This window comes from Paenibacillus sp. JNUCC 34 (assembly GCF_058269055.1).
In genome coordinates this window covers 2,700,739-2,758,409 of record NZ_CM177770.1, presented here as the reverse complement: position 1 = coordinate 2,758,409, position 57,671 = coordinate 2,700,739, and the positions used below count along the sequence as shown (strand labels likewise).

Below are 57,671 nucleotides of genomic sequence, written 5' to 3'. Positions count from 1 at the left end.
GGATTCCGGTTGGCTGCCTTCCCGCCGATAACATTACCGACAGCGATGGCAATCCCATACACAAGCAGAATGACGGCCACCGTAGTTTCCTTAAAGCCGGTTATATCCTGAAGCAATGGAGATAAATAAGTGAAGACGACAAAGGTCCCTCCATAACCTAATGCGGTGATCAGGAACATAAGCAGCAGTCTGCCATTCGTCACCAACTTGACCTGATCTCGGAAAGAAGTGCGCTCCCCTTTGGGCAATTCCGATGGCACAAGTATACAGTTCGCGATAAATGCAACAATACCGACCACAATTATGGCGACAAATGCTAGTCTCCATCCCCACTGCTGACCGATAAATGTTCCAAGCGGCACACCCGTAACCGTAGCTACCGTAAGGCCAGTGAACATAAAGGAGATAGCAGATGCTCTACGGTCCTCTGGTACTACGCTTGCTGCAATGATCGAACCGATCGACATAAATACGCCATGAGAGAAGGCGGAGAGCACGCGTGCAGCAAGCAGTATGCCAATGGATGATGCACTGGCTGCCACGCTGTTTCCTATGATAAAAATGATCATAATCCACAGCAGCAATGATTTTCTGGACATCCTTGAAGTTAAAGATGTTAATATCGGTGCACCGAAGGTAACGCCGAGTGCATACATCGAAACGGTTAATCCTGCAGTGGTCACTGAAATATTCATATCTTCCGCTATCAGCGGAAGTAACCCCACGCTTATAAACTCTGTAGTACCGATAGCAAAGGCAGTAACGGCAAGCGCCAGCAGCGCAAACATGCTACTTTTTTTATCTAAAACCATGATGGATAATTTCCTCCTGTCCAATGTCTTGCTTGTATAATGTGAAAATATTGAGTATGGTGTAATCCAGCTGGCAAATGCTATTATGATCTATATCATTTATTGTGTGAAGAACGTACTTTTTTGTAATGTAGGCACCTGTCAGTACCCTAGGTACTTTTTAGTGCCCATAAGAATATGGAGGATGTTTATGCAGGCGAAGAAATACAACATAGCAGTAGAAGCGACATTGGAAGTCATCGGAGGCAAGTGGAAATGTGTGATCCTGTGTCATCTGACCCATGGTCGTAAACGAACAAGCGAGTTGAAGCGTCTCATGCCTCATATCACACAAAAAATGCTGACTCAGCAGCTGCGGGAGCTGGAGGATGATGGTGTGATCAATCGCATTATCCATAACCAGGTTCCGCCAAAAGTGGAATATGAGCTGAGCGACTACGGCATGAGTTTGAGCGGAATTCTGGATTTGCTCTGTGCATGGGGTGAAAAACATATTACAAAAGTATACGGTGACAAATTCAGCGTGCTTGAGGATAATGTGCTTAACGATAAACTTAAGGTTGCGGATGAGCCATCAGACGTACGCTAAACCGAAGAAGTGAATAACGGCGTTATCCGTTTTTTCGTTACGTTATCAGTAAGTGTAGCTTGGATGGTGCTACGCATTCCGCAACATTTGAAAAAGGGCTAAGTCAAATATTTGACTTAGCCCTTTTTCATGTTACAATCGCTTTCACACGTTTCCCAAAGTAACAATTGATAAGAAATTTATGGTCTACACGGTCCCAATTTTCTTTATAGCTTTTGATTCTTTGGAAAAATAATTTCAAAACATGTTCCCACTCCAACCTTGCTTTGTACTTTTACTTTGCCATGATGTTTGTCAATAATCCAATTTGCGATAGCTAGCCCAAGACCAACTCCCGCTTCTTCAGTCCGGGATTTATCCACTTGAAAAAATCGATCAAATATTTTGGATATATTATCTTCCTCAATACCAATGCCATTATCCTGTACTTTTATTAATACGGAATTAGAGGTCTGGGAACAAGAAATCAAAATTTTTCCTCCCTCTTTCGTATACTTTATAGCATTATCTAATAAAATGACCATTAATTGATGAATTCTCTCCTTGTCTCCGATAAGAAAGACAGAAGATTGGGCATCTAATACAAGTTCTTTTTCTTGATATAAAGCTATTTCTGAGTAATGTTCGATTAATTCATTCAACAAATGACTTAATGAAAACTCTTTCTTTTCCATTTCTAGCTGATCTGAATCAGAACGCGCCAAAGTAAGCAAATTGGCAACCAGCTTTGACAATCGTCGCCCCTCTTTTGATATGACAGATATATCTATTGCCTTATCTTGTATAGTAGAAGTCGGGGAACGCCACAATAGATCTGTCTTAGTCTGGATAACAGCTAAAGGTGTTCTTAATTCGTGAGAAGCGTCTGACACAAACTGCTGCTGCTTTTGCCATGCTTTTTTAATTGGAACGAGCGCCCTTTCAGCCAAAAAGAATCCCGCACCAATCGCACACATACTTCCAATACTGGAACCGATAACTAAAATTAATAACAATGTCTGAAGCATGTCTTTCTCGGAAGTAATGTTTCTTGCAAATTGCGCCGTTATTACCCCAAAATTTGGATGGTGAACCTTTTTTGCAATTGTTCTAAAGTGGTACCCTTCTGCTTCTGTGTCTAGAAGCATTCCTAACTCTTTAGGGCGAAATTTTGATTCATTGTCGGCAAAAATTGTTCCATCCTCATTTAAAGTAATCAGTTCATTTTTTTCATTCCATATTATTAAAGAAATACGGGAATCTCTAGGTCCACTCGACAATCCATCCGGCCGTATAAGGGACCTACGTTGCCCTGACCCAACTACACGTTCTACCGCCTCAAGCAAGTCATTGTTTACATCCCGATACAAACGCGATTGAGCATACGAATAAATAACGGCTGTAAAAACTCCAATTAATATGATGAAGACTAATGAATTTAAAATAGTGAGTTTAATACGGGTTCGTTGAAACATCCCATTCTCTCCTACTGTTCCGTCAAAATATATCCGATACCGCGTACCGTTTGGATGTCTTTATGATACCCGAACGGTTCCATTTTTTTGCGCAGATGATGGACAAATACTTCTACTATGCCGATTGTTGTATCGGAGTCGAATCCCCATACTCGATCGTAAAGTTGTTCTTTCGTCAAAATGGCACCTTTGTTTTGAATCATATATTCCAGCATTTCATACTGTTTTAACGTTAATTTTATAGGATGGCCATCCATTAAAATGGCTTTTTCTTTTCCAAATAGTTCAATCCCTCGATATTGAATCGTTTGATTTGTCGTCAGACTGCCGCTTCTTCTCAATAACGCCCGAATACGCGCTTGTAGTTCTTGTGCTTGAAAAGGCTTGGTCAGGTAATCATCTCCTCCAGAGTCCAATCCTCTGACCCGATCTTCTAATGAATCTTTAGCAGTCAAAAACAAAACAGGGGTCTCAATATGTCCTCCGCGTATCCTTTGTATGACCTCAAATCCATCCATTTCCGGAAGCATAACATCAAGGACAATCAAATCATATATATTTTGCATGGCCATAAATAGCCCTTCTTCTCCATTGTCTGCGCAATCCACTTCAAATTCTTCAGATAAAATTTGATCAATAGACTGCAGCAAGGATACATTATCTTCTACTACTAATATACGCATCGTGTGTCACTCCTTTCTTACATAGTAACAAAACAAAGCGTTCGCATTACACGATCGCTTTGTTTGTTCTATTCATATCGAAGCGCTTGAATCGGATCAAGCTTAGACGCTTTATTCGCCGGAAATACACCGAATACAACTCCAACTAATAAAGAGAAACCAAATGATAACAGCATAACAGATATGGAATATGCTATTGTTGTACCCGTGGCTAAAGTAAATATTTGAGCACTGATTACCCCAATTCCTACTCCAATGATTCCACCGAATGAACTTAATATAATTGCTTCAATAAGGAATTGAAGCAGTATGTTTCCACGCTTTGCTCCAATTGCTTTTCTAATACCAATTTCCTTGGTCCGTTCTGAAACGGATACAAGCATAATGTTCATTATACCAATCCCACCAACGATAAGAGAAATTGCTGCACTTCCGCCTAACATTAATGTCATGGTTTCATTGACAGATGATGCAGTTTCCATTAAATCCTTTGGACTTGATACACTATAACTATCCGCACTACCTACAATTGAATTCATCGTTCTTTCAATTCGACTTGATACGAAATTATTCACATCTTCATTTTCTACCTTCACATATGTTGTCCCAATATTAGTAGTAGAAGCTAAACGTTGGCCTGTGCTAAGAGGAACAATAATCATATTATCTCCGCTTGTTCCTAATGAACTTCCAACTGATTCAAGAACCCCAACAACTTTATAGGATGTTCCATTCACCTTTACATATTCTCCCACCGGATCACCCAGTCCGAATAATGTTTGGGCAGTGTCTGAACCAAGTACTGCAATTTTTGAATGATTATCATGATCCAAGTCAGCAATGAAGCGTCCTGATTGTAGCTGTAAATCACGGACATCTAAGTAGGAAGAAGTTGTTCCAATCATTGACACTTGCACGTTATTTCTTCCGTTTTTAACCGCCACTCTTCCTGACACTGTTGGTGCAATTTCTTTAATACCACTGATAGCTTGAATCTGTTCTGCGTCCTTTTCTTTAAATGTAACATCCGAACCCGTAACTGTTATAGTTAATACATTTGTACCCAGGCTGCCAATTTGCTCTTGTACTTCTTTTGTTGATCCTTGTCCTATCGCAACCATGACTATAACAGAGGATACACCGATAATAATCCCCAGCATCGTTAGGAGTGCTCTTATTTTATTTGCTTTGATGCTTTTCAGTGCCATTCTGAGCGTCTGCAAACCATTCACCTCCATTCTCATAGAGTTGTCCATCGTGAATACGAACAACACGGTTTGCTTTTTTAGCAACATCTAAATCATGCGTAATGAGAATAATAGTATGCCCCTGCTCATTTAATGAATTCATAATCTCTAAAATTTCTTTACTTGTTTTACTATCTAGTGCACCAGTTGGTTCATCTGCTAGTAAAATAGGAGGATGCCCTGCCAACGCGCGCGCAATTGCAACACGTTGCTGCTGACCACCAGACAATTGAGAAGGCAAATGATTCGCTCTATCTACCAATCCTACTTTTTCTAATGCTTCTAATGCAGTTTCTCTTCGTTTCGCCGCTTTAATTCCTCGGTAAATGAGTGGAAGTTCGACATTCTCAACTGCTGTTAGCTTCGATATAAGATTGAAGTTTTGAAAAATAAAACCTATTTTTTCGTTTCGAATGGTCGCAAGTTGGGCGCTCTTCATTTTCCCTATTTCCTTATTATCTAATAAGAATTGACCTGAATCCGGTCGATCTAAACATCCAATCATGTTCATAAATGTTGATTTTCCGGAGCCCGATGGGCCTATGATAGATATAAAATCGCCCTTTTGAATATCGATAGAAACATTTTGAAGAGCCAATACTGTTTCGCCGCCAAGTTCATACACTTTCTGCATGTTTTTAATTTGAATAATCGGCTCATGAATAGTCATTAGTTCCCACCTCGTCCACCTGATGGAGCACTGCCGCCTGATGGAGCACCGCCTCCATTTCTTCCTCCAAAGTCGCCACTAGGGAAGCTTCCACCACTTGGGCCTCCACCACTTGGGAAGCCACCACCTTGCATCATCATTCCTCCTCGAGAAGAATTACCACTAGATTGTACTATCGGTATTTGAATTGACTCTCCTACAGTTAACCCGCTTGTTATTTCTACAAACGTATCATTTGAAATACCAGTTTCTACTGTTACTTTTTTTGTAGATTGTGTGGAATCGTCAGAAGTTGCAGGAACTAGTACATATTTTTCATCTTTGCTTTTATACACGGCTTCTACTGGAACATATAGTGCGTCTTCTTTACTCTCTATTGTGATACTTGCTTCTGTTGACATACCAATTTTTAAGCTTTTTGGTTCCGTGATTTTTACAGTAACGTCAAATGTAGAAACTCCATTTGATGATGTTCCTTCTTCTGCTACTTTCGTTACTTTCCCTTCGAATGTTTCATCTTCAAATGCACTTGCTGTTATTTTTACCGACTGCCCTACTTGTACTTTTGTAATATCTAATTCATCAACACTAATGGTTGTTTGCAATGAGCTGTAATTTGTTATGTGTGCAACTGTCTCCGAAATTTGTACAGAATCACCGCTTGCAACAGAAAGGCTAGTGATTGTCCCAGCAACTGAAGCTTTTAAGATACTTCCATCTGTAAAGGTTACAAGTGTTGCGCCTGCTTTTACAACATCTCCTTCCTTTACGCTAACAGTATCCGCTGTCAAGCTATTTCCACCAGTACTTCCGCCGTTTAAGCTATCTGCAACATTATTGTCTCCTCTTGTTACTGGTGAAATGATTCCATCTTCATCTTCGATACGAAGAAGGACTGTTCCTCGTGAAGCACCGCTGCCGCTTTTCACATTAATTGCTGTGATTTCTCCATTATATGGAGCCGTAACAACAACACCATTCTTAAACGTTACAAGTGTTTCACCTTTATCTACTGTATCTCCAGATACTACATTTACGCTATCTACAACAAGAATTGTATTATCTGCTGTTACATCTTGATCTGTAATTGCTGTAACCGAACCTGAACCACTAACGGTTACCTCTAATTTTCCTTTTTGTACTGTTGTTGTTTGTGCTACATCCGCAACACTTTGAGCTTGATTTTTTTTACCCAATAATAACCAGCCACTTACTCCTCCTATTACAACAACAATTACTGAAATAATAATCCATTTTTTCAAATTTCTATCTCCTTTTATCATTAATTTTGACCTGACTGATCTTGATCTGGCTGGTTTTGCCCCGGCTGGAATTGTCCATTACCCGGGAACATCTGACCGTCCCCTCTTGATCTCATGTCTGAAAAGTTGGGGCTTGTACTTTGTTTATAGGCTATATATCCAACCCCAATGGCTGCACAAGTACTTATCACCAGATTTACAATGAGTAAAGTTTTTATTAGATTTTGTTTGGACTGTTCCATTTTTATTCCTCCATCTATAAATGTTAATAGGCCCATTATGAATTTCGTTCCTTAACTTTTCCTTAAATTTTCAACCCTACATGTGATATTATTGTTTGGGGGCACTGAAAAAGTCCCTATAGTTAAGATAAACGAAGGCTTCCTCAATGAGATTGAGGAAGCCTTCGCTTTTTTTCATGTATGTTATTTGTATTCATAACCCTTTCACAAGAGGATTACTATTTTCAAAGTGTCCTTCTTGTGGCTCACAGTTCAATTCAACGAAAGAGCGAGTTTTTTTAAAAACAAACTGAATTAACTTTCACAAATTACTCGACGGAATTTTTCTTCCATCTCAGCTAACTCATGCATGGCATCGGCGAGAGCCTGAAAATTTTTCTCCACAATCAGAGTGTGACAACGTCCGAATTGCTTTGCCTGCTTCTCTTTGATCGCAGCTAGTTCAGGAGCATTCTTGATGAAAAATTCAGCATAATCCATAGCTCTCCTCGCCCCTAGTTGGAAAGCAAAATAAGAGAAATGAGCAATTTCCGCTGGCATGAGCCCTTCTTCTTCCTTGATCCGTTTTACTACACGCAAGATCGCTTCTTTTCCATATAACACTTCGGAGTTAGGAGCAGCTGATGCACTTGTTTGATAGATTTCTCGAAAGTAACAAACCGCATTCGCAAATATCTCATTCTCTGACGGACTGTCCTTACGTTTAGGAGCTGCCCAATAATGATAAGAGAAGACTCGATCAATGATGCTTTCAGCTTTCCACGCTAACACAAACTCCGATAATGGCAAGCTTACAAAAGGGAATCCTGCGGGATCATGTAGATATATCGCATTGTCATCAATCTTATAAGCGAGTACAAAATGATCGGAACCACCCAAATACGCTGCGTTTGGATTATAAGTCAGATGCCCCATATCAAGGGGGCCGAGCAAAACAGGTCCACACTTCAAATCACGCCGTAATTCTTCTAAAGGCGGCTCACCCTCTACATCACCTGATATCTCCTTCCATTCATAGCCAAGAAGTTCGAGCGCATGGCTAACACCCCGATCTGGAATCACTTCTCCGAAAAAGAGCAACTTTGGCTGCTCGATCCATGTCGCCCCGATCCCTACGCCAGAGAGGACTTCGAGTAATGCAGGTGACACCTTCTCACCAATCGTCTCCAAAAGCATGGATAAAGAGTTTGCATAGCAATACGCGCCATTTCCAATGTAAGATAACATGTATTTTCCCTCTTTCTAAAATATAATTGCTTTCATGTTATAGACTTCGGCGCGCCTCTTTTTCTGACAATTCATAAGTGGTAACAACAAAAAAAGAAGAAATACATGATAGCTGTATTTCTTCTTCCAATTCCTATTGGTCAATAGACAAGACTAATGTATAAGAGGAGAATTCTGATTTCCTATTGCCCGTTTTCTTTAGAAAAAAGTGTTTCTTCAGCAACCTGCGCTAATTCCTCTGCTTTAATACTAATCTCCTGGATCGTTGCAGTGAATTCCTGAATCGCCCCTGACTGGCTATCGGTTAGAGTGTGAATATCAGAAAAGGCATGATTTAACCCCAGCAAAAGTTCCTGAATATTCTTAGTGATGCCATTTATCTGGTCCACATTCTCTTTGGAGCTCGTCGCTAGCTTCCGGATCTCATCGGCAACGACGGAGAAGCCTCTGCCTACTTCCCCTGCTCTTGCCGCTTCGATGGCAGCATTAAGCCCTAACATGTTACTCTGATCCGAAATCCCCTTAACAGCAGTGGAAATCTTACCGATCTGCTGCGCACTGGAGCTAACGTCCTTCATTTGGTTTGTTACTTCGGTCACACGGTCCGTAAGGTGAGAAACGGATTGGCTGATATCTTCAATGGACGCAGTTGTCTGTTCGACAATAGCAGAAAAGCTCTCGGCCATCTCAAAAAGCTTATTCGCTTTCTCGAGGCTTGTACCCATACCTACACCACCGATAACCCTGCCCTGCTCGTCATGCAGCGGTATCGCGCGTGCAGCAAGCGGAAAACCAAACAGCTCTTTCGGAACGACAGCCGATAAAGCTGTATTATTCCTAATCGCATTTGTCACAATATCCCCTTCCATAAGGGGGTCCCCCGGGCTGACATTCAGCGAGAAGGTATTGCCCGGAATGTTGATGATCAGCTTCTCCGTGTCATAAATGCCAACTGTGATATCATCATTAGTGAGACTTTTCAGCAGTGGAGCTACCCTTACAAAAGCTCTGATCAACTCATGCTGTGTTTGCCCTTCAGTCACGTTATTCATGCTTTCTCCCCCAGCCCTTAGTACGGGAATCTCCTTTGTCCGTAGTTAACCGAAATCCACTTCATCGTGGTAAACTCATCCAGGCTCCATTGCCCATTCAAACGGCCCAAGCCGGACTGCTTCTCACCGCCAAAAGCTACAATCGGCTCGTCGTTAATCGTGACATCGTTCACATGGATCATACCAGTGTGGACCTTCTTCGCTATTTCTACACCACGCTCAAGATTGGAGGTGTGAATTGCCCCGCTAAGACCAAAACGCGTATCGTTGGCAATTTCAATCGCTTCCTCTTCCGTTTCGAACGGAATGATACACACAACCGGGCCGAACAACTCCTCTTGAGCTACAACCATATCCGGTTTGACATTTACGAGGACTGTAGGCTCTACCATTCTACCGGTAATCTTACCTTGCACCAGGGGGACAGCGCCCTGCTCAATGCCCTGCGCAATCAGCTTCTGTAGTGTCTCTGCCTGACGGTTGTTGATGACGGGTCCAATGATGGTTTGCGGATCACTCGGATCACCAGTTGTAAGCGTTGAGACCTTCTCTTTGTATTTATCTACAAAATCCTGATAGATCGACTTCTGTACAAGAATCCGGTTGGCTGACATACAGATCTGCCCTTGATGCGTGAATCTGCTGAATGTTGCCGCTTGCACCGCGTAGTCGATATCCGCATCTTCCAAGATAATGAACGCGCTGTTCCCGCCGAGCTCCAGTAGCGGCTTTTTGAAGTTCTTAACTGCCAGTTGGCCAATATAGCTTCCGACCTTAGTCGAACCCGTGAAGGAAATGATTCTCGGAATCGGATGCTCGACGAATGCATCGCCAATCTCTTTAATATCTGTCACCACTACATTCAATAGGCCCTTCGGTACACCCGCTTCTTCGAAAATCTTGCCGATCAGAGTTCCACCTGTAATCGGTGAATCCTCATGCGGCTTCAGCACCACGCCATTTCCGGCACCCAGTGCTGGAGCAACCGATTTCATGGACAAGAAGAAAGGGAAGTTAAACGGACTGATAACACCAACCACGCCGGCTGGCATCCGGTATAGCCTGTTCTCCTTACCATCCTCAGTAGAAGGCAAAATCTTACCCTCCATTCGAAGCGGGAAGGTAGCCGCTTCCTTAATTATATTTTTCACAAGACCGATCTCAAATGCTGCTTTCAGACGCGTACCACCCAGTTCCCGAACAATAATGGACGTAATCTCTTCCTCATTCGCCTCTATATATTTAACAGCATTCTCAAGGATGTCGCGTTTTTTGTAAGGATTAACTTTGTCCCATTCCAGCTTCGCTTTATAGGCAGCTTGGTAAGCATCATCAATGTCTGCAACGCTACCTATTTGAAACGTGGTGATAACTTCATCATTATATGGATTGATGTCAGGCAGCGTTTTACCGCTCTTGCCCTCTCTCCATTCTCCACCAATAAATTGTTTTCCTAACTTTGAGTATTCCATATTGTCCCTCCCATGGTAGATAAATTCCTATCAATATGTATATCGGCAAAATACCGATGGTTGTTAAGTCAGATTTTTCAATGACCTTTTCTTCTCCATTTTCACTTCTCCCAGTAAACAGAAATTAAAAAAGAAGGCAGAGGAGCTGCCTTCCTTACAAGGATCATCATTTCATTATTTCTTCTTTGACGATTTCCGTTCCGATTTGGCGATATTCTCAGCCACTCTAAACTTCACAATCTTGGTTATTAGTTCGTACGGGATGGGCTTGCCTAAGGGAAATTGTATCGTTCCTTTGCCTGCGATATAAGGAGCCAATTCTTGCTCGAACTGCCCAATCCCGCTAGGCGCTGGATAGAAGCCGATATGATGCTTGAACGCTGCAAAATGCACTACATTGCCGTGCTGCGCAAACGTCGGCATTTGATAGCTGATCTTCTCCGTCGCCTCGGGCGCGGCCTCTCGGATGACCTGCCGGATCGACTCTAGTATCTCCTGAATGTCCGGTGGAAAGGTTGAAATATAATGATCGATCGATTCATATGCCGTTTTGTTCCCGTCCATAGAAGCGCCTCCTCTTCTCATCGTTCTCTAAAGTATTACAACGTCATGGCTTGTCCATACCTCGCGAGGAACGCTTCCTTCGCTTTGTAATCCGGCATCACGCTTCCGACGCGCCGCCAGAAGGATCGATCATGATTCATGTGCAAGAGATGACAGAGCTCATGAATGACCACGTAGTCAATGACCTCAATGGGCGCCATCGCGAGACGGTAATTGAAGGTGAGATGCTTAGCCGAACTGCAGCTGCCCCACTTCGTTCGGGACTCCTCGATTATGAAGGATTTCGGTGTGACTTTCAGCTGCTTTTGATAGATTTTGATGCGTTCCCCGATCACCTTCTTACAGCTTGCGAAGTAGAACTTCTTCAGATCACGTTGAAGCTCTTCTTTCGTTCGCCCATTCGTCTCGATTAACTCATGAAGCGAATAGTATTGGCCAAGATGAAGGAACTTGCCTTCCTCTTCGTATTCTCTGATCTTTGGAGCCGTGCGAGCTGCCTCAATCGCCTGCAATTGCTTCAAAATCTTACTCCCATGCTGCCTCACGGCGTTCATCACCTCATCATCACCTGTATGATTCGGCGCCTTCACTGTAACCAGTCCCGAAGGGTCGATATGGATCGAGAGCTTTTTGCGTGGGCCGTATTCCACATGAAATTCTATTTGTTGTTGTCCTAGTTCAATTTTCATCATCAACATCGTTTCTATAAGGTTTTATCTCATTCTCTAATGTATTCGCCCTGGTCATGGTAACTATCGTTCCCCGTAAGTTTAACAGACTCTAGTGAATGTGCAATACAAATAACGCTAATTTCAGTTGCGTCCATAAATAGCTGTACTGCCTATTAATTCACTTCTGTCGCTATAATATTTGTCATAGTCTGGAATTACGATAAAAAAGATAATTTATACCGATAACATTTTTTTATAACTAAAAGAGTGAGAAAAGAAGGCCCAGATCATGAATCAAAATCAATACTTACCGTTTACAAGTAATCCGATTAAAACTGTGCTCAAACCATTGCAGGAGGTTGGAGTAATTCTCTTCTCCTCCCTGCTTGTGGCGGCTGGTCTCAACTTGTTCCTGATTCCCCATCAGCTTTTATCCGGCGGGGTTGCGGGGGTTGCTTCCATCATTGGTTATATAACCGGGTGGAATATTTCCATCGTTTATTTTTTGCTTAATGTCCCTCTTATCTTCTGGGGATGGAAGGCGGTCGGACGAAGATATATCGTCCTTAGCTGCGTCTCGGTCGTCAGCACCACTTGGTTTATCGCAATGATTCCCGTCATCCAGGTAACCAAAGACCCTATTCTGGCCGCCGTATTCGGCGGCATCATCTCGGCGGCGGGCATCGGCTTTTCACTGCGAGTCGGCGGCTCTACCGGTGGGTTCGATATCCTCGGCTCCATCGTAACGCGCAAACGGGACGTTCCGATGGGTAACATCCTGTTCCTCATGAACGGCATAGTGATTTTGGCGCTTGGCTTTTTCCAGAGCTGGGACCTGGCGCTTTACTCCATGCTGTCTACGTTTGTGAAGGGAAAAGTGGTCGACATGATTCATGTCGGGCATATCAAGGTCACCTGCTTCATCATAACAAAGCAAAAAGATCAGATGCTTAGTCAGCTGCGCAAACTGCACCATGGAATAACGTGCATCCATACGGAGGGCGGGTACAGCGAGCAAGAAAACTACACGCTTATGACGGTAACCACCCGTTATGAACTGGCGGCCGTCCGAAAAACGGTAGTCCAAACCGACCCTCACGCTTTTATGAATGTAGTACAGTCCACGGAAATTGTCGGACGATTTGCGAGACCGAAGCTTTAGCGGCTTCCATTACCGTAGGTTCGTTGAGAATCAACATCTTAACTCAATTGCGTTAATCATATCGGATGGGCCTGTGTCACTGATATTTTGCACATGCCCAAAGAGTGTGGCCAGCCTTGAAAATCCTTCTTCCGTTACGCTACCAAGACGCATATTCATCTCTTGAATGGTAAATCGGACTTTTAGCAGGTAAGTTACACTATGCAGGATGGTTAATTTGTAAAAGTCGATGTAGCACAAGTTGTACAGCAATAGCATCGTCTAAATAACCGATTGGAAATAAATAATCAGGGATAATATCGGCGGATAAAATGAAATATAAGAGCCCACTCCCCAGTACAACACGTTCGTTAGTAGGAGTATTCTCATGGCAATATTTTTCATACATTTGTTTCAACTGTTCAATAAATGGGCCTGCACTATTTACTTTTTCGACTTTTGAGCAAAAATCATCATATATCATCTGACTTCCCTCGGCTGTCTGTGCATACTGTTCATACTTCGTTAATTCCTGCTTAACACGATCTGTAGTATATTGTTGATCAAATAAATAGGATGATCCAAGGAATTCTTGAATAGTGTCAACGGAGTAATGAATATCTCTAGGAGGATCACCTTCTGATTCCATAACATCAAAAGAAGCGTTAACTAATTTCTCTAATGGAATATGCAAGTGGTTAGCAAATTGTTTTAAGTGATTCAGTTTTGCTGGTTGTTTGCCATTAACAATTCGAGAAATCGTTGCTGTATCGATTCCTGTTAGTACGCTAAGTTTACGCATCGAAAGCGAATGTTTCTTCAACAATGACTTTACTAAAAATCCGACATTTGAATCCCTTGACATCGAGCTCAACCCTTCCTAAGTGATTTAAAATTGAGTTATTATCAACATATGTAAGGAGCATGCTTCATGCTCATCATTCTCAATACAAATTCTAATTCCTCATATGATTCGGTATCGCATCGATTTTAGTGGTTGGATAACGATGGATGGAAGTCGAATGAAATATACGTTGCAATTTTATCAATACGATCTCAATGGACCTGCACTCCTCTCAACATTTTTCATATGCTGATTTCAAAATAGGTTAGGTGGTGGAGATTTTAAAACTGTTTGACTGATAACGACGCTCGGAAACGTGTTTTGAATATCTTCATAAGAAGAGGTGAATATGTATGTACTATTGCATCATTTGTTCACGAATACACAATGTAAGAGATAACCATGGAAAGGTTTTTGAGAAAGGGTTATATATAGATCCAGGGACTGGAGTAAGGATTCATTTAGGTATGTGCGATATATCTGATGAAGTATATAGAGGAACACAAGATAATAAACAAAAAACAATCGATAATGATTACTTACAATTGAAAACCATTAACAATTGGTTACCCGTTTATGATTATATTAATGAAAATTAACGGAGTTGGTATCGTACCAAGCTAAGCGGAATAAGATCGGTAATTTTTCTGTATTTTCCTAATTTAATCAAAAAAAAGAAAAAGAAGAGCTGCGAAGTATCGCGGCTCTTTTCATTCTCCATCTCTGTTTTTTCAATCATTACCTTTTCAACTATAGGCCAGTTCTTTTTCGCTTAGACCAAGCGTCTGCGCTGTTGAAGTATGAATTTTTTGGAAAAGCTCTGGGTTTTCCACTAGTGACATGCCATAAGAAGGAATCATTTCTTTTATTTTCGGTTCCCACTCTTTCATATGTTGTGGGAAGCATTTTTCTAATACCTCAAGCATAACGTGAACGGCAGTAGAAGCACCCGGAGAAGCACCAAGCAATGCAGCTACCGAGCCATCAGCAGCACTAACAACTTCTGTACCAAATTGAAGTGTTCCTTTACCGGCATCCGTATCTTTGATAACTTGCACACGCTGGCCCGCTACCACAATATCCCAGTCCTCACTTTTAGCGTTCGGAATAAACTCACGTAATTCTTCCATACGCTTTTCATTCGATAGCAACACTTGTTGGATCAGGTATTTTGTCAATGCCATCTCTTTTACGCCTGCTGCCAACATCGTGAAGACATTATTCGGTTTTACGGAACCTATCAAGTCAAAATACGAACCTGTTTTTAAGAACTTTGGTGAAAAGCCGGCAAACGGTCCAAACAGCAATGATTTTTGATTATCGATATATCTTGTATCCAGATGCGGAACAGACATGGGAGGAGCTCCGACCTTAGCTTTACCGTACACTTTTGCATGATGCTGCGCTACAACTTCCGGATTGTTACATACCAAAAATAGCCCGCTTACCGGGAACCCACCAATATGTTTTGACTCAGGAATACCGGTTTTTTGCAGTAAAGGCAGACTTCCGCCTCCACCACCGATAAAGACGAATTTTGCAGTATGGTACTCGATTTTACCGCTATTAATATCATGCACTTTCACTTCCCACGAGCCGTCGCTAGTACGTTTCATATTCTTAACACTATGCTTGTAGTTGATCTCAACGTTTTTACTCTTTAAGTGGTCAAATAACATTCGCGTTAAAGCGCCAAAGTTAACATCCGTCCCAGAATCGATTTTTGTTGCCGCTATCGGATCATTCGATGTACGGCCTTCCATGATAAGTGGAATCCATTCCTCCAGCTTGTTAGGGTCATCGGAAAATTCCATCCCTTGAAACAGGGGATTGTTTGACAGCGCTTCAAAACGTTTTTTCAAATACGTTACATTATTTTCCCCTTGCACTAAACTCATATGAGGTATTGGCATGATAAAGTCCTGGGGATTACGAATCAGATTGCTATTTACAAGATAAGACCAGAACTGTCTTGAAAGCTGAAACTGCTCATTCACTTTTACAGCTTTGCTAATATCTACGGATCCATCCGATTTTTCAGCTGTATAGTTAAGTTCGCATAGTGCAGCATGTCCTGTACCGGCATTATTCCATTCGTTAGAGCTTTCTTCTCCCGCGTTTGCGAGTTTCTCAAACACTTTGATTTCCCATTCAGGTGCTAACTCTTTCAGTAAGGATCCCAATGTTGCGCTCATGACTCCGGCACCAATTAAGATAACGTCTGTTTTCTTCTGCATGTTGCTCATGATAACCTTCCTTATCGCGTATATTTGAAAAAAAGAGTAGGCGCTCCTGCTTAGCATTAAAAAGCAAGGCGTCCCTAGAAACACACCTTTTCTGTGTCAATTGTCACCATATTATAGTCTATTATAAATATTTATAGATTAAAATATCTACTATTATCTAATCATTATAAACTATTTAAAGCTGGTAACAAGTGAGAAGATCATCCACAAAGCTCATAGAACACACAACAACCATGGCCTTAACTTGCTTCTTGTAAGGGTTAGAACTTATATTTATAAACAAAAAAAGCCGTCATATTGAACAAATTATCCAGAATTGCTACCAGCCTTGTAGCTTAGAGAAAATATTTACACAAAAAAATACTGTCCTATAAGGTCAGTAATGACATTATAGGACAGCCTCGTAGACTAGCTCGTATTTACTTTTCCAATGAAATAGCAAACTTCGAACCGACCTCACCTGCAAATACGATCCTACCGTTCTCCGGTAATACGACCTGATTCTTACCGCTGACCACGCTGTGATTAATACAAATTCCGTTCTGATCATAGACAGCAAAGGCTCCATTTGCAGGCAAATTCACTGTCATGACTTTTCCTTTCGCAGTAGCGGGTACCGAAAACCATTTGGCATATCCATCTGCTTGAATGGTTGTTGCGAATCGTTTACCCGAATAGATTGGTTTCACCATTTCCTCACTGGCGTATACAAAACCTGAAAATGTAAGATACTCTCCTCCGTTCTTTTTGGAGAAATGAATGTCCATCGTATCTCGTCCGGCAGTACCCGGAATCTGCAATTGATTGGCTGCTTCGTTGGCTCCAATAATTTTATTATTGGACATATACCCTGGATTCTCTTTATTGATATGAATAGGCAGGATCGATGTAGCATTAAGATAGAGCATTGATGTGTATTTCTCATTCACCAGATAATATTTTTTACCATCGCGCTTTGCCCATGCAGCGTTAATCTCCTTGGGTAATGTATTGGCTTTGAGCTTCTCCGCATTATATTCTGAGAAAGCCACCTGTCCGAGTCCTGGAATGGAGATATAAGATCGAGACCACAGGTAGGTATTCCCATTTTTCTCCACAACGAATTTCAACTTTTCTGTACCATCATCACTCACAAAAGTACCATCTGATGTATAGGTGTATTCTTGAACCGGATTACTTGGAGCCGTGAGATAGGAGACCGTCATTTGTCCAGCCTTATTTATTTTGATCTTCGTAACTAAATTATTGCCACCATATATCCCTGCAAACTTGGAGATTTCTTTAGGCATATCAGCCTTCACAGGTACACCAAATGATTTTTCCGGTTTCCGTTCTTTAATAATGCCCTTTTCTTCAAGTGCGCTAAGTAATAACTCACTCGCAACGAATTGATTGGTTATGCTTGCTCCGCCTGAAGAGATCACGGCTGCAGCCATGTTGTATTCCGGAAGTACGACGAGTGAAGATTGATAAGATAACGTAGCTCCAACTTTCATAACAGCCTGAATGCCGTATTCGTTGAATGGGAACAAGTTCACACTATCCCACCCCAACCCGTAAGACATCAGCGTATCGCTATCCTCTTGCCACATGCCTCTTTTATATTCTTCCTGCGCCATAGCTTTTACAGACTTACTGGAAAGAATGCCATTGACCTCTCCCGTGAAGATTCGTGAAAATTTCACCAGATCTTCAGCGGTGGAATACAGACCTCCAGTACCGAGGACATTATAATTCTCTTTTGGAAGTTGTCCCTCATAAAAAGGGGAATAGATTCCCGCCATTTCTGCCGGATTAACCACATCCTGTGGTGTTTTGGTATGGTTCATATCCAAAGGCTCCGTGAAATACTTGTGTATAAATGCGGTATAGTCGAGGCCGCTCACTCTTTCAACCAGAATCTCGGCTAACGTAAAGCCATCGTTGCTGTAGACCGAGTATGCACCGGGATCTGCCTTCAGGTTTTGATCCGCCAATTGATCGAGAAACGTATCATGTGAATACGTGTCATTATCTCCGTACAATGTGGCACTGCTGGTTGAGGTGCCCAGAAGACCAGAGGAATGATTCAGCAACATACGGGGTGTAATCTGTTTGTATCGGTTATCTTTCATTGTAAAATCAGGCATATAGTTCACTACAGGCACATCCAAATCGATCTTGCCTTCGTCAACCAGCTTCATTACAGCGGCTGTAACCATCATTTTACTGGTTGAACCAATGCCATAGATCGTGTTCGTAGTAAGAGGTACCTTGTCGTTTAGATCGTTCTTCCCCGTTTGACCGGACACCGTAATCTCTCCACCATCAATGAGCGCATATTGCAGACTCGTCGTACCGTACGTTTCAGTCAGTAATTTGGCTTTTTCGATTACGGTTTTCTTTGTTGTCTCATACGTAAGGTTAATGCTGTTATTCATGGCAGCCGGTGCGGCCATTGCAGATAGCGGGGCTAACATGGTTAACACTAGCGTTAAAGCTGCAATTGAAGTTCGTTTTTTGACTGTTCTCTTGACTACGTTTATTTTCTCTTGTTGTATCATTTGCATCTTCTCCTGTCATTATCTCTTTTTTAGAGCATCTTTCTTGGTGCTAAAATAATCTTAACGAATATAGATGTACTCTTCGTGACGGCTATATGAACTGAATATGAACAGGCAAATTCTTTTTTTGCGTACATGATGATTCATGATACTTGATTCGTCCTTTTTTTCTCCATAAAAATATCCCCTTTATGAGAAACTTAAAGGGGATAAAAATTTCGCTTATTTTAATGAAATTTCAAATGTGGAATCAACGTCACCAGCAAATACAATGCGTCCGTTTTCCGGTAAAACAACCTCATTCTTACCGCTGACCACGGTGTGATTAATACATACACCATTCTGATCATATACGGCAAAGGCGCCATTTGAAGGCAGTTTAACGGTCATGAGTTTTCCATTCACCGTTGCTGGCACCGAAAACCATTTGGCATAACCATCTGCTTGAATCGTTGTTACAGATTGTTTACCCGAATAGAGTGATTGTACTATTTCCTCACTGGCGTACACACTACCTAGAGCTGTAATGTACTCCACTCCGTTCTTTTCAGCGAAATAAATTTCCTTTGAATCCCGTCCTGCCATACCAGGGATTTGCAGATCCGTGACTGCTTCGTTGGCTCCAATAATCTTACTATTGGTCATATACCCTGGGGTCTCTTCATTCATATGGAAAGAAAGGATTGGTGATGAATGGAGATATACAGTTGATGAATACTTCTGATTCACCACGTAGTATCTCTTACCTTCACGCTGCTCCCATGAGGCGGTAATATCCTGGGATAATTCATTGGCTTCCAGCTTCTCCGCCGTATATTCGGAGAACGCCAACTGTCCCAGTCCCGGCAAGGAAATATAAGATCGAGACCACAGATACGTCCTTCCATTCTGTTCCGTAACGAATTTCAGCTTTTCTGTGCCTTTATCGTTAACAAACGTACCATCTGAAGTATATGTGTATGTTTGAGCTGGGTTATTTGGAGCTGTTAGCGCGGATACAGTCATTTTTCCAGCATTAATTTCAACCTTCTTAACCGAATTATTGGCGCCATATATACCTGCATATGTGGCATTTTCTTTAGGCATATCTGCCTTCACTGGCACGCCAAAAGATTTTTCCGGCTTTCGTTCCGTAATAATACCCTTTTCCTCAAGTGCGCTAAGTAATAATTCACTTGCAATGAACTGATCTCTGGCACTCGTTCCCCCTGATGAGGTAACGGCCGCAGCCAGATTATATTCCGGCAGTACGATTAGAGATGAGTGATACGATATCGTATCTCCACCTTTCGTCACGGCCTTGATGCCATATTCACTGAATGGGTACAAATTCACACTATCCCACCCTAGCCCGTAAGAGATGGACGTGTCGCTATCCTCCGGCCACATACCTCTTTTATATTCTTCTTGCGCCATGGCTTCTACCGACTTACTGGATAGAATGCCATCGACTTCTCCTGTGAAGATTTGTGAAAATTTCACAAGATCCTCAGCGGTGGAATAGATGCCTCCAGTAGCGATGATATTATAATTCTCTTGTGGAAGCTGATCCTTAACCAATGGAGAATATATCCCCGCCATTGCTGCTGGGTCAACGACATCCTGTGGTGTTTTAGTATGTTTCATGTCCAGAGGTTCCGTAAAATAGTGGTGTATAAAAGCTGTAAAGCCCATGCCGCTCACTCTCTCAACTAAAATCTCGGCCAATGTAAAACTGTCGTTACTATACACCGAGTATGCGCCAGGATCAGCCTTCAGGTGTTGATTCGCCAATTGCTCCAGAAACGTGTCATGTGAATACGTATCGTTATCCCCGTATAATGTGGCATTGCTTCCGGTGCTGCCTAACAGACCGGAGGAATGATTCAACAACATACGTGGTGTGATTTGTGTGTAGCGGTTATCTTTCATTTTAAAATCAGGTAAATAGGTCACTACAGGCAGATCCAAATCTACCTTTCCCTCGCCAACCAGCTTCATCACAGCGGCTGTAAGCACCATTTTGCTAGTTGATCCTATACCATAGATCGTATTTGAAGTAAGCGGTACCTTATCCTCTAGATCGTTCTTGCCTGTCTGACCGGACACTACGATCTCTCCGTCATCCATTAATGCATATTGCACACTAGTTGTACCATACGTCTCGGTAAGGATCTTCGCCTTCTCCGCTACTATTTTCTTGGTTGGTTCATACGTCAGATCACTGTTGTTACTCGTAGCTGGTGCGGCCATGACTGACATTGGAGCTAACATCGTTAATACCAGAGTTAAGGCAGTAATTGAAGTACACTTCCCCTTGTGTCGTCTCATTCACATCATCTCCTAAGTTTGAATGATTTGGCTGATTAGAGTTCTTCCGAATCTATAAATTTCACCTCTGGATAGTTGTCGTTCGGCCCCTGAATCAGGTTTCCACCCGTTCCTTTCAATTGCTTGTTAAAGAAATCGAGTACATATTGATTTACGATACTTGACCCTCTTTTACCATTGATGTCTCCTGTGATCCCTGACAGCTTAATCAGCTCCGAATAGAATTGAAGATCCGTGAAATTGAAGTGTTGGGTTCCTTCTATATAAATCACATTTCCCCCATGTTCGATAACATTTTTCATAATGTGCAGCTCATCTGAAAGAAATTTATTGACTTCGTCATCCGAATTTCTATCATTTTCAAAATTGACTAACCAGTCTTTAAAACTTCCCGATCTGATGAACATAAACGGCTTGTTGATATCATCTCTATTTTCTACTTCATTCAGTGACCCGTCCATATTAACCCCGGCCTTGATTCTATGATCCAAATACGTTGCATTAAACGCCGTTGCACCCCCAAAAGAATGCCCCATCGCGCCGACGTTATTTAAATCCATTTTCCCTTTGAATTGACTTTCAATTGCACCTGAATTCAGCTTTTCAATTTGATTGATTACAAACTCCACGTCTTTTGTCCATATCTCCCCAATTTCTCTACGGTCATCTATGGTAGTCATCTTTGTTGTATATCCCGTTACACGTCCATCAGGAAAAAGGGTAGCAAAGGTGCTGTACGTATGATCGATCGTCACTATGATAAACCCATGACTAGCCAGATTCTCCGCCTGTGATGCTTGTAGAACTCTACTGGTTCCCATACCATGAGATAGCAGTACCACGGGATAAGGAGTTGCAGAAGGTAATATTTCTACATTTTCATAAGAGTTGGTTTGACTATACTTCCAGTAATTGAGCACAAATTCAGGCAGCTTTAAAGAAGCAGAGAAGCTCTGAATATATTTTTTGAACATTTCTTTATTATTTGGAAACAGCGTGTCACGCTTATTGTTATTGCTGTTTTCAGTAGGGTACCAGACTTGGACCATTAACTCCCTCTTATCACTTTGATCTTCAGTTAAGACTTCATCTCTGTTCTCATCTGTAAAATGAAATGTTTGAGTCCCCACCTTCTCTGGTCCATCCGGCTTTGGCAGATCAAAGACAGGTAAGTATACAGACAAGAGAGTAGAAGCAACAAGTAGAATGACGATCAGGGAAGATAAACTATACTTCAACAGCTTCCCTATTTTTAGATTAATCATCTTGTCGGAATGCCTGAATAAAACGATGAATATGAATAGCGCCGTCATGATATATACCACAAGTAACTGCCATCGGTATCCCTCAACCAACAATTGAACTACGAGTATAACGCTACTTCCTATACCTACACCCAAGCCTGTTTTCTTTGCACTTCTTTTCATAAACAGTAGGTCTGCGAGTAAAGCAAAACAGGATAGAACTAACAGTACTTCAAATAATCTCACTTGTATTTCCTCTCTTTCATCAAGGACATCATCCGAATTGAATTTACTATGGAAAAACCGCCCCGCAGGACGGTTTCTCATATTCGTAATGCACATCTGTTAAGTCACGAGAAGGCTTCTACAGGATATTTATTTCGCTTCGGCCATAAAAGCTCTAACGTCTTCAGCAATTTTTTTGAATTGAGTATGGTGTAAATAATGTGAACCATCCATTGTAACTACTTTCCCATGTACTGAGTCTTTGATCTGTCCTTCATGTAATGGGATCCATCCTTCTACCCCTTCATTATTCGCTTGTACAAAGAGAAGAAGTGGAAGATCTTTAGGAAAGCTTAAACCTTGAGCACCTTTAAAATTGGAATAAATATGATCCATCTCGTTTAATGACGTGGGATTATACATGTTTTTATTCGAGATCATTTTCATCTGCTCAACCGTCTGTTCATCGAATGCAAGTCCCTCATAGGGGTCTGCACCCACTTTCATCATTAATCTTAAGAGACCTGTATTTCTGAGAAAAGCAAACGTTTTTAATGGGAACTTCGCATCTGTAATACTTGGTTGGGTAGAAACGCTGCTATCAATACCGACAAAAGCAGTTACCTCATCCGGATATTTATTCACATAATCAATGCCGTAAATGCCTGCAATGGAGTGACCCATGAGCATGTACTGATGAATATCAAGTTGTTGCAGAGCTTCATGAATTTCACTTACGATATTCTCTGTGGTTCTTTCTTTTTCAGTTTCATCACTTAATCCATAACCGAATGGCTCAACAGCAACAACTTTGTAATATGGTGATAATTGATCAATAAGCAACTTGAAATCAAGCGCTGGTGTTGCGGTTCCATAACCAGGCAGAAGCACAATCGTTTCCTTGCCATCGCCTTGAATTAACACATTCATATTTTTTCCGTCCACAGACACGTGTTGACCGTACGGCACGGTTTTTGCTTGATCCGATTTTGTTGCGAATATATTCACGATAAATATAATGGCTAGAAAAAGCACGATGGCAGCGGCTATAGCTCCTAAGGTTTTGAGTAAAATGCGCAGCGGCTTACGCATCCTTTTTTTCGTTACCTCTTCTTTTGGTTTCATGTTCATCTTCTCCTGTCCCTCATCTCTATATTGGGCTGCCTTGAATAAGAAGCCGTTAAAAGAAGCTTATACGATGAAGATGTACTCCTCATGTCAACAATATGAACTGAATATGAACAGGCAAAAAAATGCTACGAGATCCCATGCAAGGAAACTTGCACATGATTCCCTAACATGGAGGTCAAATCTTCAAACAGTGAAAAAACCGTCCATTAGGACGGTTTTTTATCACTTATCCATATGATCAAAATCGTTGAGATACCTTCTCTAGTACACTTATTTTATTTCTTTCATATATTCTTTAAAGTTCTCTACGATTTCTTTAGCTCTGGTACGATGGATGTAATGATCTGCTTCAAACCGCATCACTTTTCCATGTACAGAATTTTTTACTTGTGCTTCATGCTCAGGTACCCATCGATCCGTTACTGGATGATTCGCTTGGATAAAGAAAATAATAGGAAGATTTTTGGGGAATGATACGCTTTCAGCTGCTTTAAAATTTGAATACATATGTTCAACTTCATTTATTATGTTCGAATTAAACATGTTTTTGTGCATAAGAATTCTCATTTGTTCTTTCGTTTTATCATCATACGGCAGTGCAGCTAATGGGTCCGTACCCAATTTCATGGCCAATCTGGAGAGACCTAATTTTTTGAGCCATTTAACCATTTCTAGTTGGGAAGATTCAATCTTCTCCGTTAGCGTTGGAACACTGCTATCGAGCCCGACAAATGCCAAAACTTCGTTTTCGTATTTATTCACATAATCGAGTCCGTAAACGCCTGAAATGGAGTGTCCCATGAGAATATAACGTTCAATGTTAAGACTTTGTAAGGCATCGTGAATTTCACGGACAATATTCTCTGTGGTCCGTTCCTTTTCCGTTACATCACTTAATCCATATCCAAAAGGCTCAACAACGACGACTTTGTAGAAAGGTGATAGCTCTTCGATTAGCGGCTTAAAGTCTAGTGCGGGTGCCGCTGTTCCAAGACCAGGTAGGAGTACAACGGTTTCTTCGCCTGTTCCTTGAATCAGAACATTCATATTTTTACCATCTACGGTTACAGACTGACCATAGGATTCTATTTTACCTTGCTCCGATTTGTTACAGATCACATTCACGATAAATACAATGGCTAGAAAAAGCACGATGGCTATGGCTATAGTTCCTAAGGTTTTGAGTAAAATGCGCAGCGGCTTACGCATCCTCTTTTTCATTACCTTTTCTTTTGGTTTCATGTTCATCTTCTCCTGTCCCTTATCTCTTTATTGGGCTGCCTTGAATAAGAAGCCGTTAAGAGAAGCTTATACGACGAAGATGTACCCTCGATGACGACAATATGAACGGAAAATGAACGGACCAAAAACAAAGGCTTCACACACAAGGAAACTTGCGCATGAAGCCGTAGCAATCGAATTAATCTGTTGGTGATGTGATTGGCAGTGTGACAATGAAGGTCGTTCCTTGACCAGGCTCGCTCTCCACTCGGATGTCGCCTTGATGAAGCGATATGATCTGCTTCACGATGGCAAGCCCCATACCGCTGCCGCCATACTTACGGCTATGGGAACGATCGGCCTTAAAAAACCGCTCGAATATACGCTTCTGATCCTCCAAGGAAATACCAATGCCCGTGTCAGATATTCGGACGATCACGTTTTTGATATCTTGTTTGATGCTGACGTTAATTATGCCGCTATCCATGGAAAATTTGATACTATTGCCGATGATGTTCGTCCAGACCTGATTTAATAGATCATGATCTGCCGTTAAGCGAATGGCCTTCAAATTCAGCTCGAAACGAATATTGCGGGCAGACCATTGCGGCTGTAGCGCCACGATTACCCGTCTGATCTGTTCATCAAGGCTAAGTGTGGACAGACGAAGTTGCTGTGACTGCGATTCAAGCAAACTTAGCTTGAGCAGGCTGTCGCTCATCTTGGACATCCGCTGCGCTTCAGTGATGATAATGTCCAGATAACGACTTTGTTCGTGATCTGAGAGGTTTACTTGCTTAAGGGCTTGAGCATAACCGGATATCGAGGTGAGCGGTGATTGTACCTCGTGCGATACATTCGATACGAATTCTCTGCGCATCTGCTCAAGTTGCTGTAGATCATGCATCATTTCTTCAAAGCTGCGAGCCAGCGTACCCAGCTCACTCGTCTGCTTAATATTCAACTTAACGTTGAAGTCACCCGCTGCGATCCGCTTGGTTGCTTTTGTCAGCTTTTTGATTGGTCTGACCAGGAATATAGAGGCAACCAGGATCAACAAGCTTCCTGCAATTAACGAACAGGTTGCAAAGATCATTGCCCAATTGGCGACAAAAGAGGCAGAAGGAGGGGCGAGTGTTTCCAAAAACATCGCTTTTGTTCCCATTTCCGTTTTCAAGGGCAACCCTAAGAGGACTGAAGCAATCCCATTCGGCGTGGCTTGAACAACGCCTCCATCGATTACTTTCTTTAGTTGCTCCATCGTCACAGGGGCAGGTTTATGTCCGTTAAGTTTTCCGTAAGGCTGGAACTGACCCGTTGCTTCGTAAATTCGAATATAATAGGAATCGAGCTGTTTCATTTCACTTACGAACGAGTCAGCTTCACGTAACGGAAGTGTCTTGTAAATCCGGACGATGTCTTGGCCAAAGTTACGTAAGTTGATTTGCGCATTCTCATTCAATTTTTCTTCGAATATCAAAGTTGACGCAAAAAAAGAAATGATCGTTCCCCCAATGACGGAGACTAGGAATGTCAGTACGACACGAATATATAAGGACTTGATCATTCGTAAACCTCAAGCCGATACCCAAGCCCACGTACCGTTTCGATCCGAAAATCGGGTGTGGTCGCGAACCGTTCGCGCAGGCGTTTAATATGTACATCTACCGTTCGATCATCCCCGGCGTAATCAATACCCCAGATCTGATCGATCAACTGCTCGCGCGTATAGACTTGTCCGGGTGTTCCAGCGAGTTTATACAGTAATTCGAACTCCTTGAGCGGCAACGTGAGCGACTCCGTCCCTCTCATCACCTTATAGGTCTGTCGATCAAGAGTGACGTTGCCGAAGTGGATCGTCTGTGTGGAGCCAATCCGGTATCGTTTCAATAATGCCCGAACACGAACCGTCAACTCCAAGGGATCGAATGGTTTCGTCAAATAATCATCGGTCCCAAGTTCGAAACCTTTCACTTTCTCCCATGTTTCGCCTCTCGCAGTCAGCATAAGTAACGGAAGATCAGGATTGGCTCTTCGGAGCTCTTTGCATAACGTCCAACCATCCATAATCGGCATCATAATATCGAGTACGACAAGATCGATATGCGTCGAGGAATAGACGGCCAGTGCTTCCTTGCCGTCCGCAGCTTCGGCTGTTTCGAATCCGTCGTTGCGTAGAAATAAACAGACGAGTTCGCGAATGTTCGCATCGTCGTCAGCAACCAGTATAGTAGGCATCTGTTCCCTCTTTCCCTGTTTTCAATCCCATATTGAAGTAACCATTATACAATAAATAAATATAAAGTTCATTTCTGATACAGGAATTTCGTTCCACTAAACTGCCAGTCACAGTACCACCCGTTCAACGGGTGGCCTGATATTGACAGTTTCGTATCCTGTTTTACTCTCGACCTTTAATTACTTGCACTCGTATAACGCTTAAGCCCTTGTAAGAACAAAATTCGGACAAAAGCAAAGAATAGAAACGGCGCACACATTCCCCACACCAGACCAGTTAAAGTTAACTTGTCTAACACATAAAGAGGGGCGATATTCGATACAAGAAAAATAGGAAAAACAAACGTACCAATAGCTTGAATCATCCGATTATAGATGGCCATGGGCATCGTATTCGCTTCCCACAGCTGCGCCCCAAGGTTATACAGACTAGATGTATTGGTAAACCAGAAAGCCAAAACCTGCGGGAGCATCATCAATGCGTATGTTATGACTCCTCCACCGATGATATAGCCCGCGTATCCTAACAATTGCATGGCGTTTGTCTCAAGCCCCAATCGCTGCCAAGCCACGCAAACCAGACCTATTCCCACGATGAAATCAGGGATACCCATCACATTGATTAATCGTAAGGAAAGAATAAATTGAAGAGAAACCGGCTTAATCAGATACATATCCATCGTTCCATGTCTGACATGCCCCTGGAAAGCGAAAAAGTTGTTTACAAAAAAGAAAGCATAGATCGCTGTCATAATAAAATAAGTTCCCATAAACAACAAAATATGATCCGGGGTTAATCCTGCGATATCCACACCTGATCGATACACTACAATTACATAGACGAAATGGGTTAGAAGGGATGCCAATGATGCAAAGATTTGCATGAAGAAATTAATCCGATATTCCAGCTCGTTTAATATGCAATTTTTCACAATTATTGAATAAATGGCTCCATACCGTTTCGCGCCCTTTATTAGCGAATGCATATTCCCTACCCTCCTACAGCACTGTATTTTTTGTTGCCCAGTCCCCAGCAAATTCTAGATACCACAGACATGATCATGATCCAAGTTAATTGTAGACCAAGCCCTGTCAATATCTCGTTCATTTCGTACCGTCCATTTATGATGTTGACTGGAAAGAAAATGGTATACGTAAATGGTAAAAAGCTAGCCAGAGATGATATGGTCTTCCCGAAAATATCCAAAGGAAAGATTCCTCCACTTAATAAAGTAATCAAAAAACCCATTGCGAAATAGAAGTACCATACTTCATCCAACCAAAATGCCAACGAGCTAATGATATGGTAGATCAGAAAATTGAGAACAAAAGCAAATAGTAGTGCAAGCATGAAAACCGGTAATCTAAGCCCACTAGTCGCAATATCGATCTTAAAGGCTATAAGCACCGTGTAAATGATCAGAAACGAAATGGCCAAATATATGGCTTTCCCTCCCAGGTAGGACGATATCTTATACAGGGTATATGAAGCTGGTCTGTATAAGAAGTTGCTTAATTGTCCGTGTTTAATATCATTGGAGATTTCGAATTGAATGCCGGAAGAAATAATTTTAGATATCATTGCTGAGAAAACCGTATACATGAACATCTGCGGGAATGTATATCCAAAAACGACCGTATCTCCACTCGCTTCAAAAATTGACCTCCACATAAAATACTGAATGACAATAGGCAGAAACGCACCGAGGATACTGAAGAAAAAGTCGATTTTGTACTCCAGTGAGCTCAATAAGCTTAACTTGAATACATGGACATATTTTTTCATCGGAGTTGATTCCCTCCTTCCCTCTCGTACAGCCAAGTGATGGCTTCGTCAATCGGGATATCGTGAATATCGACATCTTCCACTGGGAATTCCGACATCAATGTTGCAAGTATTTGTTTGACCTCTTGCCTTCCGATTTCAAGAGTCGCGGTTGATTCAGTAAGGGACGTAACTTTTCCAAAACAATTGAGATGGTTCATGTCAATCTGGTCAGAGAACTGAAGCTTAATGACCTTTTTATTAAAGATGTCATTAACCTGATTTAGATCACCGTCATAAACCACTGTTCCCCCATTTATAATGACGCTTCTTTTGCACAGATCCTGTATATCTTCCAAGTAGTGACTTGTGAGCATGATCGTCGTTTTATTTTCGCGATTATACTCTTTGAGAAAGTTCCTTATGTTTTTCTGCGAGATGATATCCAAACCGATTGTAGGCTCATCCAAGAATACGATCCGTGGTTTGTGCAGAAGGGCAGCAATCAGTTCCATCTTCATTCGTTGTCCAAAAGAGAGCCGTCTCACCTGCATATGCATACAATCTTGAACATTCATTAACTCCACTAACTCCGTCAGATTTCTTTTATAATCCTTCGTATCGATATCATACAAATATTTGATGAGCAAGAAAGATTCACTCGCGGGAAGATCCCACCATAGCTGATTTTTCTGGCCCATAATAAAGGAAATTTGTTTTTTTAGTGCAGTTTCCCTCTTCCATGGCACATATCCTAATACGCTTGCCTCACCAGCGGAAGGATACAAAATACCAGATAACATTTTCAATGTTGTTGTCTTGCCTGCTCCATTCGGACCGAGGAATCCGATAATTTCGCCTTCATCGACATGGAACGAAATCTGGCTTACCGCAATTTTTTCTTCCGTCTGTCTGGAGATTAGACCTTTAAATGCTCCTTTAAGCCCGGGTTCCTTTTTTGTAAATGTGAATGCCTTTGTTAGGTTGTTTACCTCAATTACCGTTGATCGCATGTTGACTCCTCCTAAAAATTCTGATTTTTTAGAAGGAACGCAAGTGTATGGTTGCATCGGAGACAGATTTGAAAAAACAAAAAAAAGCGGAAAAACCCTACTAAGGGCTCCGCTTCGGCTCAAGATAATGATAACCTTGCGTTCCCGTAATGGTCAAAATAGGCAGACGAATCCCTTGGTCTAAAATAGGATTTTTTCTGCACTACTCTATAAAATCGACCATTACAGGTTAGCTGGCATAAAGAATTGCTCCTTCCAAATATCTCCTATACTTTAAATTACGTCTATTTTAATTGAATGTCAATCATGTTTGTGTCACGCGATGATTCAGCCTGGATATACAGCCCAATCGTCAAAATGCAAAGTCAAAAACTTTTCAAAAAACAAAGCAATTCGCCGACGCCGATTTCCAGCATGAATATCTGGACTATAGGGCACCGTCGCTGCATCGAATAGATCTGGCTCAAAACTGGCGAGCGGAATGGTTGTGTAGAGGTATACGCATACGAGGCCGGGGCTCGCCATGTCAAAATCGATCAAGGCCACAGGGTGCTGGTCTCTAAAGACAATATTGTACGGGGCAGCGTCGTTATGACAAACGACTTCATTGATCGTTAGATCTGGATAAGCATTTTTGGGCATAGCTTTGGAAGCAAGACCTCTTGTTGCATCGTGAAATTGCCGCAGTAATTTCGCTATTTCTATAAGCGAAGCATCCGACCACATGTAAGGCGCTAGATCAGGATAGTCATTTCCGCGAACCTCACCTGGGATAAAAGTAAGTATTTCGCGCCCCTGATGATCCATGCCGAGAAAACGCGGGGCCTTATCAAACCTGTTTTTTCCAGATAAATCAAAAGATCATTCACGTATGGATTTTGCTTATCACTTCGGCGTATAGTATCGCCTACTCGTAAGTCTTCTTTCTGCTCAAAGTAAAATATGAAATTCCTTAATAACTGATATACCACTTTTATAAGAAGATTATTTTCGTCTTTTACTACTAATCCAACCAAAGGCTAGAGCAAATACTAATATAATAATAATCCAAAATAGAATACCCATAATATACTATCAACTCTCCTTTAAAAATTCCGCTTTGGCGGCTATTTTTTTCAGCTTGTCCGTTCCGCCCCAAATCAAATAAACGATATGCTCTATCACGTAGTCCTGAAGACCACGAACCTGATCGAGCAGTAGCTTGAGATGCTTCTCGTCTTCCATATCGGCATTGATCTTCAGCTTCATCGAATTTGTGCTATGCAGCATGCACTTCACCAACGTAGGAATCGTCTCCGCGTTCACTCCATGCCGCTCAGCCAAACCTTTGATCGGCAGCCATTGTTTGACGCCGGATTTCAGCTTGATTTGATAGCTTTTAGGGAAGCCCAGGCTTAACAAGCGAGTCAGAAACCGAAGCGCACGCGTGAAGCTCTCCTCCGTTTACTGCTTAATGGCTATGGTTCAACGGCAAACACGTCGTTGGCTGTGCATTCCGCCAGTTCGTCCTTCAAGCTGATGTCTTCTTTGGCGAACGTTCCGCTGCCTTCCTTTGTCAAACGTTTTGCCTGAATTCAGTTTGTATCGAAGTGTGGAATGCAATTTAGTAGAAACTAATATTTCAAAAAAACCGCGTATCTACGCGATCCTTATGTGTGTATGTTGTTATCCTCTGAGACCATACGACCCTATGTCATAAAACGATATAAACATTTTCTTTTGCTTTGGTTGGCCACAGAATCCAAAGAAATTCTATTGGCCATCACACGAGACTGATTGCGTGCAATTTTCAAATTTTTTTTCATTTACTAATTCATGAAAGTATTGACCCAACTGCTCTATGCTCACACGATTCGGTTCTTTATTCCACCACGCACTTAATGTAACCATTGTAGACACATGAAAATCTGCCAATAAATCATGCGGTATATTGGTCGTTTTATTATGTTGTATTAGCTTAAACGAATCTTTCTTTAGCAGCCGCATTGAATAAATTGTCATGCAGTCGAAGAAAAGCTCATCACCTTTTTGAGAATTGACTAACTTATGAGACTCGGAGCCTTCAAAAAACTCATTGGACCAGTAAAACGGCTTTAGAACTCTTTTTTCTAATGGAATATTCCAATATCCCTCCATCAGTTGATTCAGTCCGTGCTCTAACAATCTTGCTTGGTGTAATGATTGCTATAATTGTCATTGTGGTTTCTCTATTCTTGAAACGAACCAAGCAACAACAACAACGAGATCATTGATCAAAATGATTGATAAACTTCTTAATATTTATGACTTCTCTACTTTAGAGTAGAGAAGTTTTTTAGTGCCCTTTTTATTCACTAAGACTAACATCAAATTACGTCATTTATTGTCGTAGTAATAGAAAAAGGTAAAAAAATCTCCTTCCTCTACAAAAGCCTACCCATAAATCCACTCTTTTCCATGGTCACGAATGAATTTAATATCGTTTTGATAATGTTCAAGATGTCCTTCATCTATCATCTTTTGAAAAGCAATGTCTCCTTCACTGGCTTTTCTTGTAATTGTTTTACATAACCCTTCTAATCGTAGCAATACCATTTCCAAATAATCTTCTTCTATTCCCTCACCATAAGATTCAAAAAACAATCTAACTCGTTGTTTTATTCGGTTAGCATGCTGTAATGAATTATAATGAACTTTCTCACCTGTTTCAGAAAAATAAAATCTACTTAAGGGGATGCAAGTAAAAAGAGTATAAGCTATGTCCCAAAGTCTTGGACCAGGTCCAGCAACATCAAAATCAATAATCCCTATTGGTCTTTCACGATTAAAAATAATGTTGTACATTGCAAAATCATTATGGCATAGTACCTCAAAAGGTTGGGGGGTGTTATCTATCGATTGCCAGCTGTCATCAAATGAAAAATCACGTACAGAATCATGATAAAGACGGAGCATTTTCGCTATTTCTATTAAGACATCATCAGACCACATGTATTCTTTTAAAGGATAATTACCAGCTTCTCCTTCAATAAATGATAATATCTCTCTTCCTTTTTCATCGATACCTAAAAACTTTGGTGCATAACTGAAACCTTTGTTCTCCAAATGCTTTAATAGCTTATGGATTTTGGGACTATCTGGCTTTATTTCTCGTCGCACAGTATCTCCCGAACGATAAACGTTAGAGACATTCCCTCCTGCTAGCATTTCTTCGTTTTCATGGTTTGTCATCCTAAATATCCCTCCCTATATATGACTTTCTATAAACCTTTAAACAAATCCTGGTTATTTAACTAATCTGCCCGTTAGCCTAATGAACTCAGATACTATACTTAATATAAAGGAAATAATTAATCAGAAATTAACAAACATAAAACCGCGTATCGACGTGGTTCCTATCTGTATACGTTGTTATCCTCTGAGTAAGGCCATTACGTCATTTCCATCTTGCATCCATATCTCTGTTTCACTTTGCGGTATTCCCCATTGCAATAGAAACTCTATCAAATTCACCGAGAGGACGCCCTTTTCAAGCGACGCAGGAGCTAAGGGGGTGGTGAATCGGGGACATCTGTGAAATGCTTGTAACAATTCCTTTCAAATCACTCCCTCAATCCAAACATATGTGGTAAAATGAAATAGAACATATGTTTGGTTTCAAAAAGGGGGGAATGTGTGTCAGAACCAACATACAGAACCTATCAAATTTGGATCAAGCCTGGCCATCGGTTGTACGCGTACGCGGAGCAGATGTGTCAGGACGCTAAGAATTTGTACAATACGACGAACTTTTATATCCGCCAAGTGTTTACGGCACTCAGGCAGGACAAGCCTCTTCAACCCTTGCAACAACAAGTCATGGACACGTTACTGACGAACATCGGATTGATGAACGTACGCCAACTTGAAGCCCATCAGGCGAGACTTCAGAAGCAGCTTCTGAAACCAGCCGACCAGCGGAAGGATTCCCGCTGCCACCTGTTCGAATTGCCGACGAAGGCGTCTCCTTATGTGGATTATCCCTTTCTCGATTGTCTGTTCAAGGCGATGGAACAAGCGGATTACCGGGCGCTCCCTGCACAATGCAGTCAGTGGGTTATGAAGCGTGTATTTTCCAATTGGCAATCTTTCTTCGCCAGCATCACAGATTATCGCCTGCGACCTGACAAATACGCCGGAAGACCGCATATTCCCGGCTACGCCCGCACCAAGACCAAGGAAGTCGTTTTCACCAATCAGGATTGTGAGATCAAGGATCGCAAGTACCTCAAACTCCCAAAGACGAAACAGCGGCTCAATATCGGCAAGCTCGGCTATACAGAGGGAGATTTGAAGCAGGTACGCATCGTTCCGAAATACGGGCAATATGTCGTGGAACTGGTATTCGCTTGCCCAGTAGAAGCGACAGATGTCGCGAAAGAGAATGCGCTGGCGATTGATTTGGGCATTGATCAGCTTGCAACCATCGTCACAAATACGGACCATCGACCGGTATGCGTGAAGGGCAAGCCGATGAAAGCAATCAATCAGTATTACAACAAGTTGAAGGCACATTATACTGGGATTCTCCGCCAAGGCAAACAACCGCAGGAAGGTGCATTTTCATCCAAGCGACTAAATCGTCTGCATCTGAAGCGTCATCGGAGGATTAAGGACTTGTTTCACAAGACGAGTCATTATATTGTCAGACTAGCTGCCGAGCAGAAGATCGGGACAATCGTCATCGGATACAATCAGGGATGGAAGGTGGAATCCGATATGGGTCGGAGCAACAATCAGTCGTTCTGTTACATTCCACATCAGATGCTTGTTTCGATGATCCGGTATAAAGCCGCGGCACTCGGAATCGAAGTGATTCTCACCGAAGAGGCGTATACGTCGAAGGCCAGTTTCCTGGATCACGACCCATTGCCCAAGTATGAAGAAGGAGCTACAAGGGCCTTCTCGGGCAAGCGGATTCATCGCGGGTTGTATCGAAGTCGGAAGGGCCTGATCCATGCTGATGTGAACGGAGCAGCGAATATCATGCGTAAAGTATTCCCAAAAGCATCCGCCAATGGGATAGCGGGGTTGGTCGGTAGCCAGTCCGTCAACGTGTCAACTCCACTGATGTTAAGCATCCAGTAATAAGCAGAGATGATACATCAGAAACCCCCACTTCAATCGAAGCGTCAGCATAGGTAAGTGGTGGGAGTATTCATGAAACCTATTAGTGAATTTTCATTCATTTATAAACATGAAAAAGCACTTAAACGGAGTCTGTGTAATCTCAAAATTACAGCAGGCTCAAGTAAAAGTGCTTTTCGTCTATGTATTATTTTGTCCCACATCAAGGTTAACCGTGGCCGGCAACTTGTGCCAGCTCAGAGAGCCATATTCCCTGATCCCCTTCCGCTTTGGCGGCTATCTTTTTCAGCTTCTCCGTTCCGCCCCAAATCAAATAAACGATATGCTCTATCACGTAGTCCTCAAGATCACGAACCTGATCGAGCAGCAGCTTGAGATGCTTCTCGTCTTCCATATCGGCATTGATCTTCAGCTTCATCGAATCTGTGCTATGCAGCATGCACTTCACCAGCGTAGGAATCGTCTCCGTGTTAACTCCATGCCGCTCGGCCAAAGCAACCGTGAAATTGTTCTGAACGGACTGGTGTTCTTCGTCAACCTTCTCCATATATTCTTCTACTAACGGAAAATATGCCCGATCCGCCAATCCGAGGCCAAAGACGGCATAACTGCCCGGCATGCAATTCTTTTCCCCATCCGTATCTTCATACCATTCGAACGGTTCGATCGCCGCCCGAGCATACTCCTCCAGCAAGGGATGCAAATTCGGATATTCCAGGGCATTGGCGAAAAAGCGATGCGTCCCCGACTTGGCCAAACCTTTGATCGGCAACCATTGTTTGACGCCGGATTTCAGCTTGATTTGATAGCTTTTAGGGAAGCCCAGGCTTAACAAGCGAGTCAGAAACTTAAGCGCACGCGCGTAGCTCTCCTCCGTTTCCTGCTTAATGGCTATGGTCGCAACGGCAAACACGTCGTTGGCTGTGCATTCCGCCAGTTCGTTCTTCAAGCTGATGTCTTCTTTGGCGAACGTTCCGCTGCCTTCCTTTGTCAGACGTTTTGCCCGGGCGCTTCCGAGCTCAATAGCGCAATTCAAAATAGCCAGTCCCGTGCTTCTGCTGTGGGAGGGCCCGTATTTCAGAATCAACATCGCGGCATAGATGACCAGTTCGATCGGACCTTGCTCGGTATCTTCCAGCCGGGCGTCACACTTTTTCATATATTCTCTTTGCCACTGTGTCCCAATATTATCGAAATAACGTGGCAACAAATGATTCTCTACCCAATTCCGCAATGCGCTAATTAGATAAGAACGATGCTCTGTTAGATGTTCGTTCCCTTTATTCACTTGTTGAATGTTCTCGAAAATGGAAATGATCCGGTCGGCATCCAAATCAGGAAACAACCGCTCGTCCAACAGATGTCTGGAGAGGAAAAACGTCTCCAAAGGTTTGGTCGGATATTTTCCCGCTTCGAGCTTATTCGCGATATAGATGGAGATTCGTTCCTGCAATTGTTTTTTCTTCGTCTCATCGACGTATTCGAGAATGCAAACGTTGACACTGCCTTCCCGCGCCCGAAACTTGCCGTTAAATGTAAATTGATAATCAATTAACGAGCGTGGCAGTTCGTCCAATTTATGCCGCACATAAGAAGAAAGCTCAGGGACGATCCGCTCTCGCACTTGTTCCTCGGTCAGCGGCTCGCCGAGTCTGGTCTTGCCTCCCGGCATCGAAAAATTGAGCTCCTTATCACTCACGTTCACTTTGCCTTTGGTATATTCGAGTAGCGCGTGATCGTGAATGCCCACCTGCAGCGAAGTACGTTTCACGATTCGTTCCGCGTCCTTATCGCTAATATTGGCAATCCATTTATCGATCTCCTGTTTCATTTTGTCCAGAATCGTCTCCAGAGTGAAATCCATGTTCATCTAATGCTCCTTTATACAGATTGATTTTCGTGCGCTCTCTATATCATACGGCAGCAATGTTGAACAAATTGATTCTAATTTGCCATCTGATGCTTGTAAAACCTCTGTAATATTTATGGCTGCTTGATATGTCGGATTCTTGTCTTGTAGAAGCTCACGCTCGTTATCTTTCAAATGACCCTGCACACCGAATTTCTGCAGCAGATCAGTTATGAAGTCCTTCGAAGCCTACCTGACTCCCGAAGCGACTATCAAATGCACAAATGCATTTCCCGTCCTTGGATCTGTCAAGAACGGCGTACACAATTCGCTCGAAGAATCTTCCGTAGCCTTCCTTGATGAGCAACTCATGCCACCAGTCGGCGACCTTCTCCGGATCATTGCGGAATACGCCGCATCCGTATGCCCCAAGGACAAGATTGCGGTCACCCCGATCGGCAAAAATAGACAGAGAGAGACGTATACGATCTTGCATGACCTGACGCGCCCGCTCAGGTTCCTCTCCCTTTAGCAGAACCTGTCCGTAATTGACAGCCGGCAGTGTCAGTACGGAGGCAGTCACCGGCAACTCCAGTAGCTCGAACCTCTCGTCCCGAAAAAACACTACATCCGGCGAATAGATCGCATGGTCGGTATACATCATCGACTTGCAGGCGCGGTTGGCCCGATAATAGCCTTCATGGCGCAACTGTGTACCATACAGACCACTCGATGCAGCAAGGCTTTCCTCTTGTGCCATCGCCCCGTTGAGGAATCCTCCGCCCGGATTTTTAGCGCTTGCGAAGTTAAGCACACCCACCCGTTCGGTGCCAACCCGAGCGAAATCAAGAATAGCCTTGACCGTCGCCTCATTGACGACCGTCTGCTTCGCTAGCTCCCCCGTAGAAGGAGGGATAGAGTTCCGCACCAGTTCAGCCCCCTGTTCGGGCGTAATGAGCACGCTGTTATCCTCTGAATATTGCTGCTCTGCGGCGAAATCGACCTGCCGCCCGTTCATTTCATAATGTCCTTGCTGTATATAACGCAGCGTATCTTGTGCAATTGCTTTTCGGTTCATATTACTCCCCTTACTTTCCTTCTTGTGTTAGTAGCTTAGTTCTCATATTTCCTTGTCGAAGTTCTTCACGGCACGTCCAAATGCTCTTCTATTTAAATCCTCTCCCTGCTTCTCCGATACAGCCGCGACGGACGATGACCAGCGTTCTCCGTATAATGATCTGTCTCCTCAACGAGATGAGCCACCTTCCGCCGGAAGGCAGCCTTCAGCAGCTCCCGGTCCAGAATAACTTCGTATACTTGTTGCAATTCCGTCAAGGTAAACAGCTTCGGCATCAAATGGAGCGCGATGTCTGTATACTCAACCTTGCCTCGCAAGCGCTCGACAGCGCGCGCAATAATCTTCGCGTGGTCGAAGGCGAACCCTTCGTTAGAGACAATGGCGTACTCCGTGGCATTGACCGTATCCGTCGAGGTAATCTTCCGTACCACTATGGCGTTCAACCTGACGTCTCCATTAACCAGGCTCAGCTCGTACTGCCGCGTCTTGATATATCCATCCTCCAGCAGTTCCTTCGACTCCCGCAGCAGCCGGTAAGAGATCTGGAACCAGGCAGCACTATCAGCATCGTCCCCCGCCTCCACCTGCACCTGACTGCTGTCGATGAGTGCCATATAGGAGCAGCTCATCACCCACGTCCGTGGGTCGCGCCCCGGCTCGCTGAACGTATACAGTTGCTCCAGATAGACGTTGTCCACGCCCGTCTCCTCCCGCAGCTCCCGCGTTGCTGCCTGCTCCGTCGTCTCCGTAGGACGTACGAATCCGCCCGGCAGCGCCCACCGTCCCAGATAAGGGTGTCCACCGCGCTGGATGAGTAGGATGCGCAGCTCCTTCTCCGGTAGCTTGCGGTAATTGTCCTCCTCGGTATCCGTCACCGTGAAGATGACCATATCCGTGGCCACCGACGGACGCTCATAATCTCCTGCATGATATTGCTCCAAAAACTCTCGCTCTGTTAGCCCGTTGCGATCCCGCAATTCCATTTCTCATCACCCATTTAGTAATAATTTGTTATTATCAAATCGATACTATCAATGTATGCGATTAACCGGACCTTGTCAAGCTCAATTTAAAAGAGCGATGATTCAAAACGCAGATTTAAGACTGAACGTAAAGCAATCGGTTGAGGATACATCACATTCCTACGAAAAAAAGATGGCATCATAATGAGGCCACCTTCTGATTTACAGGCTGAAACTATCTTTCTCCCAAGTGCTTTACTAGATGGAATCCAACGCTCTACTACACCAAAGCACATGCAGCCTAGACAAAGCTGGGATACATCCAAGCTTCAGATGCTCCTGTTGATTGTTCCCCACTTTCCAATAGATTTCATTTCTTTACTTTTGAAATAGTCATCCCATCACCGATCGGAATAAGAAGGGATTCTAATTGAGGATGATTGGCCACAGTTTCATTGAATTTCTTCATTAATTCAGTGTAACGTTTAGGTTTAGCCCCCTGGTCTGCTACACTACCGCCAGCAAGTACGTTATCAGTAACTATCAAAGCACCTGAATCCGCAAGTCTAATGCAATATCTCAGGTAATTTTCATAATTTTCTTTATCAGCATCGATAAAGAAAAAATCAAATCGTTTATTATCCTCAACTAATTTTTCAAGGCTTTGCAAAGCTTCCCCGGTAATATAGGTTACTTGATCGCCAAAGCCGGCTTTAGATAGATTGCTGTATGCTAACTTTGCGTATCTTTCCTCTAATTCAAGGGAAGTTAATTTTCCTTCTCTACCGAATCCTCTGGCAAGGCAAATTCCGCTATAACCTCCAAGAGCACCTATTTCAAGAACATTTTTAGCCCCTGAAATTGATATAAGCATGGTTAGAAGTTTTCCAGAGGAAGGAGATACCGATATGCAGGGCATTCCGTTTTCTTCAATGGACGAAATGACTTCCTCCAAAAGAGCATTTTGATTATAGAACACGGAATCGATATAACTGTTAATTTGTTTCATTAGATCTAATTCCCTCCTCATCATTATCTAAAGACTTTGTACTACCCAACACCGAATTTTCTGTTTCTTCATTATTACTCGGTATATCCATTACTTCATTCTCATGTATTTCAAATAATTGAATAAATTCGTTAATTACCATATCAATGGCTTTTAATTCACCGACTAAAATTGGATGAATAGATTGAAACTCTGGTTTATCTAGCTGTTGCTTAATGGTTGAACGCTTAAGATTCATCCTCTCTAAAAAGGCAATTGCTCTACCCCGGCGAAAGGTTTTTGCTCCACGTTCTTGTGAACCATCTCTTCCTTTGTGACGCTCACCACGATGATGTCCCTCTTTCTTAAAGTCCTTAAATTTTTCATTTCTCATTATAAATCACCCTTCTTTGTATGCAATTGTATACACATTGTTTGGTTTTGATTGTATACATATGTATACGAGTTGTCAATCTTATTTCAAATTCATCAAGAAAAGGATGAAACGTGTGGCAACTGCCGCCATATCGTCTCATCCTTTCAGGCTTCTCTTATTTTATTTTGAGCTCCAGCATATGTTTTTCAACTTCCTGTTCAGATGCATACGATTTACGGGATTCAGGATACAACTTCATTACCATGGATTGGGGATCATCCAGCATGTTGCTGCTGAAAGTATGCTGAGTTCCATCCTCGGTTCCCCATCCTGACAAGTTAGACAATTTAAAAATCCGCCCATCGCCCGTCTTCGACACAATTTTAAATGGTTGTAACATGTCGCTAATTGAAAGCTTGGTTTGAAAATCATTTTTTTTCCCAGGATCATAAGCGAATGTTGCCCGGATCATGAGCGGAGAAATTTTAACCTCAGATAACACGACCTGATGACCGCCGAGCATTAAGGTTTGATCAGGTTTATACGTCTCGGTCTTGATTTCAGCAAATTTCGGGTCCAAGTTGAAGTCAATTTTCATTCTCTCGGAGTACCGCATCTCTGACCGGACCGTGCCTGTCTTAGGATCAGCAAGTTTGCCGGGGTCTACAGATGCGATTTGAAAATCAACTTCAATACTTTTAGGGAAGGGTTGGCTGCGATCGAGCTCTATTGTTCCACGCCCATGCCAACTATGACCTTTCCCGCTCCCTATTTTTGCGATATTCCCTAGAGAGCGACCTGTTTGCGTATCAGTCACTCTAACACTATTCACACTATAGATCTCCTGGCTGGAATCCGTCTTGGCCGAATATAACAATATTAACTTGTTCTCGTCCGCAGTAACAGCATCGATATTAATCTGGTAAGATCCCGACTTCGCCGACTTGTTGATCATCTGAATATAATTGTTTCTTATCGCCGATTCCAATGTGCTTCGATCGACATCGATGACAGCCATTTCCTTAAACTTGTCCAGTGCCCCCCAGTCCACCGTCTGTTCCTTCGTTTTCTGCTGTATAACGGTGTCCCTGATCGGACTGGACAACCACAAACCGGCAGTCATTATGGTTGTGAGCGTTATAGCAGCCACTTTTATAGCGAAATTTCGTGATTTCCGGCGTGCCCGTCCCATCGCCAATCCACGCTGAATGGCGTATGTAGCATCGATAGCATTTAGCTGTTGCTGTCGTTCCTGATGGATCTGTGCCGCATCGGCAAGCATTGCTTGCTCTTCAGGACTAGTCATCTTGCCATTCCCCCCGATTATTCATTAATTTTCGTAATTGCTCCAGCCCCTTGTGCTGCCATGTCTTCACTGTACCCTGGGGCTTGCCGAGGATCGCAGCTATCTCTGTCAGCGTCATGTCATTGTAGTATTTCAGCAGCAGCACATGTCGATATTTGGGCTTTACCTTTTTCAGAACGGGCCACATAGCAAGCCTGTTATGATTGAATCCGCCAAAAGAAGGTTCGACAATAGCTTTTTCCAACTCATCATCAGGCAGTGGCACAGCCCGTTTGCGACGTCTCTGTTCGTCAATGCAAACATAGATCAAAATGCGGATGATCCAGGCTTTGAATGCCTTCCCGTCTTTTAACGTTGAACGCTTGACCCATGCTCTGCACGTCATCTCCTGCACCGCTTCTAAGGCATCATGTCGGTTTCGCAAGTAACTGTAGGCAATATTGATCAGTGTATCCCGGTGTTCCATAATGGACTGGTAAAAATCGGTTTCATCTTCCGTTTTCGCCAGTACCACCTTTTTCATCTCGGCTTGGGAGCCCATCATGATCTCCTCTCCTTTTCTTCTCTCTCTCTTTTATAACGTTCTGTGGGTTAAGACGGACGAACACCTCAAACGGTTTTTATCATAAGGTTTTTTGGGAGTGGGAGAGCCATAACAAAGAGATCCACTGCTTTGTCAATAAGCAATGCTCCCTTTGGATAATATAAAAAGCTAATTCTATCCAGAATATCGGTTTAACGAATTTTTAATTTCAAGATAGGATTGGTAGTTAATGTTATTATATAGTTTAATATCGATTAACTGGTGGAATGAGGTAACTACTAATGAAATATAAGTATATTGGTCTAATAGCCGCAGGAATAATCGGAATAACTACATTAATTCTCATTTCCTCTTCAATAGCTACTACAATAGATAATCAGAAAGTTAATGCAGACCACACCAAAGATACCTTGCTAGGTCAGGACGGGAACACTGAATTAACTATAAAAAATACGATTCCAGTAAGTATGAAACCAGGAGCTATCTTAAAGTATGATGAAAACACAGAACCAACCGTCACATTTGATCCATTAGCTATAATTACTTCTCCTGATGCTGAACCACAACCTTATTCTACTAACACTAAAACAGTAGAAAATAAAAAAGTAGAAGGTGACACAGACAGAGTTGCTGAAGATGCATTCTTTGAGTCAGTTAATGAAGAGGTGAAAAATTTACCAGTATATGATTTAGGTTATGATCTCCCGGAGCCAGAACCTGGCCTTGTCGTTATTTATGGTACTGATGGAAAAATAAATCGATATTATAATGAGAACGATTTCAAAGTTGACAAATAGGTGTAGCTAGGCTTCCAATTCCTTATGCCTGATGATGTTCGTGTTCCTCGGGTCGGACCACCTAGTTAATCGCCATGCGTGTCACACTAAAATAAAGCCTGCCGTTTACCGACAGGCTTTTGAGTATGCTCAACAATATTATTATTTCTTATATTAGAAGTATCTGTCATAAATTTCACCCCCTTTCCGTTTGCAAAAGGTGAGCTATCCTTTGCTCGTTCCTATCACAGATGGTGGGTGGTGAAAGTTCGATAAATTAGAAAAAAGATAAAAAAATACACATTTAAACCTCACGGAAAAAATGTGTAATGGAATATCATATTCAATTTTTATTAGTATTACTTTATGTGTTTTTAGCATGGCAATGCCTCCTAGAGCCATTGCCTAAGCCATGCACTATGCCACTACAATCAAAAAAACCAACAACAAGGAAGTACTAGTTCCTTATTGTTGGCTCTGCGCCTTAGCGTCTGGCTCTTTTATGATTGTTATTTTCATTTTTTCTATATTTATCAAGGTTTCCTTTTTACATTTTGGACAATAAAAAGGAAAATTGAATATCTTTGTGTCATTTCGAATTTTCATTCGTGTTTTATTCCTACATATTGGGCAATATATCCATTCGAGTCTCATAAATGTATATAACTCCTCTCAGGCTTATAACATGGATAGAATCTTATCTATCAACCCTTTTCTATTTATATGCTTAGATATAATTGTTGAAGCAATTGCAATTACTATTTGTCTACTTTCATTTATATAAATAATATTTCCTCCTGAGCCGGTTGCCATATACTCATATTTGTTATCTCCAATCCACCAAAGATATCCATAATACCCATAACTATTTTTTACTGGAATGATAGACTCTTTTAACCATTCCTTGCTAACAACTTGTTTTTCATTAATATATCCTTCTTGGAGACATAGTTGTCCAATTTTAGTCATATCAGTTAGTGATAATGTTAACCCCCAACCCCCAGCACTGTATCCTAAAGGGTCAGAAACCCATCCTTTCATTTTTTTACCAAAAACATGATCTATATCATATTCCATTTGGTAATCAGGAATTTCATCAATAAATAATGGTATAAAAAGATGGATATTCGCAAACTCACGTGCACTCATTTTTGTAGCTTTTGTAAGAATTGCTGATAAAATATGAGCTCCAGTTGTAGAATATTTAAAAGTTCCAATTCTTCCACCAGTTCCCATTATTTTAAGAGCATATTCTACCCAATCTTGCTGTATGCATATTCTTTTTAATGGTTCCCTCATATTAGGAAAAGGAAAGGGCACTGTCATTGTCAAAAGATTTTTAATAGTTATTTGACTTCTTAAAATATTGTTATCTGTAAACTTGTATTCTGGGAAAAAGTCCATAACCGTTTCATCAACACTTTGAATGTAGCCTTTATCTATAGCGATTCCTATCAACAGAGATAGGACACTTTTTGTTATGGAAGCAACATTAAATTTATCATTTTCTGTTTTACGACCATAATATGTTTCAAATACTGTTTTCCCGTTTTGAAGAATAGATAACCCCCTGATATTCGAATGCTGTGTTTTTACTAATTTATCAATAAATAAACGTTCTTCGGGAAGCAATACGGTTGTTTTTTTCATTTATAAATACCTCCCTGTGATAGATAAATTATTGTTCATCAAATCACTTGGCTTACCTTGTGCAATGATTTTCCCACCTGCATTTCCACTACCTTCGCCAAGTTCTATAATCCAATCACAACACTTTAATATATCGATATCATGCTCTATAACTATAATTGAATTTCCTGTCGAAATTAATTCGTTCAACAAATAAAGTAATTTTGAAATATCATATTGACTCAGCCCTGTTGAAGGTTCGTCCAATACATAAAGAGTGCTATTTTTTCTTGTTTTCCCAATCTCTTTTGCTAACTTAATTCTTTGCGCTTCTCCGCCACTAAGAGTTGATGTTGGTTGTCCTAACTTCACATAGTCCATGCCTATTTTCTTGAGTACATTTAGAGCAGATAAGTCAACAGTTGAATCTCCAAAAAATGAAATAGCTTCACTAACGTTCATTTCCAGAACGTCATTAATATTCTTGCCCTTATATAAAACTTGCAAGGTTCTTTGATTAAACCGTGTTCCATTACATTCTGGACATATTTTATTAAATTGAATATCATATCCAACTGAAATACTTTCAATCCCACTACCTTTACAAGATGAACATGCCCCTTTTGAGTTGAAGGAGAAATCTCCTGATTTTAATTTATTATCCATTGCTTGGGGTTGTTTTGAAAATAATTCCCTTATCTTATCCCATAAACCTAAATAAGTAACAGGATTTGAATTTGATTTGCGCCCAATAGGAGCTTGTGATATTTCAATAATATTTTGTATATTTTCTATTCCTTCTATATTTTGAATATTTAAATTTTTATATTTCAATTGCTCTTTGCAAAGTGGCACTAGTGTTTTAGAGATTAATGTACTTTTTCCACTACCAGAAACTCCAGCAATCCCAACTAGTTGATTAATGGGGATTTCAACAGAAATATTTTTTAAATTATTTTGATTCGCATTATATACACCTAGTTTTCTTGTTGTTTTCTGTTTATTTCTTTTGATGTCCTTTGACATATCATAATCTAAGTATTTTGCAGTGAGTGAGTTTTGAGTATTTAGAAATTCAGAATATTTTCCTTGGTAAACAATCTCCCCACCTAAATCACCAGCCTTTGCTCCAACATCAATAATATTATCAGCAAACTTAATTATTCTTTTATCATGAGAAACAATAATCACAGTATTCCCTTGATTTTTTAATGATTGAAGTGATTCTATAATCCCTTGTTTTTCAGATTCGTGTAATCCACTGGTAGGCTCGTCAAACACATAGATAAGTGAAGCTAATTTCGATTCTAAGTGGTCATGTAAAAATATCCGTTGTAATTCTCCACCACTTAGAGTTGGCATTTCTCGATACATAGTTAAATGTCCTAATTTAATATTAATTAGTGAATTTAAGATTCTAATAATAGAGTGAGACATTTCAACTCCAAAAGCTGATAGTTTGTTCATATCTATTAAATCATCAAGAAATTCTTTTACTTGTATTAAAGGCATATTAGCAATTTCACCAATGTGATAATTATTGATTTTCATATTTCTTGCCTCATCACAAATGCGATAGCCTTTACAAGATTCACAAGTTTCTAAGGAATACAACATATGAACATCTTCATCACGAAGGTATCGATTATGTAATACTCGTTCAATACAATAACTTGTTTTTCCAGAAATATTATCTACTACACCATAAATTAGTTCATTTTGTATCTCATCAGGGCATTCCAAAAAAGGCTTGTGAAAATAAGACTTATATTTTCTTTGTAATAAGTTGAGATATCCTTTTGTTGAACCAATATTTTGAAATAACTGTTCGACTGTCATTGCAGTAGATAAAATGATATTTTCCATATGCATGTGGAATTTCTTACCAGTCCCACCACAATCAAAACACATTCCTGTTGGTGAAAGATAGGAGAAAATATCCGAGTCCATAACATCATTTGATAATGTAAAGTCTTCACTATCTGAACAAACACCTTCATTTGCGAATAATAAGCCCAGTTTGTTTAATATCCCTGTCCTTGAACCTACAGTAGAACGAGGATTACTCTGCCTGATTAAATTTTGTTTAACTGCTACAGTAGGGCTTAAACCTGTAATATCTGTATAATGGTCTGTCCCAAAATCTAATGCCATCCCGATTGATTGAAGATACTTTTTTCTACCTTCTTCAAATATCAAATCAAAGGCTAAGCTTGATTTTCCTGAACCGCTAATGCCAGTAATTACAACAAGCTTATTTTTAGGAATATTTATACTTATGTTTTTTAAATTGTTAATATATGCGTTTTCAATCTTAATATACTCCATATTTTCTCCTCACTAATTAGTTTATTGATTCAATAGGAATATAGATATCAACAACATGCATATTCAAAGGGTCTTCTAAAGGGTTATTTAAATACACTTCAAATGGAAATGAATTTCTTGGTAAATAACCGCTAGATGGAAGCCATTCTCTATAAACAAAATTCCAAGCATTTGGATATTCATTTTGAGAAATTTCAAAACGAATAACACCATATAGACCAGATGGTATCTCCATAATTCCAATCTCATCACTGTCCACATGTTGTATATTTTGTTTGATAATAATGCAATTGCTAGTCCGTTGATTACTTTCGGAAGTCAAATCAGGATGACTATGATAAATAGTCAGAGGAAGAGACAGATTTTATCATAAAAATAACCTAGTTCTTAGATACTTCTTATTCATGATCATTCTCCCCATCTAAGATGCTATTTGTAATTGAATAATCATTCATATTTTTACACCTCAAGCGGGTAAATTCAAAATAATAGTCATCATCGCCTTTAAATAGAAACAAATCAGACATATGTGTAACATCCCGCAATAAACGTTTGTTGCACCATGAGAAAAACACGACTCATATCCCGTCAGTAGGAAGAAAAAAGGCAGAAACGATTCCTTACAGTATTCCTCTGCTTTCATCATTCTAATATCCTTCTAGGTCAAATCGAAATTCTCTACTACAGCCGAGAGAATACATTCCTTAATCAGTGTCCACCGATCACGAGGGTTCATGATGAATTCGGATGCAATGGCTACGACTAGGTCTTTTTCTGGAATGCAGCAAATGATATTACCGCCATCTCCTATCGCTGAGTATGCAAAAACTCCGTCCTCCTCGCGCAACCACCATAGATATCCGTATGTATTGGGGTTCATCGCTGTTGATTCGAGGATCCATGTCCTCGAAATAATCTGATTATTGTCCCAAATGCCACGGTTCAGATATAGAAAACCAAAACGGGCCATATCACGTGGACTTAGCGTAAGCCCCCATCCACCTGTGGAGTTACCGTTCGGGTCTTGAACCCATCCTTTCACGTTCTTCCCAAATAAATCATCAAAGCCGAATGATTTCATGTCATAGTCCGGGATTTCTTTCATCCCGATCGGTTTAAATAAGCGTTCGCCCGCAAACTCTCGGGCACTTTTCCCAGTGCTGCGAGTGATGATGGCTGATAGCAGATGCGCCCCTGCGGTGGAATATTTAAAAGGTCCAATACTTCCCTTTTGGCCTAACATATCCAGTGTATACTTTACCCAGTCTGGTTGCATACACATCTTGTCCAGCGGTTCGTGCCAGTCCTCAAATGGATAGGGAGCTGTCATCGTGAGAAGATGGCGTATGGTGATTTCTCGCTTCTGCCTTTCAGCCGCATTGGGAACATATTCGGGGAAAAAATCCAGCACCTTCTGGTCTACATTTTGAATATATCCTGCATCTATGGCAAGACCAATGAGGGCAGATATGATACTTTTCGTTACAGAGGCCATATGATGCGTATCATCCGGGCCATAGCCATTATAATATCTTTCATAAGCAATGTATCCATTTCTTGCAATCACAATTCCGTTAATATTGCTATACTCGGATGTTACAACAGGTTCAAGCTCAAATAGCTTTTCTGCGTCCATTCCCAAAGTTGTGGGGTCTACGGCTTGCCAGTCTGTAGTTGGCCAGTAGTTTCTTTTCATTATTGATACCTCTCTAAAAGACGTTTTTTGTTTTGTCAGCGAGCGTTAAGGAAATATGCCAGGTATGTTTTTATTTTTTCCTTACGGGAAAATACACCTCGGTAACCAAATCCTCGGCAGCAGCGGCTTGATTGGGGTCGGTTACATATACTTCATATGGTGATTTCACCAATTCAAATCCTTCATTTTCTACCCATTCCCTCAGCTTGGCATATACCGATGTCAATTCTGAATATGAACCCTTTACAACAGACTTCGCACAAAGGCCTCCAGGTAAATCTCTCGTTCCCTTTACCGTCTCCTCTATCGGGATGGCAAACTCTGTATCATTACCGGCAGGATCGTATTCAGGGCTGTGATAAATCGTCATTGGCGTACCAAGCAGGGTGAGTTTTTCAGTAGCAATCTTTTCATATAGCCTGCTAAAATACATTCCATATCCTAGAGCATAGTCATCACTGCTCATCATCTGACGGCTATAAAGAATATTCATCGGCTGGGATTCAACAAGTTGCACTTCTATATTGCCAAGGTATGACATAATGGGTATTCCCTTCTCAATATTTAAAATATCATCACTCATTTGTTTTAGGGTATATTCAAAAGCATTTATCTTTTCCTGTATTTCCCTTCTCTTGCGATTTAGGGCGGAATAAAGCTTTTCTTCGGATTGATCCTCTTCCAATTCTAGAATGGCTTTGATTTCTTCCAGAGAAAAATGATAAGATTTCAACCGGTTGATAAAGAGCATCTTTTTTAGTTGCCTGATGGAATAATATCGATAACCGTTTTCAGGATTAATCTCATCCGGATTAATTAATCCGATTTCAGCATAATATCGAAGCGTTTTTGTAGATACTCCGCATATTTTTGAGAATTCTCCAATCGATAGCAAGAGATCACCTCCATTCTTCATATTTTATACTCACTAAAAGCACTACATATGGATACTTGGTTCAATATCACTGTACACTTTCCCCTAAGGACAAAGTCAACTGCAACAAAATACAACTTGTTACGAAGTGACACCTATGCTATTTTGAATATAATTAGGCGACTTACTACAATGATATTGGAGGAGTTTCCATGCATCCTAAAATAGTCCCCCGTTAATCCCGAGGTCCTCCATTCATGTGTTTGTGAATACTTACCTCAAATTTAACCAAGGGAGATGTACGCAAATGAACATGAATGGACCAGTAAAAATTTCTCGAAGTGAAAGACTTCAAAACTGCCAAGAAATTGCTGCAAGATTACAAGAGGTATACAACGAAAATATTCTGGCCATAGGCGTCTATGGATCTGTTTCTCGAGGTACAGACGGCCCCTTCTCAGACATTGAGATGTTTTGTGTACTTGATGAATCAAGCGAAGATGTTGAATTTAGTTATGAATGGTCAGCGGGACCCTGGAAAGCTGAAGTAAATGTACTTAGTACAGACGTTCTTTTGAAAACAGCAGCTACTGTTGAAGATGATTGGCCGTTGACACATGGTCCTTTCTTCTCCCCACTTAGTCTATATGATCCTAAGGACTTTTTTCCAACGCTAAAAAAAGCGGCAGAAGCACCAACAAAGGAAGATTTCACAAAGGCAATTAACGGAATTCTTGTAGGTGAAATGTACGAATTTATTGGGAAGCTTAGGAATGTAAATCTAAACGGCCCTCATACTTATCTACCCTACCTGGCCATGCAGTTTGCCCAATACGGTGCCATGTTGATCGGACTGCACAATCAAAGGCTTTATTCGACAGGTGCCATGGTTTTGCCTGAATCTTTGGAACTGCCGAATCGTCCGGCGGGATTCGATAATGTAGTCAGAATGGTGATGTCCGGAGAGTTGGCAGAACCACCGAAAATCGTATTCGCCTGCGAAGATTTCTGGAATGGCCTCACAGCCTGGGCAGCTGAACATCATTACGTGATTCATTCAGAACGAATACCTTTTTGATCAATGATATACACAAAAAAGCAGAAGGTCACTTCTGCTTTTTACTATAATTTCTCCTTTTTCTATGTCTGAAAAACCTTGTTATATTACATGGTCGACTCTTCTTCAAGAGCATCCCATGGTACCAAATATAGCTCCATCCCCTCATCTTCGACGAGTGCTAGATTATCGTTAGCATAGGCGTGCAGCAAGGTAAGCTTACTGCCCGTAGGGATCTCTTCGATTTCTCTCGTAAGCGTGACGCTCTTCTCTACTTGATCCTCAGGGTAATAATTCGAGATTTGAAGCAGCTTGGATTGCAGCTCGTCCAATTGATAGGTCATTTCAGTATATATGTGTCTGGCTTCTTCACTCGATTCTCTTGCAGCTAATTCATTATATCCGTTCGCTAAAGCTTCCATTTCTTTGGCAACTTCAAATGCATTCTTGATGTTCATGTCGTTAACTCCTTTTCTATATTGATTGTTACAGTTAATAACTGTATTCGACATTTACTGTATTCGACATTTCCACTGTACAACCTTTTCTCAATTTCAACCATGTTATACTAGAGTATTCTTAAGCCTCGCCTTTTAAGTTTGAACTTGCCTGTTTTACACAAAAAAAGAAGCGCGCCTCTCCCTGATTGGAGGTGCCCACTTCTTCATTCATATCTGTACTTTATTGCGCGAAAGGTTCCCGATAAAAGTAGACATCCTCCGTCACTATGCCTTTCCAAGGCGTCCACCAATCACTGCGGATACTCACGACAATGAGCAAGGTTTCGCTATCAATATTTTGATAAGCTTGGAACTCTCTTGACGTCTTCGAAGAATTATAGATATCTTCTCGGCTCATGTATACCTTAACGATTTTGTTAAAGATTTGCCGCGCATTGGATATAGGTATGATCTGAGAATGATTATAAGAATCGCACAAAGTTAATTGACTGATTTGCTTGTTCTTCATGATTGTCCTCCTTAACTTTGATGGAATCTCTTAGTCTAGGACTTTATCGATGCGTACACCCTTCTGCTCGAGCCATTCCAAAATAAAAGTGAACCCGTCCAGGGATAATTGAATTTTGTTACGCTTCTCATCTGGAGAGATCATATCGATTCGAATCGACTTGTCAAATTCGTTGAAGACAACGAAATAATCCATTTCCTTATCATCGACCTGTTCTGAGAACTTGCACATGATACTGCTTGCGAAGTTCCTCATATTCTTACGTTTCAGTTCTGGCAGCAGGCTAGAGCTGCTTGCTTGATCAATTGTTGCCACATGATGTTCCTGTCCGACCTCAGAATCTAACATTTGCGGATTTCTTGCCATCTCAGCATCCTCCGTTTTATTGGAATTGGAAAAAATCATTTGTTCAAACCAGTCGGAAGGATTCGATGAACGGGAAGGTGATGCTTCTTGTTCCTCTGCTTCGCTCTCATCGGAATGAATTGTTCCGGCCTGCTCTTTGATGTTCTCGTTTAAAGATGCTTCCTCTTCTGGGCTGGCTTGCTGCTCTTCTGTCGACTCGGAGTTAGACTCCTCGGGAATATGATCGTGTTCAGCATCCAGACGATGGGTTGAAATCGCAGTATCAGCTGTCAAAGGATCTGTAATAATGCTTGTCTCATCTTCCGCGATTAGAGAAGCTGCGGCTTCCGTATATGCAGCTGTTATGTCTTCCAATAGATCAGCGTTACTTCGTTCATGATCTATAGTGGGTAACGTTGGAGCCGCATTTTTGATGCTTTTAAGTAATGAGCCGAACTCTTCTTCCACTTCTTGAGACAGGCTTGCTTCCGACACGTAATCTACCTGTTCCGCCAAATCGGGCGTTTCCGAGACAAGTGCTTCCTTCACTTCTAGGCGAGGTTCTACTAGTGCTTCTATTAGTTCTTCTATTGATAATTCTAGTTCTGGTTCTGGAAGAGAGGCTGATATAGGCTCTACGACTGCTTCAGTTAGGCTATCCTGTTCACTGATCTGCTCTTTTTTATTGTTCTCGATCAGCGGCATGACTTCTAGAATGATTTCCTTCACTAACTCAGGTTCAAACGGCTTCATCACATAATTGTTCGCCCCTGCCTTTAATGCCTTGGAAATGAGATCCCGCTGACTCATTGCGGAGCAGATTAAAATGACAGACTTCGGGTCGATGGCCCTAATCTCCTTTAACGCTGTGATTCCGTCCATCTCCGGCATCGTAATATCCATAATGATCAGATCGGGCCGCAACTCTCTGAACTTGTCGACGGCAATGACACCGTTCTCTGCTTGACCCACAACCTCATACCCTGATTTCATTAATATATCCGTTAACATCAAACGTACAAATTTCGTATCATCAACGATAAGAATCCGAAGTGACATAGCAGTTCACCCTCTTTCTTAACTTCCTGGAGTATTGATTATCGGCTTGTTTACGTTAAATGGGTTTATTTTCCCGCTTGGTAAAGGATAAGATGCTGGTGGCAGCTCCTCGACCACACCTTCCATTTGTGGAACGTAGAAGGTAGAAATTGAAAGACTATAGGTATCAGCCTCTTCCGTTAAATTTAGCGTATCGACCTTTATAACACGCTTTAAGTTCTCCAACCCTAGAATAAATTTCTCGAGATCTGCAAATGTTGGTGTTTTAACAGTCATCCCGAGTACCACTTTATAAATCTCAGGTTGAACGCTTGCGTTATTAGGCGAAGGTGATGCTTGGGCTTCTGTTTCCGTCGTTGCTTCTCCTTCTTCTGTCTCCTCGGAGTTCGATGCTGTTGATTCATTCGTTGAATTCTCCTTTGGACTTGAATTTACGGCCTCTAGATTCACCCCCGAAGCTTGAAATAGTTCTGTCATCGTTGTCTTGGAGTAACTAACTCCGATATTCTGAACAGTATTCAAAGATGATTTCTCTAGCGCCCTAATGTCGAGCAATAATTGATCAACAAGTGCTTGAACTGGAACCTTCTGTTGTAATGCTACGGTATCCACTTTCACATTCTGTTGCTCTTCTATCTGCATCCGCAAGGTTTCAAACAATTTTTTATCCAGTGTAATTTGTTTTTCTATAGTTCTAACTTCTTTTTGTGTCGGGCTAACTTTATTCATGTAAAAGATCAACAACCCGGAAAGGACGATCAGACTTAACGCGGCTAAAGCAAGCACTTTTATATGTTTCGCGTTCAGTTTCCATCAGCTCCTTTCGCGCTCGGAAAAGCTTCTCTTATCAATTGAACCGTATAATTTGCTTCATAGAGGATGGATTCTGTCGCATTATCCTGTCTGGAGACAGAACTAATCTCGATATGCTGCACCCAATCCGAGTCCGTTAGTTGATGGAGATATTGTGCTGTCTCTTCCATACTGCTAAAGGTTGCTGTCAGGGAAATTGTACCTGTATCTTGATAGGTATACGATTTAAAATAGCCATTTTGCGGGAGAGCAGCCGTCATATCATTCAGAATCTTTACGGTTTGAATGGGCAGTTTTATAAGCGTATTTACAATTTTTTGATACTGTCCTGTCATGGATTGGAGAGAAGCTGTTAGAAGTTGCGCCGTTGCTTTCTCAATCTGCTCCGCAATGATCTTGCTCTCCGACTGCTTCGCATCTTTTTCTTTCGATAACGATTGGTACTGATAGAATAGTATCCCCCCACCGATAAGCCCAATGGATAAAATAATGGATAAAGCTAGAATAAAAAAAATGCTACGCTGCTCTCGCTGTGGAAGTAAATTAATGTCACTTAGCATTAGACGCCCCCCTTTAAGGACAAACCAAGCGCCAAATAGTATTTGGGAGTAATTAATTCTTTGGATTGGGTATCGAATAATTCGTTGCGAAATATCAGCGGAACCTTCCCGAACGCCTGATGCAGGTTTTGACCAATGCCTTCAAGATCCGGGTAATCCCCCGTAAGCAGAATGATTTCAATCTCGTCGTCATGCTGCGTTAAAGTCCGATAAAAGTTGATTACACGCTGAATTTCGCCCATCATCACATTAATTTCATATTTCAAATAGTTCTCTTCACCGATCCATACTGGCACCGATGCCCCATGTCTATCTATTTTTCGTTCCCAGTTCTCTAATGAGAGATTCATTTTAAATTGGCGTAATAATAGCAGCTTATGTTGACTGAGCACACTAACCGTAACGGTCTGCAAATCAAACTGAACCGATAAGGTTGTGGATCCCTCAGGAATTGCATGATCTGATTCCCCATAGACTTTATGGAACAACCGATATATTGCTAATGAAGATACATCCGCTACGGCTGGTTTCAGATTGACACTTTTCATAATTTGGGTATACTCCGTTATTACATCCTCGGGAGCTGCAAATAATAAAATTTCTTTTGTATCTTCTTTCTGACCGAGAAAGTCAATATCAAAGATCGGGTTATCAAACGGCAAATGAATATTCGTTCCTAATTCTAGATATAGATGCCCTTTGATCTCGTCGTCCTGAACATCTGTAGGTATTTCGATCTTACGAACGATTACAAGCGAATCGGGTACAAGAAATTGGACTTCACGATCCTTCAAATTCCACTTACGAACACAATCTCTTAGGATCGTCCGAAATCGATCAACATCCACAATTTTTCCATCTTGAATAACACCTGACGGCAAAAAGTGCTCGCCACAAGCAACAACGCCATAAAAATCTGGCTTTTTCGAATCGATATAACGAATGACATGATCTTTAATGACGAAGCTAACCATCTTCCTTTTTGGAATGCTTCTTTTGTTGCCTTTGATTGAGCCAGGCAGTCCATTCGCTGGACGTTCTTTACGTGTTTGATTTGCTTTATCCCGTCTGCTAGCAATCATATTTTCTCCTCCACTAGATCAAAAAAAGGACTGATAATACCAATTGATAAACGCATCTCCCCACAAATAAGCGGTCATGGTTCCCAGCGCAATCGCTGGACCAAAAGGCATCGGCTGACCTCTGCGAACCTTGCCGAGGATCATTCCAACAACCCCAATCAACGTTCCGTAAAACGTAGAGAACAAGAAAGCGAGCAGAACTCCCTTCCATCCCAAGGCTAACCCCAAGACAGCAAACAACTTAATGTCTCCACCGCCCATACCGTTCTTGCTGACGAGGGCAATCAATAATAACAATGTGAAGCCACTCGCCGCTCCGGCAAACATATCCCACCAAGGATGGAGCGGAACAAGAAATCGAAGAAGAATAAATAGAATGGCAAACACGATCAATATCTTATTTGGAATCAACATATAACGTAGATCTGTAATCGTAATAATAACGAGAAGTGAGGTTAGGCTCCATGCTACGAGTAATTCAAGCGACCACCCCATAACCCACGGGGCCATAGCAAAAAGCAAAGCAGTGCCGATTTCGGTGATAAGATATAAGGGTGAAATCTTCGTGCCACAGCTTCTGCAAGCGCCTTTTAACCACAAATATGAAAAAAAAGGGACAAGTTCACTTGGACCTAATGTGTGTTGACAATTCGTACAATGCGAGCGAGGCCGAATAATCGACTCCCCTTGCGGTACCCGAAGTCCCACCACATTATAGAAGGAACCTAAAAATAAGCCAATAATTGCTGCATAACTATAGTAGATAATGGTCATGATTCTTTCCCCTTGATGAGAATAGCACTCCCCCGGAAGGGGGAGTGTTTTAGTTGTGAACGGATGAACGAGCGATACTGGCTTCTGGAACGTAGTCGTCGGCATTGGTTCCGTCGTCACTGTCGGCTGTGTGAATGCCTCGCGTGGCAGTTATGAAGCTATTGGTAAATACCAAAAATTGTTATTTAACTTCCTCACGTGCTACTTTATCTTCCTCTACATAAGATGTCCCCTTACCACCAACACCTCTTTTATCATTAAAAAGAGAAACCTTGTATGTTAACGTTCCTGTTTCTGAAGCAGATACCTCTACTGCTGATACTTTTGGATCCTTATCAGAAGGGTCAGCTACAGTACCCTCTCTCGTATATCCATCTTTCCCCTTATCTGGATCTTGCATTTTATCAATGTAGCCATTAGTTTCTAACCATAATAATGAAATATATAGCTTACCTTTTGGTTCTGGTCTTGCTTTGCTGTCACCTGCTGCTGCAATTTTTGCTGAATGTATCATTTGAATTGCATTCGCAGCATGCGCATCCTTCTTACTATTGTCGATAATGCCGCCAATCGCCGGAATCGCAATTGCCGCGATAATCCCCAGAATTACTACAACCGCTAGTAACTCAATCAACGTTAACCCTTTCTCATTTTTTAATGCCTTTCTCATTGCATGAACCATTTGAATACCTCCCAATTTTTTAAAATTAATCTATTATAATGTTGCCACTATAACCTATTTGACGTGGTTGAAAATATCGAACATCGGCACCATGATCGATAGCACGATGAACCCTACCATCCCAGCAAGCAGGATGATCATAATCGGCTCGATTAGACCTTTCAAGGCATCTGCCGTTGCATCTACTTCCTTCTCATAGAAGTCAGATATCTTCTCCAGCATGAGGTCCAAGGAACCGGATTGTTCCCCAATCGCGATCATTTGCGTCACTAACGGCGGGAAAATCCAATGCTGTTTCATGGGGTCTGACAGTGATTTTCCTCCTTCAAGCGATTTCCTTGATTCTTTCAATACGCGATTCATTACTTCATTCATTACGACCTTTTCCACGATGACTAGAGCTTCAAGGATTGGAACGGAACTTTTAAATAAAGAACTCAAGGTTCTCGTCATCCTTGCGATAACAGATTTCTGTACTAATTTTCCGAAGATTGGAACCTTCAATATGGCATAGTCGAAATAATATTTACTGGATGGTTTTTGTAGGATTAGCATGATCACGATCACGATGCCAGCGAGGATAAGTAACATAAGCCACCAGAATGCCTGCACCCACTCACTAATCCCCAAGACGGTCTTCGTGATCGCTGGCAACTCAGCGTCAAATTGCATGAACATCGATGCAAAAGTCGGGACGATGTTCGTTAATAGGAAGATCACAACCGCAATCGCGATGATCGCAATCGCAGTCGGATACGTTAAAGCAGATCTCACCTTTTGCCGGGTATAATGCTGTTTCTCAAAATAAACAGCTAGTCGATCCAGCGTCTCATCCAGATTACCGGTGGCTTCGCCAGCTTGTACCAAGTTGATGAACATTGGAGGGAAAATTTTCTCATGATTCGCAGCAGCGACAGATAACGGCTTCCCCGAGCGCAGCTCTTCTTCGACA

General features: G+C 41.6%; 55 protein-coding genes and 1 pseudogene (2 of these 56 only partly in view). 6 read left to right on the top strand and 50 right to left on the bottom strand.

Annotated elements, in window-relative coordinates; all coding sequences use genetic code 11:
- Positions 1 to 812, bottom strand: partial view of an MFS transporter gene (locus tag AC2TF5_RS13040; RefSeq protein ID WP_491302558.1) — the 5' portion only. The gene continues 403 nt to the left of window position 1, outside the view; the window shows 812 of its 1,215 coding nt (coding positions 1–812); it begins with the start codon at positions 810 to 812; its stop codon lies off the left edge, out of view.
- Positions 813 to 1,002: 190 nt separating this feature from the next.
- Between AC2TF5_RS13040 and AC2TF5_RS13035 the strand changes: the two genes are divergently transcribed.
- Positions 1,003 to 1,401, top strand: coding sequence for a winged helix-turn-helix transcriptional regulator (locus AC2TF5_RS13035; RefSeq protein WP_491302557.1), 399 nt, complete (start codon positions 1,003 to 1,005; stop codon positions 1,399 to 1,401).
- A 206-nt stretch (positions 1,402 to 1,607) separates the two neighbouring features.
- Here AC2TF5_RS13035 and AC2TF5_RS13030 read toward each other — a convergent pair whose 3' ends face one another.
- The 11 genes from AC2TF5_RS13030 to AC2TF5_RS12980 form a co-directional block, all read right to left on the bottom strand.
- The gene (locus AC2TF5_RS13030) at positions 1,608 to 2,855 is read right to left on the bottom strand and encodes a sensor histidine kinase (RefSeq protein WP_491302556.1); all 1,248 of its coding nucleotides are present in this window, start codon (positions 2,853 to 2,855) and stop codon (positions 1,608 to 1,610) included.
- Between the two features lie 11 nt (positions 2,856 to 2,866).
- Positions 2,867 to 3,538 (bottom strand): response regulator transcription factor, encoded by a 672-nt coding sequence (locus AC2TF5_RS13025; RefSeq protein ID WP_491302555.1) that lies wholly within the window; start codon positions 3,536 to 3,538, stop codon positions 2,867 to 2,869.
- A gap of 68 nt (positions 3,539 to 3,606) precedes the next feature.
- Positions 3,607 to 4,770, bottom strand: coding sequence for an ABC transporter permease (locus AC2TF5_RS13020; protein WP_491302554.1), 1,164 nt, complete (start codon positions 4,768 to 4,770; stop codon positions 3,607 to 3,609).
- Positions 4,718 to 5,455: an ABC transporter ATP-binding protein gene (locus AC2TF5_RS13015; RefSeq protein ID WP_491302553.1), complete on the bottom strand. Its 738-nt coding sequence runs from the start codon at positions 5,453 to 5,455 to the stop codon at positions 4,718 to 4,720. The genes AC2TF5_RS13020 and AC2TF5_RS13015 overlap by 53 nt, the downstream gene beginning before the upstream one ends.
- Positions 5,455 to 6,717, bottom strand: coding sequence for an efflux RND transporter periplasmic adaptor subunit (locus tag AC2TF5_RS13010; protein WP_491302552.1), 1,263 nt, complete (start codon positions 6,715 to 6,717; stop codon positions 5,455 to 5,457). Before AC2TF5_RS13010 ends, AC2TF5_RS13015 begins: the two co-directional genes overlap by 1 nt.
- A 20-nt stretch (positions 6,718 to 6,737) precedes the next feature.
- On the bottom strand, positions 6,738 to 6,959 hold the full coding sequence (locus tag AC2TF5_RS13005) for a hypothetical protein (RefSeq protein ID WP_491302551.1): 222 nt from the start codon (positions 6,957 to 6,959) through the stop codon (positions 6,738 to 6,740).
- Between the two features lie 294 nt (positions 6,960 to 7,253).
- A complete protein-coding gene (locus AC2TF5_RS13000) occupies positions 7,254 to 8,186 on the bottom strand; it encodes a YobF C-terminal domain-containing protein (protein ID WP_491302550.1) in 933 nt (310 codons plus the stop codon).
- A 182-nt stretch (positions 8,187 to 8,368) separates the two neighbouring features.
- Entirely contained in the window at positions 8,369 to 9,238 is an 870-nt protein-coding gene (locus AC2TF5_RS12995; protein WP_491302549.1) for a methyl-accepting chemotaxis protein, read from the bottom strand.
- A gap of 17 nt (positions 9,239 to 9,255) precedes the next feature.
- The gene (yfmT, locus tag AC2TF5_RS12990) at positions 9,256 to 10,710 is read right to left on the bottom strand and encodes a benzaldehyde dehydrogenase (RefSeq protein WP_491302548.1); all 1,455 of its coding nucleotides are present in this window, start codon (positions 10,708 to 10,710) and stop codon (positions 9,256 to 9,258) included.
- Positions 10,711 to 10,884: 174 nt separating this feature from the next.
- Positions 10,885 to 11,274 carry an iron chaperone gene (locus AC2TF5_RS12985; protein WP_491302547.1) on the bottom strand — a complete coding sequence of 130 codons (390 nt, stop codon included), beginning with the start codon at positions 11,272 to 11,274 and terminating at the stop codon, positions 10,885 to 10,887.
- Between the two features lie 35 nt (positions 11,275 to 11,309).
- Entirely contained in the window at positions 11,310 to 11,963 is a 654-nt protein-coding gene (locus tag AC2TF5_RS12980) for a M48 family metallopeptidase (RefSeq protein ID WP_491302882.1), read from the bottom strand.
- A 271-nt stretch (positions 11,964 to 12,234) separates the two neighbouring features.
- On the opposite strand from AC2TF5_RS12980, the gene AC2TF5_RS12975 reads away from it, so the two are divergent.
- Positions 12,235 to 13,107 carry a YitT family protein gene (locus AC2TF5_RS12975; RefSeq protein ID WP_491302546.1) on the top strand — a complete coding sequence of 291 codons (873 nt, stop codon included), beginning with the start codon at positions 12,235 to 12,237 and terminating at the stop codon, positions 13,105 to 13,107.
- Positions 13,108 to 13,306: 199 nt separating this feature from the next.
- On the opposite strand, the gene AC2TF5_RS12970 is transcribed toward AC2TF5_RS12975, so the two are convergent.
- On the bottom strand, positions 13,307 to 13,960 hold the full coding sequence (locus AC2TF5_RS12970) for a DUF1232 domain-containing protein (protein ID WP_491302545.1): 654 nt from the start codon (positions 13,958 to 13,960) through the stop codon (positions 13,307 to 13,309).
- Positions 13,961 to 14,283: 323 nt separating this feature from the next.
- On the opposite strand from AC2TF5_RS12970, the gene AC2TF5_RS12965 reads away from it, so the two are divergent.
- Positions 14,284 to 14,529 carry a DUF3973 domain-containing protein gene (locus tag AC2TF5_RS12965; RefSeq protein WP_491302544.1) on the top strand — a complete coding sequence of 82 codons (246 nt, stop codon included), beginning with the start codon at positions 14,284 to 14,286 and terminating at the stop codon, positions 14,527 to 14,529.
- A 147-nt stretch (positions 14,530 to 14,676) separates the two neighbouring features.
- Here AC2TF5_RS12965 and AC2TF5_RS12960 read toward each other — a convergent pair whose 3' ends face one another.
- The 15 genes from AC2TF5_RS12960 to AC2TF5_RS12890 form a co-directional block, all read right to left on the bottom strand.
- A complete protein-coding gene (locus AC2TF5_RS12960) occupies positions 14,677 to 16,176 on the bottom strand; it encodes a malate:quinone oxidoreductase (protein ID WP_491302543.1) in 1,500 nt (499 codons plus the stop codon).
- 419 nt (positions 16,177 to 16,595) lie between these two features.
- Positions 16,596 to 18,719 (bottom strand): serine hydrolase domain-containing protein, encoded by a 2,124-nt coding sequence (locus AC2TF5_RS12955; protein ID WP_491302542.1) that lies wholly within the window; start codon positions 18,717 to 18,719, stop codon positions 16,596 to 16,598.
- Positions 18,720 to 18,941: 222 nt separating this feature from the next.
- Positions 18,942 to 21,029: a serine hydrolase domain-containing protein gene (locus AC2TF5_RS12950; protein ID WP_491302541.1), complete on the bottom strand. Its 2,088-nt coding sequence runs from the start codon at positions 21,027 to 21,029 to the stop codon at positions 18,942 to 18,944.
- A gap of 35 nt (positions 21,030 to 21,064) precedes the next feature.
- Positions 21,065 to 22,519 (bottom strand): alpha/beta hydrolase family protein, encoded by a 1,455-nt coding sequence (locus tag AC2TF5_RS12945; protein ID WP_491302540.1) that lies wholly within the window; start codon positions 22,517 to 22,519, stop codon positions 21,065 to 21,067.
- A gap of 129 nt (positions 22,520 to 22,648) precedes the next feature.
- Positions 22,649 to 23,623, bottom strand: coding sequence for an alpha/beta hydrolase (locus tag AC2TF5_RS12940; RefSeq protein WP_491302539.1), 975 nt, complete (start codon positions 23,621 to 23,623; stop codon positions 22,649 to 22,651).
- 276 nt (positions 23,624 to 23,899) lie between these two features.
- Complete coding sequence (locus tag AC2TF5_RS12935) at positions 23,900 to 24,871, bottom strand: alpha/beta fold hydrolase (protein WP_491302538.1); 972 nt, start codon at positions 24,869 to 24,871, stop codon at positions 23,900 to 23,902.
- A gap of 178 nt (positions 24,872 to 25,049) precedes the next feature.
- Entirely contained in the window at positions 25,050 to 26,417 is a 1,368-nt protein-coding gene (locus tag AC2TF5_RS12930; protein WP_491302537.1) for a sensor histidine kinase, read from the bottom strand.
- Positions 26,414 to 27,088: a response regulator transcription factor gene (locus AC2TF5_RS12925; protein WP_491302536.1), complete on the bottom strand. Its 675-nt coding sequence runs from the start codon at positions 27,086 to 27,088 to the stop codon at positions 26,414 to 26,416. The genes AC2TF5_RS12930 and AC2TF5_RS12925 overlap by 4 nt, the downstream gene beginning before the upstream one ends.
- Before the next feature lie 176 nt (positions 27,089 to 27,264).
- Positions 27,265 to 28,074, bottom strand: coding sequence for an ABC transporter permease (locus tag AC2TF5_RS12920; protein WP_491302535.1), 810 nt, complete (start codon positions 28,072 to 28,074; stop codon positions 27,265 to 27,267).
- Positions 28,075 to 28,079: 5 nt separating this feature from the next.
- Entirely contained in the window at positions 28,080 to 28,874 is a 795-nt protein-coding gene (locus AC2TF5_RS12915; protein ID WP_491302534.1) for an ABC transporter permease, read from the bottom strand.
- Positions 28,871 to 29,866 carry an ABC transporter ATP-binding protein gene (locus tag AC2TF5_RS12910; protein WP_491302533.1) on the bottom strand — a complete coding sequence of 332 codons (996 nt, stop codon included), beginning with the start codon at positions 29,864 to 29,866 and terminating at the stop codon, positions 28,871 to 28,873. The genes AC2TF5_RS12915 and AC2TF5_RS12910 overlap by 4 nt, the downstream gene beginning before the upstream one ends.
- A 327-nt stretch (positions 29,867 to 30,193) precedes the next feature.
- Positions 30,194 to 30,673 (bottom strand): phosphotransferase, encoded by a 480-nt coding sequence (locus AC2TF5_RS12905; protein ID WP_491302532.1) that lies wholly within the window; start codon positions 30,671 to 30,673, stop codon positions 30,194 to 30,196.
- A gap of 267 nt (positions 30,674 to 30,940) precedes the next feature.
- Positions 30,941 to 31,267: a DUF6138 family protein gene (locus tag AC2TF5_RS12900; RefSeq protein WP_491302531.1), complete on the bottom strand. Its 327-nt coding sequence runs from the start codon at positions 31,265 to 31,267 to the stop codon at positions 30,941 to 30,943.
- Between the two features lie 56 nt (positions 31,268 to 31,323).
- Positions 31,324 to 31,425: a hypothetical protein gene (locus AC2TF5_RS12895; RefSeq protein WP_491302530.1), complete on the bottom strand. Its 102-nt coding sequence runs from the start codon at positions 31,423 to 31,425 to the stop codon at positions 31,324 to 31,326.
- A gap of 853 nt (positions 31,426 to 32,278) precedes the next feature.
- A complete protein-coding gene (locus AC2TF5_RS12890) occupies positions 32,279 to 33,076 on the bottom strand; it encodes a phosphotransferase (protein WP_491302529.1) in 798 nt (265 codons plus the stop codon).
- Between the two features lie 444 nt (positions 33,077 to 33,520).
- Here AC2TF5_RS12890 and AC2TF5_RS12885 point away from each other — a divergent pair, with 444 nt between their 5' ends.
- Complete coding sequence (locus AC2TF5_RS12885; protein WP_491302528.1) at positions 33,521 to 34,972, top strand: RNA-guided endonuclease InsQ/TnpB family protein; 1,452 nt, start codon at positions 33,521 to 33,523, stop codon at positions 34,970 to 34,972.
- Between the two features lie 208 nt (positions 34,973 to 35,180).
- Here AC2TF5_RS12885 and AC2TF5_RS12880 read toward each other — a convergent pair whose 3' ends face one another.
- From AC2TF5_RS12880 to AC2TF5_RS12850, 7 genes are all read right to left on the bottom strand, one after another.
- Positions 35,181 to 36,836 carry a DUF6138 family protein gene (locus tag AC2TF5_RS12880; RefSeq protein WP_491302881.1) on the bottom strand — a complete coding sequence of 552 codons (1,656 nt, stop codon included), beginning with the start codon at positions 36,834 to 36,836 and terminating at the stop codon, positions 35,181 to 35,183.
- 211 nt (positions 36,837 to 37,047) lie between these two features.
- On the bottom strand, positions 37,048 to 37,899 hold the full coding sequence (locus AC2TF5_RS12875) for a TIGR02452 family protein (protein WP_491302527.1): 852 nt from the start codon (positions 37,897 to 37,899) through the stop codon (positions 37,048 to 37,050).
- Between the two features lie 92 nt (positions 37,900 to 37,991).
- Positions 37,992 to 38,882, bottom strand: a complete 891-nt coding sequence (locus AC2TF5_RS12870; RefSeq protein ID WP_491302526.1) for an NUDIX hydrolase — start codon at positions 38,880 to 38,882, stop codon at positions 37,992 to 37,994.
- A gap of 349 nt (positions 38,883 to 39,231) precedes the next feature.
- Positions 39,232 to 39,870: an O-methyltransferase gene (locus AC2TF5_RS12865; RefSeq protein WP_491302525.1), complete on the bottom strand. Its 639-nt coding sequence runs from the start codon at positions 39,868 to 39,870 to the stop codon at positions 39,232 to 39,234.
- Positions 39,857 to 40,243, bottom strand: coding sequence for a hypothetical protein (locus AC2TF5_RS12860; RefSeq protein WP_491302524.1), 387 nt, complete (start codon positions 40,241 to 40,243; stop codon positions 39,857 to 39,859). Before AC2TF5_RS12860 ends, AC2TF5_RS12865 begins: the two co-directional genes overlap by 14 nt.
- Before the next feature lie 157 nt (positions 40,244 to 40,400).
- Positions 40,401 to 41,531 (bottom strand): DUF4179 domain-containing protein, encoded by a 1,131-nt coding sequence (locus AC2TF5_RS12855; RefSeq protein WP_491302523.1) that lies wholly within the window; start codon positions 41,529 to 41,531, stop codon positions 40,401 to 40,403.
- The gene (locus AC2TF5_RS12850) at positions 41,524 to 42,075 is read right to left on the bottom strand and encodes a sigma-70 family RNA polymerase sigma factor (protein WP_491302522.1); all 552 of its coding nucleotides are present in this window, start codon (positions 42,073 to 42,075) and stop codon (positions 41,524 to 41,526) included. The genes AC2TF5_RS12855 and AC2TF5_RS12850 overlap by 8 nt, the downstream gene beginning before the upstream one ends.
- A gap of 281 nt (positions 42,076 to 42,356) precedes the next feature.
- On the opposite strand from AC2TF5_RS12850, the gene AC2TF5_RS12845 reads away from it, so the two are divergent.
- Complete coding sequence (locus tag AC2TF5_RS12845; RefSeq protein WP_491302521.1) at positions 42,357 to 42,872, top strand: hypothetical protein; 516 nt, start codon at positions 42,357 to 42,359, stop codon at positions 42,870 to 42,872.
- A gap of 444 nt (positions 42,873 to 43,316) precedes the next feature.
- Here the strand turns inward: AC2TF5_RS12845 and AC2TF5_RS12840 are convergent, their stop codons facing one another.
- The 6 genes from AC2TF5_RS12840 to AC2TF5_RS12815 form a co-directional block, all read right to left on the bottom strand.
- Positions 43,317 to 43,457: a cysteine-rich KTR domain-containing protein gene (locus tag AC2TF5_RS12840; RefSeq protein WP_491302520.1), complete on the bottom strand. Its 141-nt coding sequence runs from the start codon at positions 43,455 to 43,457 to the stop codon at positions 43,317 to 43,319.
- 72 nt (positions 43,458 to 43,529) lie between these two features.
- Positions 43,530 to 44,501, bottom strand: coding sequence for a serine hydrolase domain-containing protein (locus AC2TF5_RS12835; RefSeq protein WP_491302519.1), 972 nt, complete (start codon positions 44,499 to 44,501; stop codon positions 43,530 to 43,532).
- A complete protein-coding gene (locus tag AC2TF5_RS12830) occupies positions 44,502 to 46,808 on the bottom strand; it encodes an excinuclease ABC subunit UvrA (RefSeq protein WP_491302518.1) in 2,307 nt (768 codons plus the stop codon).
- Between the two features lie 16 nt (positions 46,809 to 46,824).
- Entirely contained in the window at positions 46,825 to 47,130 is a 306-nt protein-coding gene (locus AC2TF5_RS12825; RefSeq protein WP_491302517.1) for an AraC family transcriptional regulator, read from the bottom strand.
- Positions 47,131 to 47,466: 336 nt separating this feature from the next.
- Positions 47,467 to 48,504: a serine hydrolase domain-containing protein gene (locus tag AC2TF5_RS12820; protein WP_491302516.1), complete on the bottom strand. Its 1,038-nt coding sequence runs from the start codon at positions 48,502 to 48,504 to the stop codon at positions 47,467 to 47,469.
- 70 nt (positions 48,505 to 48,574) lie between these two features.
- Positions 48,575 to 49,399 carry a MerR family transcriptional regulator gene (locus AC2TF5_RS12815; protein WP_491302515.1) on the bottom strand — a complete coding sequence of 275 codons (825 nt, stop codon included), beginning with the start codon at positions 49,397 to 49,399 and terminating at the stop codon, positions 48,575 to 48,577.
- Positions 49,400 to 49,685: 286 nt separating this feature from the next.
- Between AC2TF5_RS12815 and AC2TF5_RS12810 the strand changes: the two genes are divergently transcribed.
- Positions 49,686 to 50,456, top strand: coding sequence for an ANT(4')-I family aminoglycoside nucleotidyltransferase (locus tag AC2TF5_RS12810; protein ID WP_491302514.1), 771 nt, complete (start codon positions 49,686 to 49,688; stop codon positions 50,454 to 50,456).
- 86 nt (positions 50,457 to 50,542) lie between these two features.
- Here the strand turns inward: AC2TF5_RS12810 and AC2TF5_RS12805 are convergent, their stop codons facing one another.
- From AC2TF5_RS12805 to AC2TF5_RS12765, 9 genes and pseudogenes are all read right to left on the bottom strand, one after another.
- On the bottom strand, positions 50,543 to 50,893 hold the full coding sequence (locus AC2TF5_RS12805; protein ID WP_491302513.1) for a hypothetical protein: 351 nt from the start codon (positions 50,891 to 50,893) through the stop codon (positions 50,543 to 50,545).
- Between the two features lie 223 nt (positions 50,894 to 51,116).
- Positions 51,117 to 51,404 (bottom strand): hypothetical protein, encoded by a 288-nt coding sequence (locus AC2TF5_RS12800; RefSeq protein WP_491302512.1) that lies wholly within the window; start codon positions 51,402 to 51,404, stop codon positions 51,117 to 51,119.
- Between the two features lie 1,047 nt (positions 51,405 to 52,451).
- A pseudogene (locus AC2TF5_RS12795) lies at positions 52,452 to 52,808 on the bottom strand (response regulator); the annotation flags it as partial.
- Between the two features lie 18 nt (positions 52,809 to 52,826).
- Entirely contained in the window at positions 52,827 to 53,537 is a 711-nt protein-coding gene (locus tag AC2TF5_RS12790; protein WP_491302511.1) for a hypothetical protein, read from the bottom strand.
- 74 nt (positions 53,538 to 53,611) lie between these two features.
- The gene (locus AC2TF5_RS12785; RefSeq protein ID WP_491302510.1) at positions 53,612 to 54,181 is read right to left on the bottom strand and encodes a PilN domain-containing protein; all 570 of its coding nucleotides are present in this window, start codon (positions 54,179 to 54,181) and stop codon (positions 53,612 to 53,614) included.
- The gene (gene pilM / locus AC2TF5_RS12780; RefSeq protein WP_491302509.1) at positions 54,181 to 55,263 is read right to left on the bottom strand and encodes a type IV pilus biogenesis protein PilM; all 1,083 of its coding nucleotides are present in this window, start codon (positions 55,261 to 55,263) and stop codon (positions 54,181 to 54,183) included. Before pilM ends, AC2TF5_RS12785 begins: the two co-directional genes overlap by 1 nt.
- A gap of 18 nt (positions 55,264 to 55,281) precedes the next feature.
- Positions 55,282 to 56,037: a prepilin peptidase gene (locus tag AC2TF5_RS12775; RefSeq protein ID WP_491302508.1), complete on the bottom strand. Its 756-nt coding sequence runs from the start codon at positions 56,035 to 56,037 to the stop codon at positions 55,282 to 55,284.
- Positions 56,038 to 56,218: 181 nt separating this feature from the next.
- Entirely contained in the window at positions 56,219 to 56,719 is a 501-nt protein-coding gene (locus AC2TF5_RS12770; RefSeq protein ID WP_491302507.1) for a prepilin-type N-terminal cleavage/methylation domain-containing protein, read from the bottom strand.
- Positions 56,720 to 56,773: 54 nt separating this feature from the next.
- Positions 56,774 to 57,671, bottom strand: partial view of a type II secretion system F family protein gene (locus AC2TF5_RS12765; RefSeq protein WP_491302506.1) — the 3' portion only. It continues 311 nt past the right edge of the window; only the last 898 of its 1,209 coding nucleotides appear in the window; its start codon lies off the right edge, out of view — the gene reads right to left on this strand; its stop codon occupies positions 56,774 to 56,776.

Excerpts from the sequence above, each read along its gene's own strand:
- AC2TF5_RS13035 (WP_491302557.1), top strand. The coding sequence starts at position 1,003 with ATGCAGGCGAAGAAATACAACATAGCAGTAGAAGCGACATTGGAAGTC.
- AC2TF5_RS13030 (WP_491302556.1), bottom strand. The coding sequence starts at position 2,855 with ATGTTTCAACGAACCCGTATTAAACTCACTATTTTAAATTCATTAGTC.
- AC2TF5_RS13025 (WP_491302555.1), bottom strand. The coding sequence starts at position 3,538 with ATGCGTATATTAGTAGTAGAAGATAATGTATCCTTGCTGCAGTCTATT.
- AC2TF5_RS13015 (WP_491302553.1), bottom strand. The coding sequence starts at position 5,455 with ATGACTATTCATGAGCCGATTATTCAAATTAAAAACATGCAGAAAGTG.
- AC2TF5_RS13005 (WP_491302551.1), bottom strand. The coding sequence starts at position 6,959 with ATGGAACAGTCCAAACAAAATCTAATAAAAACTTTACTCATTGTAAAT.
- AC2TF5_RS13000 (WP_491302550.1), bottom strand. The coding sequence starts at position 8,186 with ATGTTATCTTACATTGGAAATGGCGCGTATTGCTATGCAAACTCTTTA.
- AC2TF5_RS12995 (WP_491302549.1), bottom strand. The coding sequence starts at position 9,238 with ATGAATAACGTGACTGAAGGGCAAACACAGCATGAGTTGATCAGAGCT.
- yfmT (WP_491302548.1), bottom strand. The coding sequence starts at position 10,710 with ATGGAATACTCAAAGTTAGGAAAACAATTTATTGGTGGAGAATGGAGA.
- AC2TF5_RS12985 (WP_491302547.1), bottom strand. The coding sequence starts at position 11,274 with ATGGACGGGAACAAAACGGCATATGAATCGATCGATCATTATATTTCA.
- AC2TF5_RS12980 (WP_491302882.1), bottom strand. The coding sequence starts at position 11,963 with ATGAAAATTGAACTAGGACAACAACAAATAGAATTTCATGTGGAATAC.
- AC2TF5_RS12975 (WP_491302546.1), top strand. The coding sequence starts at position 12,235 with ATGAATCAAAATCAATACTTACCGTTTACAAGTAATCCGATTAAAACT.
- AC2TF5_RS12965 (WP_491302544.1), top strand. The coding sequence starts at position 14,284 with ATGTACTATTGCATCATTTGTTCACGAATACACAATGTAAGAGATAAC.
- AC2TF5_RS12960 (WP_491302543.1), bottom strand. The coding sequence starts at position 16,176 with ATGAGCAACATGCAGAAGAAAACAGACGTTATCTTAATTGGTGCCGGA.
- AC2TF5_RS12955 (WP_491302542.1), bottom strand. The coding sequence starts at position 18,719 with ATGATACAACAAGAGAAAATAAACGTAGTCAAGAGAACAGTCAAAAAA.
- AC2TF5_RS12950 (WP_491302541.1), bottom strand. The coding sequence starts at position 21,029 with ATGAGACGACACAAGGGGAAGTGTACTTCAATTACTGCCTTAACTCTG.
- AC2TF5_RS12940 (WP_491302539.1), bottom strand. The coding sequence starts at position 23,623 with ATGAAACCAAAAGAAGAGGTAACGAAAAAAAGGATGCGTAAGCCGCTG.
- AC2TF5_RS12935 (WP_491302538.1), bottom strand. The coding sequence starts at position 24,871 with ATGAAACCAAAAGAAAAGGTAATGAAAAAGAGGATGCGTAAGCCGCTG.
- AC2TF5_RS12930 (WP_491302537.1), bottom strand. The coding sequence starts at position 26,417 with ATGATCAAGTCCTTATATATTCGTGTCGTACTGACATTCCTAGTCTCC.
- AC2TF5_RS12925 (WP_491302536.1), bottom strand. The coding sequence starts at position 27,088 with ATGCCTACTATACTGGTTGCTGACGACGATGCGAACATTCGCGAACTC.
- AC2TF5_RS12920 (WP_491302535.1), bottom strand. The coding sequence starts at position 28,074 with ATGCATTCGCTAATAAAGGGCGCGAAACGGTATGGAGCCATTTATTCA.
- AC2TF5_RS12915 (WP_491302534.1), bottom strand. The coding sequence starts at position 28,874 with ATGAAAAAATATGTCCATGTATTCAAGTTAAGCTTATTGAGCTCACTG.
- AC2TF5_RS12910 (WP_491302533.1), bottom strand. The coding sequence starts at position 29,866 with ATGCGATCAACGGTAATTGAGGTAAACAACCTAACAAAGGCATTCACA.
- AC2TF5_RS12905 (WP_491302532.1), bottom strand. The coding sequence starts at position 30,673 with ATGGATCATCAGGGGCGCGAAATACTTACTTTTATCCCAGGTGAGGTT.
- AC2TF5_RS12890 (WP_491302529.1), bottom strand. The coding sequence starts at position 33,076 with ATGACAAACCATGAAAACGAAGAAATGCTAGCAGGAGGGAATGTCTCT.
- AC2TF5_RS12880 (WP_491302881.1), bottom strand. The coding sequence starts at position 36,836 with ATGGATTTCACTCTGGAGACGATTCTGGACAAAATGAAACAGGAGATC.
- AC2TF5_RS12875 (WP_491302527.1), bottom strand. The coding sequence starts at position 37,899 with ATGAACCGAAAAGCAATTGCACAAGATACGCTGCGTTATATACAGCAA.
- AC2TF5_RS12870 (WP_491302526.1), bottom strand. The coding sequence starts at position 38,882 with ATGGAATTGCGGGATCGCAACGGGCTAACAGAGCGAGAGTTTTTGGAG.
- AC2TF5_RS12865 (WP_491302525.1), bottom strand. The coding sequence starts at position 39,870 with ATGAAACAAATTAACAGTTATATCGATTCCGTGTTCTATAATCAAAAT.
- AC2TF5_RS12860 (WP_491302524.1), bottom strand. The coding sequence starts at position 40,243 with ATGAGAAATGAAAAATTTAAGGACTTTAAGAAAGAGGGACATCATCGT.
- AC2TF5_RS12855 (WP_491302523.1), bottom strand. The coding sequence starts at position 41,531 with ATGACTAGTCCTGAAGAGCAAGCAATGCTTGCCGATGCGGCACAGATC.
- AC2TF5_RS12850 (WP_491302522.1), bottom strand. The coding sequence starts at position 42,075 with ATGATGGGCTCCCAAGCCGAGATGAAAAAGGTGGTACTGGCGAAAACG.
- AC2TF5_RS12845 (WP_491302521.1), top strand. The coding sequence starts at position 42,357 with ATGAAATATAAGTATATTGGTCTAATAGCCGCAGGAATAATCGGAATA.
- AC2TF5_RS12840 (WP_491302520.1), bottom strand. The coding sequence starts at position 43,457 with ATGAAAATTCGAAATGACACAAAGATATTCAATTTTCCTTTTTATTGT.
- AC2TF5_RS12835 (WP_491302519.1), bottom strand. The coding sequence starts at position 44,501 with ATGAAAAAAACAACCGTATTGCTTCCCGAAGAACGTTTATTTATTGAT.
- AC2TF5_RS12830 (WP_491302518.1), bottom strand. The coding sequence starts at position 46,808 with ATGGAGTATATTAAGATTGAAAACGCATATATTAACAATTTAAAAAAC.
- AC2TF5_RS12820 (WP_491302516.1), bottom strand. The coding sequence starts at position 48,504 with ATGAAAAGAAACTACTGGCCAACTACAGACTGGCAAGCCGTAGACCCC.
- AC2TF5_RS12810 (WP_491302514.1), top strand. The coding sequence starts at position 49,686 with ATGAACATGAATGGACCAGTAAAAATTTCTCGAAGTGAAAGACTTCAA.
- AC2TF5_RS12805 (WP_491302513.1), bottom strand. The coding sequence starts at position 50,893 with ATGAACATCAAGAATGCATTTGAAGTTGCCAAAGAAATGGAAGCTTTA.
- AC2TF5_RS12800 (WP_491302512.1), bottom strand. The coding sequence starts at position 51,404 with ATGAAGAACAAGCAAATCAGTCAATTAACTTTGTGCGATTCTTATAAT.
- AC2TF5_RS12790 (WP_491302511.1), bottom strand. The coding sequence starts at position 53,537 with ATGAATAAAGTTAGCCCGACACAAAAAGAAGTTAGAACTATAGAAAAA.
- AC2TF5_RS12785 (WP_491302510.1), bottom strand. The coding sequence starts at position 54,181 with ATGCTAAGTGACATTAATTTACTTCCACAGCGAGAGCAGCGTAGCATT.
- pilM (WP_491302509.1), bottom strand. The coding sequence starts at position 55,263 with ATGATTGCTAGCAGACGGGATAAAGCAAATCAAACACGTAAAGAACGT.
- AC2TF5_RS12775 (WP_491302508.1), bottom strand. The coding sequence starts at position 56,037 with ATGACCATTATCTACTATAGTTATGCAGCAATTATTGGCTTATTTTTA.
- AC2TF5_RS12770 (WP_491302507.1), bottom strand. The coding sequence starts at position 56,719 with ATGGTTCATGCAATGAGAAAGGCATTAAAAAATGAGAAAGGGTTAACG.